The organism is Kribbella sp. NPDC020701, from assembly GCF_055562215.1.
This window is the reverse complement of the sequence record NZ_JBVHFT010000031.1, coordinates 1-54954: the sequence shown is the minus strand read 5'-3', so window position 1 is coordinate 54954 and position 54954 is coordinate 1. Positions and strand designations below refer to the sequence as shown.

General features: G+C 68.0%; 61 protein-coding genes and 1 tRNA gene (1 of these 62 only partly in view). 21 read left to right on the top strand and 41 right to left on the bottom strand.

Going from position 1 to position 54954, the window contains the following annotated elements:
• From ACZ3HV_RS42165 to ACZ3HV_RS42125, 9 genes are all read right to left on the bottom strand, one after another.
• Window positions 1–695: the 5' portion of an AAA family ATPase gene (locus ACZ3HV_RS42165; protein ID WP_465693336.1), read on the bottom strand. Its footprint begins 475 nt before the window's first position; only the first 695 of its 1170 coding nucleotides appear in the window; it begins with the start codon at window positions 693–695; the stop codon falls past the left edge of the window.
• A gap of 79 nt (window positions 696–774) precedes the next feature.
• Window positions 775–1611, bottom strand: a complete 837-nt coding sequence (locus ACZ3HV_RS42160; RefSeq protein ID WP_465693334.1) for a hypothetical protein — start codon at window positions 1609–1611, stop codon at window positions 775–777.
• Window positions 1612–2340: a CDP-alcohol phosphatidyltransferase family protein gene (locus ACZ3HV_RS42155; protein ID WP_465693332.1), complete on the bottom strand. Its 729-nt coding sequence runs from the start codon at window positions 2338–2340 to the stop codon at window positions 1612–1614.
• 180 nt (window positions 2341–2520) lie between these two features.
• Window positions 2521–2961 (bottom strand): nitroreductase family deazaflavin-dependent oxidoreductase, encoded by a 441-nt coding sequence (locus tag ACZ3HV_RS42150; protein WP_465693330.1) that lies wholly within the window; start codon window positions 2959–2961, stop codon window positions 2521–2523.
• Between the two features lie 37 nt (window positions 2962–2998).
• The gene (locus ACZ3HV_RS42145) at window positions 2999–3373 is read right to left on the bottom strand and encodes an ArsR/SmtB family transcription factor (protein WP_465693328.1); all 375 of its coding nucleotides are present in this window, start codon (window positions 3371–3373) and stop codon (window positions 2999–3001) included.
• Complete coding sequence (locus tag ACZ3HV_RS42140) at window positions 3370–3804, bottom strand: SRPBCC domain-containing protein (protein WP_465693326.1); 435 nt, start codon at window positions 3802–3804, stop codon at window positions 3370–3372. The genes ACZ3HV_RS42145 and ACZ3HV_RS42140 overlap by 4 nt, the downstream gene beginning before the upstream one ends.
• Before the next feature lie 51 nt (window positions 3805–3855).
• The gene (locus tag ACZ3HV_RS42135; protein WP_465693324.1) at window positions 3856–4317 is read right to left on the bottom strand and encodes a hypothetical protein; all 462 of its coding nucleotides are present in this window, start codon (window positions 4315–4317) and stop codon (window positions 3856–3858) included.
• 36 nt (window positions 4318–4353) lie between these two features.
• Window positions 4354–5448, bottom strand: coding sequence for a PP2C family protein-serine/threonine phosphatase (locus tag ACZ3HV_RS42130; RefSeq protein ID WP_465693322.1), 1095 nt, complete (start codon window positions 5446–5448; stop codon window positions 4354–4356).
• A gap of 63 nt (window positions 5449–5511) precedes the next feature.
• Window positions 5512–6339 (bottom strand): Fpg/Nei family DNA glycosylase, encoded by an 828-nt coding sequence (locus ACZ3HV_RS42125; protein ID WP_465693320.1) that lies wholly within the window; start codon window positions 6337–6339, stop codon window positions 5512–5514.
• A 10-nt stretch (window positions 6340–6349) separates the two neighbouring features.
• Here ACZ3HV_RS42125 and ACZ3HV_RS42120 point away from each other — a divergent pair, with 10 nt between their 5' ends.
• Window positions 6350–6544: a hypothetical protein gene (locus ACZ3HV_RS42120; RefSeq protein ID WP_360370717.1), complete on the top strand. Its 195-nt coding sequence runs from the start codon at window positions 6350–6352 to the stop codon at window positions 6542–6544.
• Here ACZ3HV_RS42120 and ACZ3HV_RS42115 read toward each other — a convergent pair.
• The 3 genes from ACZ3HV_RS42115 to ACZ3HV_RS42105 form a co-directional block, all read right to left on the bottom strand.
• Window positions 6508–6975: a ribose-5-phosphate isomerase gene (locus ACZ3HV_RS42115; protein ID WP_360370714.1), complete on the bottom strand. Its 468-nt coding sequence runs from the start codon at window positions 6973–6975 to the stop codon at window positions 6508–6510. The genes ACZ3HV_RS42120 and ACZ3HV_RS42115 overlap by 37 nt on opposite strands.
• Before the next feature lie 20 nt (window positions 6976–6995).
• The gene (locus tag ACZ3HV_RS42110; protein WP_465693318.1) at window positions 6996–7766 is read right to left on the bottom strand and encodes a serine hydrolase; all 771 of its coding nucleotides are present in this window, start codon (window positions 7764–7766) and stop codon (window positions 6996–6998) included.
• A 75-nt stretch (window positions 7767–7841) separates the two neighbouring features.
• Window positions 7842–8456 carry a mycothiol-dependent nitroreductase Rv2466c family protein gene (locus ACZ3HV_RS42105; protein ID WP_465693316.1) on the bottom strand — a complete coding sequence of 205 codons (615 nt, stop codon included), beginning with the start codon at window positions 8454–8456 and terminating at the stop codon, window positions 7842–7844.
• A 111-nt stretch (window positions 8457–8567) separates the two neighbouring features.
• Here ACZ3HV_RS42105 and pepN point away from each other — a divergent pair, with 111 nt between their 5' ends.
• The 3 genes from pepN to ACZ3HV_RS42090 all read left to right on the top strand — a co-directional run bounded on the left by pepN (window position 8568) and on the right by ACZ3HV_RS42090 (window position 12699).
• The gene (gene pepN, locus ACZ3HV_RS42100; protein WP_465693314.1) at window positions 8568–11141 is read left to right on the top strand and encodes an aminopeptidase N; all 2574 of its coding nucleotides are present in this window, start codon (window positions 8568–8570) and stop codon (window positions 11139–11141) included.
• A gap of 81 nt (window positions 11142–11222) precedes the next feature.
• Entirely contained in the window at window positions 11223–11753 is a 531-nt protein-coding gene (locus ACZ3HV_RS42095; protein WP_360370703.1) for a hypothetical protein, read from the top strand.
• A 361-nt stretch (window positions 11754–12114) separates the two neighbouring features.
• A complete protein-coding gene (locus ACZ3HV_RS42090) occupies window positions 12115–12699 on the top strand; it encodes a hypothetical protein (protein ID WP_465693312.1) in 585 nt (194 codons plus the stop codon).
• Here the strand turns inward: ACZ3HV_RS42090 and ACZ3HV_RS42085 are convergent.
• From ACZ3HV_RS42085 to ACZ3HV_RS42055, 7 genes are all read right to left on the bottom strand, one after another.
• Entirely contained in the window at window positions 12669–13265 is a 597-nt protein-coding gene (locus ACZ3HV_RS42085) for a GNAT family N-acetyltransferase (RefSeq protein ID WP_465693310.1), read from the bottom strand. The genes ACZ3HV_RS42090 and ACZ3HV_RS42085 overlap by 31 nt on opposite strands.
• A complete protein-coding gene (locus ACZ3HV_RS42080; protein WP_465693308.1) occupies window positions 13262–13660 on the bottom strand; it encodes a DUF5130 family protein in 399 nt (132 codons plus the stop codon). Before ACZ3HV_RS42080 ends, ACZ3HV_RS42085 begins: the two co-directional genes overlap by 4 nt.
• Complete coding sequence (gene ctaJ / locus ACZ3HV_RS42075) at window positions 13647–13928, bottom strand: aa3-type cytochrome oxidase subunit CtaJ (protein ID WP_465693306.1); 282 nt, start codon at window positions 13926–13928, stop codon at window positions 13647–13649. The genes ACZ3HV_RS42080 and ctaJ overlap by 14 nt, the downstream gene beginning before the upstream one ends.
• Before the next feature lie 79 nt (window positions 13929–14007).
• Entirely contained in the window at window positions 14008–14511 is a 504-nt protein-coding gene (locus ACZ3HV_RS42070; RefSeq protein ID WP_465693304.1) for a hypothetical protein, read from the bottom strand.
• An 81-nt stretch (window positions 14512–14592) separates the two neighbouring features.
• Window positions 14593–15192, bottom strand: coding sequence for a lytic polysaccharide monooxygenase auxiliary activity family 9 protein (locus tag ACZ3HV_RS42065; RefSeq protein WP_465693302.1), 600 nt, complete (start codon window positions 15190–15192; stop codon window positions 14593–14595).
• Between the two features lie 122 nt (window positions 15193–15314).
• Entirely contained in the window at window positions 15315–17432 is a 2118-nt protein-coding gene (gene malQ, locus ACZ3HV_RS42060; protein WP_465693300.1) for a 4-alpha-glucanotransferase, read from the bottom strand.
• Window positions 17433–17482: 50 nt separating this feature from the next.
• Complete coding sequence (locus ACZ3HV_RS42055) at window positions 17483–18484, bottom strand: hypothetical protein (RefSeq protein ID WP_465693298.1); 1002 nt, start codon at window positions 18482–18484, stop codon at window positions 17483–17485.
• Between the two features lie 44 nt (window positions 18485–18528).
• Between ACZ3HV_RS42055 and ACZ3HV_RS42050 the strand changes: the two genes are divergently transcribed.
• Window positions 18529–19305 (top strand): mechanosensitive ion channel family protein, encoded by a 777-nt coding sequence (locus tag ACZ3HV_RS42050; RefSeq protein ID WP_465693297.1) that lies wholly within the window; start codon window positions 18529–18531, stop codon window positions 19303–19305.
• Here ACZ3HV_RS42050 and ACZ3HV_RS42045 read toward each other — a convergent pair.
• The 5 genes from ACZ3HV_RS42045 to ACZ3HV_RS42025 form a co-directional block, all read right to left on the bottom strand.
• Window positions 19253–19954 carry a GNAT family N-acetyltransferase gene (locus tag ACZ3HV_RS42045; RefSeq protein ID WP_465693295.1) on the bottom strand — a complete coding sequence of 234 codons (702 nt, stop codon included), beginning with the start codon at window positions 19952–19954 and terminating at the stop codon, window positions 19253–19255. The genes ACZ3HV_RS42050 and ACZ3HV_RS42045 overlap by 53 nt on opposite strands.
• An 83-nt stretch (window positions 19955–20037) precedes the next feature.
• Window positions 20038–20466: an OsmC family protein gene (locus ACZ3HV_RS42040; RefSeq protein WP_465693293.1), complete on the bottom strand. Its 429-nt coding sequence runs from the start codon at window positions 20464–20466 to the stop codon at window positions 20038–20040.
• A 27-nt stretch (window positions 20467–20493) separates the two neighbouring features.
• Window positions 20494–20913, bottom strand: a complete 420-nt coding sequence (locus tag ACZ3HV_RS42035; RefSeq protein ID WP_465693292.1) for a globin — start codon at window positions 20911–20913, stop codon at window positions 20494–20496.
• Between the two features lie 15 nt (window positions 20914–20928).
• The gene (locus ACZ3HV_RS42030) at window positions 20929–21348 is read right to left on the bottom strand and encodes an acyl-CoA thioesterase (RefSeq protein ID WP_465693290.1); all 420 of its coding nucleotides are present in this window, start codon (window positions 21346–21348) and stop codon (window positions 20929–20931) included.
• Window positions 21345–21764 (bottom strand): acyl-CoA thioesterase, encoded by a 420-nt coding sequence (locus ACZ3HV_RS42025; RefSeq protein ID WP_465693288.1) that lies wholly within the window; start codon window positions 21762–21764, stop codon window positions 21345–21347. Before ACZ3HV_RS42025 ends, ACZ3HV_RS42030 begins: the two co-directional genes overlap by 4 nt.
• Window positions 21765–21891: 127 nt before the next feature.
• On the opposite strand from ACZ3HV_RS42025, the gene fabG reads away from it, so the two are divergent.
• The gene (gene fabG, locus ACZ3HV_RS42020; RefSeq protein WP_465693286.1) at window positions 21892–22644 is read left to right on the top strand and encodes a 3-oxoacyl-ACP reductase FabG; all 753 of its coding nucleotides are present in this window, start codon (window positions 21892–21894) and stop codon (window positions 22642–22644) included.
• A gap of 11 nt (window positions 22645–22655) precedes the next feature.
• Window positions 22656–23111, top strand: a complete 456-nt coding sequence (locus ACZ3HV_RS42015) for a MaoC family dehydratase (RefSeq protein ID WP_360370660.1) — start codon at window positions 22656–22658, stop codon at window positions 23109–23111.
• On the opposite strand, the gene ACZ3HV_RS42010 is transcribed toward ACZ3HV_RS42015, so the two are convergent.
• The 3 genes from ACZ3HV_RS42010 to ACZ3HV_RS42000 all read right to left on the bottom strand — a co-directional run bounded on the left by ACZ3HV_RS42010 (window position 23108) and on the right by ACZ3HV_RS42000 (window position 25790).
• Complete coding sequence (locus tag ACZ3HV_RS42010) at window positions 23108–23992, bottom strand: GNAT family N-acetyltransferase (RefSeq protein ID WP_465693284.1); 885 nt, start codon at window positions 23990–23992, stop codon at window positions 23108–23110. The genes ACZ3HV_RS42015 and ACZ3HV_RS42010 overlap by 4 nt on opposite strands.
• A 92-nt stretch (window positions 23993–24084) precedes the next feature.
• Window positions 24085–24891: a retropepsin-like aspartic protease gene (locus ACZ3HV_RS42005; RefSeq protein WP_465693283.1), complete on the bottom strand. Its 807-nt coding sequence runs from the start codon at window positions 24889–24891 to the stop codon at window positions 24085–24087.
• Window positions 24888–25790, bottom strand: coding sequence for a GNAT family N-acetyltransferase (locus tag ACZ3HV_RS42000; protein WP_465693281.1), 903 nt, complete (start codon window positions 25788–25790; stop codon window positions 24888–24890). The genes ACZ3HV_RS42005 and ACZ3HV_RS42000 overlap by 4 nt, the downstream gene beginning before the upstream one ends.
• A gap of 245 nt (window positions 25791–26035) precedes the next feature.
• Here ACZ3HV_RS42000 and ACZ3HV_RS41995 point away from each other — a divergent pair, with 245 nt between their 5' ends.
• Entirely contained in the window at window positions 26036–26566 is a 531-nt protein-coding gene (locus ACZ3HV_RS41995) for a hypothetical protein (protein WP_465693279.1), read from the top strand.
• Here the strand turns inward: ACZ3HV_RS41995 and ACZ3HV_RS41990 are convergent.
• Entirely contained in the window at window positions 26557–27528 is a 972-nt protein-coding gene (locus tag ACZ3HV_RS41990) for a helix-turn-helix transcriptional regulator (RefSeq protein ID WP_465693277.1), read from the bottom strand. The two genes, ACZ3HV_RS41995 and ACZ3HV_RS41990, sit on opposite strands and share 10 nt — an antisense overlap.
• Window positions 27529–27582: 54 nt before the next feature.
• Between ACZ3HV_RS41990 and ACZ3HV_RS41985 the strand changes: the two genes are divergently transcribed.
• The gene (locus ACZ3HV_RS41985; protein ID WP_465693275.1) at window positions 27583–28170 is read left to right on the top strand and encodes a TIGR03086 family metal-binding protein; all 588 of its coding nucleotides are present in this window, start codon (window positions 27583–27585) and stop codon (window positions 28168–28170) included.
• Here the strand turns inward: ACZ3HV_RS41985 and ACZ3HV_RS41980 are convergent.
• From ACZ3HV_RS41980 to ACZ3HV_RS41970, 3 genes are read right to left on the bottom strand one after another with little or no spacing between them, the layout of a single operon-like run.
• Window positions 28167–28919, bottom strand: a complete 753-nt coding sequence (locus ACZ3HV_RS41980; protein ID WP_465693273.1) for an SDR family oxidoreductase — start codon at window positions 28917–28919, stop codon at window positions 28167–28169. The genes ACZ3HV_RS41985 and ACZ3HV_RS41980 overlap by 4 nt on opposite strands.
• Entirely contained in the window at window positions 28919–30139 is a 1221-nt protein-coding gene (locus tag ACZ3HV_RS41975; protein ID WP_465693271.1) for an acetyl-CoA C-acetyltransferase, read from the bottom strand. The genes ACZ3HV_RS41980 and ACZ3HV_RS41975 overlap by 1 nt, the downstream gene beginning before the upstream one ends.
• 12 nt (window positions 30140–30151) lie before the next feature.
• Entirely contained in the window at window positions 30152–31297 is a 1146-nt protein-coding gene (locus tag ACZ3HV_RS41970) for an acyl-CoA dehydrogenase family protein (protein WP_465693269.1), read from the bottom strand.
• A 75-nt stretch (window positions 31298–31372) separates the two neighbouring features.
• Here ACZ3HV_RS41970 and ACZ3HV_RS41965 point away from each other — a divergent pair, with 75 nt between their 5' ends.
• On the top strand, window positions 31373–31972 hold the full coding sequence (locus tag ACZ3HV_RS41965) for a TetR/AcrR family transcriptional regulator (protein ID WP_465693267.1): 600 nt from the start codon (window positions 31373–31375) through the stop codon (window positions 31970–31972).
• Between the two features lie 43 nt (window positions 31973–32015).
• Here the strand turns inward: ACZ3HV_RS41965 and ACZ3HV_RS41960 are convergent, their stop codons facing one another.
• Complete coding sequence (locus ACZ3HV_RS41960) at window positions 32016–32591, bottom strand: YceI family protein (protein ID WP_465693265.1); 576 nt, start codon at window positions 32589–32591, stop codon at window positions 32016–32018.
• A 138-nt stretch (window positions 32592–32729) separates the two neighbouring features.
• Here ACZ3HV_RS41960 and ACZ3HV_RS41955 point away from each other — a divergent pair, with 138 nt between their 5' ends.
• Window positions 32730–33194, top strand: coding sequence for a MarR family winged helix-turn-helix transcriptional regulator (locus ACZ3HV_RS41955; protein ID WP_360370625.1), 465 nt, complete (start codon window positions 32730–32732; stop codon window positions 33192–33194).
• 1 nt (window position 33195) lies between these two features.
• Here ACZ3HV_RS41955 and ACZ3HV_RS41950 read toward each other — a convergent pair whose 3' ends face one another.
• Window positions 33196–34563: an FAD-dependent oxidoreductase gene (locus tag ACZ3HV_RS41950; RefSeq protein ID WP_465693263.1), complete on the bottom strand. Its 1368-nt coding sequence runs from the start codon at window positions 34561–34563 to the stop codon at window positions 33196–33198.
• A gap of 92 nt (window positions 34564–34655) precedes the next feature.
• On the opposite strand from ACZ3HV_RS41950, the gene ACZ3HV_RS41945 reads away from it, so the two are divergent.
• The 5 genes from ACZ3HV_RS41945 to ACZ3HV_RS41925 all read left to right on the top strand — a co-directional run bounded on the left by ACZ3HV_RS41945 (window position 34656) and on the right by ACZ3HV_RS41925 (window position 37509).
• Window positions 34656–35102: a MarR family winged helix-turn-helix transcriptional regulator gene (locus ACZ3HV_RS41945; RefSeq protein WP_465693261.1), complete on the top strand. Its 447-nt coding sequence runs from the start codon at window positions 34656–34658 to the stop codon at window positions 35100–35102.
• A gap of 40 nt (window positions 35103–35142) precedes the next feature.
• Window positions 35143–36033: an aminoglycoside phosphotransferase family protein gene (locus ACZ3HV_RS41940; RefSeq protein ID WP_465693259.1), complete on the top strand. Its 891-nt coding sequence runs from the start codon at window positions 35143–35145 to the stop codon at window positions 36031–36033.
• Window positions 36034–36096: 63 nt separating this feature from the next.
• Window positions 36097–36525, top strand: coding sequence for a DUF6325 family protein (locus ACZ3HV_RS41935; protein ID WP_465693257.1), 429 nt, complete (start codon window positions 36097–36099; stop codon window positions 36523–36525).
• 36 nt (window positions 36526–36561) lie between these two features.
• Window positions 36562–36903, top strand: coding sequence for an SHOCT domain-containing protein (locus ACZ3HV_RS41930; RefSeq protein WP_465693255.1), 342 nt, complete (start codon window positions 36562–36564; stop codon window positions 36901–36903).
• A 156-nt stretch (window positions 36904–37059) separates the two neighbouring features.
• On the top strand, window positions 37060–37509 hold the full coding sequence (locus tag ACZ3HV_RS41925) for a DUF7144 family membrane protein (protein ID WP_465693254.1): 450 nt from the start codon (window positions 37060–37062) through the stop codon (window positions 37507–37509).
• A gap of 69 nt (window positions 37510–37578) precedes the next feature.
• Here ACZ3HV_RS41925 and ACZ3HV_RS41920 read toward each other — a convergent pair whose 3' ends face one another.
• Both ACZ3HV_RS41920 and ettA read right to left on the bottom strand, forming a co-directional pair.
• Window positions 37579–38070 carry a DUF1269 domain-containing protein gene (locus tag ACZ3HV_RS41920; protein WP_465693252.1) on the bottom strand — a complete coding sequence of 164 codons (492 nt, stop codon included), beginning with the start codon at window positions 38068–38070 and terminating at the stop codon, window positions 37579–37581.
• A gap of 146 nt (window positions 38071–38216) precedes the next feature.
• Window positions 38217–39899, bottom strand: a complete 1683-nt coding sequence (gene ettA, locus ACZ3HV_RS41915) for an energy-dependent translational throttle protein EttA (protein ID WP_465693251.1) — start codon at window positions 39897–39899, stop codon at window positions 38217–38219.
• A 145-nt stretch (window positions 39900–40044) separates the two neighbouring features.
• On the opposite strand from ettA, the gene ACZ3HV_RS41910 reads away from it, so the two are divergent.
• A complete protein-coding gene (locus ACZ3HV_RS41910) occupies window positions 40045–40566 on the top strand; it encodes a single-stranded DNA-binding protein (RefSeq protein ID WP_465693249.1) in 522 nt (173 codons plus the stop codon).
• 78 nt (window positions 40567–40644) lie between these two features.
• Complete coding sequence (locus tag ACZ3HV_RS41905; protein WP_465693247.1) at window positions 40645–41259, top strand: SRPBCC family protein; 615 nt, start codon at window positions 40645–40647, stop codon at window positions 41257–41259.
• Between the two features lie 48 nt (window positions 41260–41307).
• Here ACZ3HV_RS41905 and ACZ3HV_RS41900 read toward each other — a convergent pair whose 3' ends face one another.
• The 3 genes from ACZ3HV_RS41900 to ACZ3HV_RS41890 form a co-directional block, all read right to left on the bottom strand.
• A complete protein-coding gene (locus tag ACZ3HV_RS41900) occupies window positions 41308–42987 on the bottom strand; it encodes a GTPase (RefSeq protein ID WP_465693245.1) in 1680 nt (559 codons plus the stop codon).
• Window positions 42984–46808, bottom strand: coding sequence for a dynamin family protein (locus ACZ3HV_RS41895; RefSeq protein WP_465693243.1), 3825 nt, complete (start codon window positions 46806–46808; stop codon window positions 42984–42986). The genes ACZ3HV_RS41900 and ACZ3HV_RS41895 overlap by 4 nt, the downstream gene beginning before the upstream one ends.
• A gap of 89 nt (window positions 46809–46897) precedes the next feature.
• Complete coding sequence (locus ACZ3HV_RS41890) at window positions 46898–48427, bottom strand: PrsW family intramembrane metalloprotease (protein WP_465693241.1); 1530 nt, start codon at window positions 48425–48427, stop codon at window positions 46898–46900.
• Between the two features lie 172 nt (window positions 48428–48599).
• Between ACZ3HV_RS41890 and ACZ3HV_RS41885 the strand changes: the two genes are divergently transcribed.
• Both ACZ3HV_RS41885 and ACZ3HV_RS41880 read left to right on the top strand, forming a co-directional pair.
• Window positions 48600–48673: transfer RNA gene (locus tag ACZ3HV_RS41885), tRNA-Arg, on the top strand.
• Between the two features lie 91 nt (window positions 48674–48764).
• Window positions 48765–50213 carry a tyrosine-type recombinase/integrase gene (locus tag ACZ3HV_RS41880; RefSeq protein ID WP_465693239.1) on the top strand — a complete coding sequence of 483 codons (1449 nt, stop codon included), beginning with the start codon at window positions 48765–48767 and terminating at the stop codon, window positions 50211–50213.
• A 451-nt stretch (window positions 50214–50664) separates the two neighbouring features.
• On the opposite strand, the gene ACZ3HV_RS41875 is transcribed toward ACZ3HV_RS41880, so the two are convergent.
• The 3 genes from ACZ3HV_RS41875 to ACZ3HV_RS41865 form a co-directional block, all read right to left on the bottom strand.
• Window positions 50665–51021 (bottom strand): hypothetical protein, encoded by a 357-nt coding sequence (locus ACZ3HV_RS41875; protein WP_465693237.1) that lies wholly within the window; start codon window positions 51019–51021, stop codon window positions 50665–50667.
• Window positions 51022–51278: 257 nt separating this feature from the next.
• On the bottom strand, window positions 51279–52325 hold the full coding sequence (locus ACZ3HV_RS41870) for a methyltransferase (protein WP_465693236.1): 1047 nt from the start codon (window positions 52323–52325) through the stop codon (window positions 51279–51281).
• Window positions 52326–52892: 567 nt separating this feature from the next.
• A complete protein-coding gene (locus ACZ3HV_RS41865; RefSeq protein WP_465693234.1) occupies window positions 52893–53366 on the bottom strand; it encodes an alpha/beta fold hydrolase in 474 nt (157 codons plus the stop codon).
• A gap of 247 nt (window positions 53367–53613) precedes the next feature.
• Here ACZ3HV_RS41865 and ACZ3HV_RS41860 point away from each other — a divergent pair, with 247 nt between their 5' ends.
• Window positions 53614–54876, top strand: a complete 1263-nt coding sequence (locus ACZ3HV_RS41860) for an ATP-binding protein (protein ID WP_465693232.1) — start codon at window positions 53614–53616, stop codon at window positions 54874–54876.
• Window positions 54877–54954: the final 78 nt, after the last annotated feature.

Genomic DNA, 54954 nt, shown 5'->3' with positions numbered 1-54954 from the left:
GCCGCGAGGTCAGCGCCCTCCGGATCCAGGATGGGGGTCCGCGTGCCGATCTGCATCCGCCGAGCGGGGGCATCCGCGTCGGTCCGCAGATGGTCGTAGAACCGCCAGGCCCGCATCCGCTCCCGCAATGCGAGCAGTTCGGGCGCTCGCTGAGGGTCGGCGAACTCGCTGAGCATGCTGTCGAACGGCTGCAGCACATGTCCGCCGTCCTGCCACGAACCGTCGCTGTCCCGGATGCGTGCGCCGCCGCCACCTCGCTCCATCAGCAGCGCGGCAGGTCGCAGGAACGGCCCGGCCCAGAGCGACTCCCGCTTGATCTCGGGGTCGAGGTTGAACGCCGATGCCTCGTTGCGTACGCCGAGAGTCGGGATCGGCATACCGAAATCCACCGCATAGCCGTAGTCCTCGGACGCGAAGCCCATCCGCAGTGCCACCGGCGCCGTCCGCACCGTTCCTTGGACGGGTCTGTCTTTTCGCACGTGCTCCGGACCGGCCCAGAGGGTCGACTGCAGGCCACCTTCGCGCGCGAGGGCCGCGATCGCGCCGTTCCGGGAGGCGTCCGCAAGCAATCTGAGCGCGCGGTACAGGCTGGACTTCCCGGTCCCGTTCGCTCCGGTCACGACGTTCAGCCCGCGCAACGGCATCACCACGCGCCGCAAGGACCGGTAGTTCTCCACAGCCAACGTGGTCAACATGCCGTCAACCTACAGTCGCCCGCAGACAGCCCCCAGCCGTTCCACACGACGGGCGGGCGCGTGGCGTGGGCCAGGTGATCTAGGACTTGACTGATTCGAAGCGGACGAGGATGAGGGCGCCGGCGGCGGTGAGGAGGAAGCCGGAAATGGCGCCGGGCCACCAGCCGGCGCGGACGGCGTCGTCGAGGACGAAGACGCCTACGGCGGCGGGGGTGATGGTTTGGAGGGCGATCATCGGGGTGGTTGCGAGCGTGACCGATCCGCGTTGCAGGGCCAGTGAGTAGAGGAGGAACGCGAGAGCTCCGCTGATCGGGAGGGTGTACGTCGTGGGGCTGCGGAGGAGCTCGCCGATCGAGCCGTCCTGGAGCAAGCGGGCCGAGATCGCGACGCCGGCGTACCCGAGGCCGGCCAGGAGGCCGAGCAGGGCGGTGGAAACGCCGTGTTGCGAGCGGCTCGCGAGGGCGCCGAGGACGGCGATCGTGACGAGGCCGACGATGATGCCGATCGTGAGGCCGTGATGCTCAGCGCTGTCCCCCGCGTTGCCGGCCGACACCGCCAGCAGGCCGAGGCCGACGCAGACCGCGATCACCGCCGACCATTCGAGCGCGCTGAGTTGGTCCGACATCAGGCGGGTGGCGAGCAGGGCGGTCACGACCAGGCTGGCCGCGATGCCGGCCTGGGCGAGGTACAGCGGAAGGAGGCGCAAGGCAACGAAGTGCAGCGCGAAGCCGGCCAGGTTCAGCACCAGGGCACCGAGGAACGCGGGCTGCTTGAGCAGCGCGACCACGAACCCGCCGAGCCGCCTCGGGTCCAGCTCGGACTCGGTCGGGACCTTGCGCGAACCGACCGCCTGCAGGATCGAGGCGACACCGAAGAGCACCGCGGCGCCGAGCGCCGCGCCGAGACCAAGAACCACTCAGCTGACCTTGCGCCTAGGTGCCCAGAAGGTGAGGTACAGGCTGAGGATTCCGTAGTACAGGAGGTAGGAAAGCGAGACGGCGACCACGATCGTGTTGGGGTCGGGCATCTGTGCCAGCAGTACGGCGTACGCCGCGAGCCAGATCGCGGTGGTGATCAGGTTCAGCGAGCGGAACACCTTGGTCCGCGACGGGTAGATGTACTTCACCGGGATGAAGACGAGCACCGAGCAGACCACCAGGATCACGCCGGTGGTGACCGGGCTGAGGCCGAGGACGACCACGTAGAACGCGACCACGTTCCAGTAGCTCGGGAAGCCGAGGAAGAAGTGGTCGTCGGTCTTCGCGTCGACCCGGCAGAACTGGTAGCTGGAGGCAAGCAACGGCAGCGCCGCCAGCACCGCGCCCCAGGCGCCGTTGGGCAGGTAGTCCCCGCTCCAGAGCAGCACGATCGGGGCGAACGCGTAGGTCAGGTAGTCGACGATGTTGTCCAGCATCGCGCCGTCGAACCACGGGATGGTCTCCTTCACCCGCAGCCGGCGCGCGAGCATGCCGTCGGTCCCGTCGATCACCAGGGCCGCGAGGCCGAGCCAGAGCGCCCGGACCGCGTCCCCGTCGATGGCGGCGATGACGATCAGTAACGCGAGCACCGTTCCGCTCGCGGTATAGGCATGCAGTGCCAGTCCGGCCAGACGCAACCGCGTCGACCCGACGAACGGTTCCTGCACCGCGTCGTGTGTGGTCAGGACGACTCCCAGAACTCCGTCGACGCAGCGCGCCGGGCCGGATCCATTCGACCCCGCCGTCGCCAGCGTCTCACAGGCCTGGGCCCGACCCGGTGACCGGCCGTCGTCCCACGCCGGATCTGTGCGCGGACTTAACGGGCCCGCGCACGCCCGGTGGATCGGCTACTTGATCGGGTCGAGCACGAACAGCGGGATCTTCCGGCTGGTCTTGGTCTGGTACTCCGCGTACGGCGGGTAGGCGGCGACGGCCCGCGTCCACCACTCGTCGTACTCGGCACCCTCGATCTCGCGGGCGACGTACTCCTTCGTGACGTCGGCGTCCTGGAGGGTGAGCTTCGGGTCGGCCTTCAGGTTGTAGTACCAGACCGGGTTCTTCGGTGCACCACCAAGCGACGCGACGGCGGCGTACACACCGTTGTGCTCGACACGCATCAACGGGACCTTCCGGATCTTGCCGGACTTGGCGCCGCGCATGGTCAGCAGCACCACCTTCATCCCCATGATGTCGACCGCTTCGGTGGTCCCGGCCTCGGTGACCTTGTCCACCTGGTTCCGGACCCACTCGGCCGTGCTCGGCGCGTACTCGTCGCTGTGCGATGTCATAGCACCCATAGTAATGGTGACGCGTCATCAACAACAGTCACGGCATGTCGCGGGTCTCGACCTCCGGCGCCGAGGGTTGCCTGAGCGCTGCCTCGATCTCCGACGTTTCGGCCAGTTCGGTGATGACGGCCAGGCGGTGGTCCCATTGGGCGGCCACGTCGGCCATCCAGGCCGCGGTGGCAGTCAGGGCCGCGGGGCGTAGCTCGAAGCGTACTTCGCGCCCCTCGCGCCTGCTCTCGACCAGGCCGGCATCGCGCAGGACGGCGAGGTGCTGCACCACCGCCTGCCGGGTCACCGGCAGCTCGCTCGCCAGTGAGGTTGCCGTCCGTCCACCGCCGGTCGCCAGCAACTCCACCACTATCCGCCGGGTCGGATCCCCCAGCGCCTCGAGCACCCCGTCAACAGTCGTCACAGCGTAGGCGCCAACTCCGTCAGGGCCGCGAGACCGCCATCCCAACCCTGTGCGGACTCGTCGGCCCGCTTGAGCCGCTCCTCCGCCGACACGTCCAGCCGCTCGAACCCGGACTCCACCACCCGCAACCGGGTGCCCTCGCCTTCCGGCGTCAGCGTGAACTCCACCAGGTTCGAATTCCCCGGTGCGGGCACGACGCCCGGGTCGACGGCGTACCGATACGCGAACCGCCGCCCCGGCTCGACCTTCTCCACGAAGCCGAGATACTCACCGTGCTCATCCCAGCGCATCACCAGCCGCCCACCCGGCCGCAGATCGATTTCCACCCCACCGAACGCATACCACCGGGCAAACGCCTCGGGCTGCGTCACCGCGGCCCAGACCACCTCCGGCCGAGCCTCGACAAACACCTCACGCTCCACGCTCTCCATACCCACAACCGTGTCACGCCGGAACGCAATGTGCAAGTCGCTACTTGCACTTCACAGCATGCAGGACTGCAGCTGAGTGGCAGTCGCGATCGTCGCTTCGATCCAGCGGCGGCGGAGGAAGTGCGCCTTGAGCAAGCGATGTACGCCGTCGAGGACGACCAGGCGGCCGCGGTACGCAACGAGGTTGATCGGATGGTCGAGGTCAGCATCCATCACCCGCTGGTAGTGCGCGCGGAAGTTCATCGGGGTCTCGGCGACCTGGTTCGGCGTGACCTTGAAGCGTTCGCCGTCCAGCTGCCACAGCGGCAGGTCGAACAGCCAGACCAGGTCCGCGATCTCGACCGGTTCGACCTTCAGATCGAGCGCCCACAGCTTCTCCAGCTGCCACCGGTCCGGCGGGAACACCTCCCGGACCGCCCCCGGCATCATCGCGACCAGTTCCTCGAACGACACCTCCGGCGCCGCCCGATCAGAGTCCTGGCCGAAGGTGTCGCCCAGCCCATCGATCGTCACGACGGAGCAGGCTACGCCATCGCGGGAGCGACGTGCCTACGCGTGGGCCATGCGGTGGATGATGACGATCGCGGAGTCGTCGCCGGGCCCGCCGGCAGACGCGACGAGCTCTGCGGCTCCGCCCTCGAAGCCGTGTGCGACAAGGCGTTCCGCGTGCCCGACGAGCCGGTCGGTGCCGCGGCCGATGTCGCGGCGCGGAGTCTCGACCATGCCGTCGCTGTACAGCAAGAGTGCGTCGCCGGGCTTCAACTGCCCGTGGTTCACCAGGAACTCCGGTGCGTCCACCAACCCGAGCAGCGGGCCGTCCGCGTCCCGCGTCTGCCACCGCCCTGACCACGCGTCGAACTGAATCGCCGGCGGATGGCCTGCCGTGCGTACGTCGAACTCCCCGGTCCGCAGGTCGATCGCGACATGGACGACCGTGGCGAAGTCGTCGTCCCAGTCCTGTCGGCGCAGGTAGTGGTTCGCCGAAGGCAGGAACTCCTCGACCGGTACGACGCCGAGCAGTCCACCGAACGCACCCGACAGCAGCAGCGCCCGGGTCCCGGCGTCGATTCCCTTGCCCGAGACATCGACCAGCGCGACCTCGAGCAGGTGGTCGCGGGTCGTCGACACCACGAAGTCACCGGAGAACGTCGAACCGCCGGCCGAGCGAATCGCCACCTCGGCCAGCCAGCCGGCTGGCAGCGGCGGCAACTCGCCTTGTGCGGTGAGGGTGTCGCGCAACTCCATCAGCATCGACTCGCCACGTGTGCCCGGCACTCCGAGCCGGCTGCGCACCTTGGCACTGGTGAGCATGATCCAGGCGACAATCAGCAGGACCAGCACGAAGCCGATCCGGGGCAGCGTCGGTCCGCGGGACAGGACGACGTACGCGCCGAAGATCACCGTGATCACGGTGAGCGCCACCAACTCCCGGAACCTCAGCAGCAGGCCGCCGACCACCAGCGGGATGATCAGAAAGGACGCCGGTACGAAGGTCTCCCAGGCCAGGCCGGAGACGGCGAAGACGATCGACGTCAGCGTCAACGCGACGAAGGCGAGCCGATGGGATCGGCGGGCGCGTCGGCCCAGCGTTTCGACCAGGCTGCCGATGCGTCGTACCTGCGCGAGCGCGCCGCTCCTCCTCATGGTGTGAAGAAGATAACGGCACGACCCGGTCCGTGCATCCGGCCGTGACACAACTGATGACTGTCAGCTCTTGCGAGTGAGTCCGGTGCGCTGGCATTTCGGGCACCAGAACAAGTTGCGGCCGGCCAGGATCTCGGTCCGGATCACCGAGTGGCAGACATGACAGCGTTGCCCTTGCCGCCGGTACACGTACACCTCGCCGCCATGATCGTCGCTGCGTGGATCCCGGCCCATCGCCTCGGGCGTGTGATCGTCGGCGACCGTGTCGATCCGGCCGGTCTCGACGCCGTACTTCATCAACTCGAGCAGGTCGTCCCACATGCCCTGCCACTCGCGCTTCTTGACCAGGTTGCCCTGCGTCATGGGACTCAGCTTGGCCCGGAACAGCACCTCGGCGCGGTAGACGTTGCCGACACCGCTGAGGACCTCCTGGTCCATCAGCAGCCGGCCGATCGGCAGCTTGCTGCGATGGATCCGCTTCCACGCCAGCTCGGGGTCCGCGTCGTCGCGCAGCGGGTCCGGGCCGAGTCGTGCGATCAGCGTCTCGCGTTCGCCGTCGGTCAGCACCTCACACACGGTCGCTCCGCGCAGATCGGCGTACGACGTCGCGTTCTGCAGGCGGAGGCGGACCTGGCCGACCGGTTCGGGGACCGGTGCGGCCATGATGTCCATCTTGCCGATCAGCCCGAGGTGGATGTGCAGCCAACCGGCGCCCTCGAAGTCGGCGAGGAAGTGCTTACCGTGAGCCTCGGTCTGCCGCAGCACGTGCCCGTTCAGCAGCATGGCGCCCTCGACGAACCGGCCCTGCGGGCTGGATGTCTGGACCGGGCGGCCGCCGAACGCATCCCAGACGTCGTTCGCCAACCGGTGCAGCGTGTGACCTTCAGGCATGATTCCTCATATGGGGACGACAAGTGGTTCCAAGGGCCGGAGTGGTCCGCCCACTCCGGCGGTGGTCGGCACCGGCCGGTCGATGCGGGCTCGCGACGTGTCCCGCCCGCGTCAGCCGGTCAACCGCCGTACGACGGCGCCGAACGACGAGACCGACCAGTCGAAGCGTCAGGAGACCGGCGGGAGCACACCGGTCGACTCGTAGGCCGACAGCATGTCGATCCGGCGGGTGTGCCGATCCTCGCCGGAGTAGTCGGTCGCCAGGAACGTGTCGACGAAGCCGGCCGCCTCCTCCTCGGAGTGCATCCGCGCGCCCACGCTGATCACGTTGGCGTTGTTGTGCTCGCGGCCGAGCCGTGCGGTGTCGGTGCTCCAGGCCAGGATCGCCCGGACCCCCTTCACCTTGTTGGCGGCGATCTGCTCGCCGTTGCCGGAGCCGCCGATGACGATGCCGAGGCTGCCCGGCTCCTCGACCACTCCCACACCGGCCCGCAGGCAGTACGGCGGATAGTCGTCGACCGCGTCGTACACGGCCGGGCCGTGGTCGACGACGTCGTGCCCGGCAGCTGTCAGGTGCTGGACCAAGTGGTTCTTCAGTTCGAAGCCGGCATGGTCGGAGCCGATGTGCACTCGCATGGCCAGAAGTCTCGCATCTCCTACCGGCGATCCGGCACGCCGGGCACGGTCAGCGACCCGGTCAGCCGCGTGACCTCGGCGTAGGCCTTCTCGTACTCCGTTCCCGGCGGGTGCAGCGTGAACACGGCGACGATGGCTCGGTCGTCCGGCCCGACGGTCCCGGTGGTGTGGAGTGCGTCACTGACCAGGTCCACCAGGGACTCCGGCTTCGCCCGGTCCTTGGCGTAGCCGCTCGACCCGTGGAATCCGGACCAGCCTTGTTTGATGCTGAACTCCGGATCGAAGACCGATGCGATCCCGAAGTACTGGTCGAAACCGTCGGTGCCATAGCGGGTCGCCTGGTGCAGCAGGTCCATCACGTACTTGCGTACGGGCAGCGGCGCACGGTCCAGGATGTATCGATAGACGCGGACCGTGTCAGCGGGCGTGATGGCGACGTACCCCCAGAAGCCCGGATGGGTGGCGGGCGGCCCGGCCGTGTGGGTCAGGCCGAGCCGCGCCACCATCCGATCGACGATCGCCGCACCGCCGAGGTGATCCCAGTAATAGCTCGCCGCGTCGTCGTCACTGCTCCGCAGCATCACCTCGAGCCGGCTCTGGTCCGCCGCCGGCACGTCGTCCGCCGGGCCGCGATCCCAGAGGTAATCGAGCACGATCAGCAGCTTCACCACGGACGCCGAACGGAATTGATGATCGGCGTTCACCTGCTGGACGAACTGCCCGGTGTGACGGTCGAACACGGCGATACCGACGGGCAGTTCGTCACGCAGGGTCATCTGGTACCTACTCACCACTCGACGAAGTTCTTGGTGAGCAACTTTCACCGACGGGAGCGGGCGAATTCAACCCTTGAACCACAGACCGAATCAGTCGAAGATCGGCCCGCGATCCCGGGTCCGCTTGATCTCGAAGAAGCCCTCGGTGCCGGCCACGAGGCGGACGCCGTCCCACAGCTTGCCGGCCGCCTCACCCTTCGGCGCCGGGGTCACCACCGGCCCGAAGAACGCCGTGCCCTCGACCGCGATGACCGGCGTACCGACCTCCATGCCGACCAGGTCCATGCCCGCGTGGTGCGACTTCTTCAGCGCATCGTCGTACCGGTCGGTGTCGGCGGCCTCGAGCAGCGAGGCCGGCAGCCCGACCTCCTCGAGGGCCTCCTTGACCACATCACCCTTGCCGTCGCCGATGCCGCGGCCGGCGACGTGGATGCGCTGGCCGAGCGCGGTGTAGAGCGGCAGCAGCACCTCGTTGCCGTGCGCCTGCTCGGCCGCGATCAGCACCCGGACCGGACCCCACAGGTTGCGCAGATTCTGCTTGTACTTCTCGTCCAGGTTGTCGCGTCCATCGTTCAGGACGGCCAGGCTCATCACGTGCCAGGTCGTCTTCACATCTCTCACCTGCTCGACCTCGAGCATCCAGCGAGAGGTCATCCAGGCCCAGGGGCAGGCCGGGTCGAACCAGAAATCGGCAGAGGCAGTCATATTCCCCATCATACAAAGTTGAAGAATCGTAGATACCGGCTTGGTATCCAATACCCAATGTCGCGGGGAAACCCTCAGCCAAGCCGACAGCCAGGTGCATAGGATGCCGACATGCCTGGAACCAACCTCACGCGCGACGAGGCGCGGACCCGCGCCGGCGTGGTCAGCGACGTCACCTACACGGTCGAACTGGACCTGACCACCGCCCCGAGCGGCACCCCGACGTTCCCGTCGGTGACCACCATCACCTTCGCGGCCGAAGCCGGCGCGAGCACCTTCGCCGACCTGATCGCGGAGAAGATCCGCGAGGTGCGGCTGAACGGCGTGGCACTGGATCCGGACACGGTGTACGACGGCGCCCGCATCCAGCTGGACGGTCTGGCCGAACGCAACGAGCTCACGGTGGTCGCCGACTGCCTGTACTCGCGCACCGGTGAAGGGCTGCACCGCTCGGTCGACCCGGCCGACAAGGAGACCTACCTCTACACGCAGTTCGAGGTGCCGGACGCGCGCCGGGTGTTCGCCACGTTCGAGCAGCCGAACCTCAAGGCCCCTTTCACCTTCACCGTCTCCGCACCGGCCCGCTGGGTCGTCATCTCGAACGCTCCGACTCCGGAGCCCACGCCGTACCAGGGTGCGAACGGCGAGGAGCTGGCCCGGTGGGAGTTCCCGCCGACCGAGCGGATCTCGACGTACATCACCGCTGTGGTGGCCGGGCCGTACCACGTCGTCACGGACACCTACGAAGGGGCGCACGGGTCGTACCCGCTGTCGCTGCTGTGCCGTCCGTCGCTCAAGGAGGCGCTGGACGTCGACGACCTGTTCGAGGTGACCAAGCAGGGCTTCGAGCTGTTCGAGAAGGCCTTCGGTACGCCGTACCCGTTCCACAAGTACGACCAGGCGTTCGTGCCGGAGTACAACATGGGCGCGATGGAGAACGCGGGCTGCGTGACGCTGCGGGACGAGTACATCTTCCGCAGCCGGACCACGCACGCGGAGCTGGAAGCCCGCGCGAACACGGTGCTGCACGAGCTCGCGCACATGTGGTTCGGCGACCTGGTCACGATGACCTGGTGGGACGACCTGTGGCTGAACGAGTCGTTCGCCGAGTGGGCCAGCCACTGGGCGCAGGCGGTCGCGACGACCAAGTACGACGGTGCCTGGACGACGTTCTGCAACGCCCGGAAGAACTGGGCCTACCGGCAGGACCAGCTGCCCTCGACGCACCCGATCGCGGCCGACATGGTCGACTTCCACGCGGTCGAAGTGAACTTCGACGGCATCACCTACGCCAAGGGCGCGTCCGCGCTGCGGCAGCTGGTCGCGTTCGTCGGTGAGGACACGTTCATCAAGGCGCTGAAGGAGTACTTCGCCGACCACGCGTTCGGGAACACCGAGCTGGCCGACCTGCTCAAGCCGCTGGAGAAGGCGTCCGGCCGCGACCTGGACGACTGGACCGAACGCTGGCTGCGGACCGCCGGCGTCAACACGCTGCGGGCCGACTTCGCCGTCGACGCCTCCGGCTCGTTCACCTCGTTCGCGATCGAGCAGACCGCGGCCGAGAAGTTCCCGGTGCTGCGGCCGCACCGGCTGGCCGTCGGCCTGTACCGCCGGACCGCCGAAGGCCTGGTCCGGACCGAGCGGTTCGAGGTGGACATCGACGGGCCGCGCACCGACCTGCCCGAGCTCACCGGCGCCTCCCAGCCGGACCTGGTGCTGCTGAACGACGACGACCTCACCTACGCCAAGATCCGGCTGGACGAGCGCTCCCGGGCGACCCTGGTCGAGTCGATCGACCAGCTGACCGAATCGCTGCCCAGGGCACTCGCCTGGGGCGCGGCCTGGGACATGACCCGGGACGCGGAGATGCCGGCCAGCCAGTACGTCGGCATCGTGCTGCGCGGGATCCGGGCCGAGACCGACCTGACCGGCGTACGGTCCCTGCTCGGCCAGGCGACCAGCGCGATCAACCTGTACTCCGCACCCGAGAACCGCCCGGCCCTGCGGGCTCAGTTCGAGGAGGCGGTGGCGGGCCTGCTCGCCGACGCCCAGCCGGGGAGTGACCACCAGCTCGCCTTCGCCCGCGCGTACAGCTCGGCGACCTTCTCCGACGCCGGTGCCGACCGGCTCGCCGGCTGGCTGGACGGCCGCGACCTGCCGTCGGGCCTGGTCGTCGACACCGACCTGCGTTGGACGCTGATCGTGGCGCTCGCACGGCTCGGCCGGATCGGCGCGGACGACATCGCGGACGAGCTGACCCGCGACACCACCATCACCGGGCAGGAACGGGCCGCCCAGGCCCGCGCCGCCCGGCCGACCGCCGAGGCCAAGGCGGAGGCCTGGCAGATCGCGGTGGAGTCCGAGGACACCCCGAACGAGACGCAGTTCCGGACCATCCTCGGCTTCCAGCAGCCGGGCCAGGAGGACCTGCTCCGGCCGTACGTCGGGAAGTACCTGAGCGCGGCCAAAGACGTGTACACCCGCCTCGGCTCGTCGATGGGCGAGAACGTGCTCGTCTACCTGTCGCCGCGCCACCTCGCGGACCAGGCCGCACTGGACGCCTTGACCGAGTGGCTGGCGGCGGAGTCCTCGTCGGTCGACGCCCCGACGCTGCGCTACGTCACCGAGGCGCAGGCCGATCTGACCCGGGCGATCGCCGCTCAGGCGCAGGACATCGTCGCCTGAGCTGCCTCGATCACTGCCGGTCTCAGCCGCGGCTGAGACCGGCAGTGTCGCGTTGGACCTCGGTGCGGTAAGACTGGGGCGGTGCCTGCCTCTGATCCCGCCTTGGCTGGTGCGGCAGCTGTTGCGCTGACCGGACTGGCAGAGGCCTATCGACCCCGCCCGGTGACTCCGCTGATGCCATGGCGCTATCCACATCGCCTGGTGAAGCCGTACGTCGTCACCGCCCGCGGACGGCAGTGGGACGACCAGATGGTCGAGGCCGCGCGCGCCACCGCGACCCGGCAGCTCGAGTTCGACGACGCGATGGGGTCGCTCGGCCTGGCCGTCGTCGTACTGCACCTGGGCGAGGACGGCATCTACCTGGTCGTGCAGAGCTGGGCCAAAGACTTCCAGTCCCGCCTCAGCATCTTCAGCGGTATGGAGGTCGACGACCTCCGTCCTGCCCCGATCGGCGCGGCTCCGTGCGTGTGGGAACTGGAGGTTCTCAGTCACGAGCGCGCCTCGTATGTGCGGCACATCCTCAGTTCCGGAGTCGACGTCGACGCCTGGCTGGACGACGCCCTGGACACCCGGCCCAGCCCCAAGCGCGACGGAATCCCGTCCGGCACCTGACCGTGATGGTTCGACTGCTGCCGGTATGCGTCAAACGAATGTTCGTCGGCGCATTGTGATGACTCGGCTGCGGGCGGCAACTCCCCTACGGTAAAAGAGATTCTGCCCACCTGAGAGAGGCTCACTTATTCGGTCGTTCGGTCTAAGCTGCCTGCGGTATATCCATCCAAAGGGAGTCTGGGGAGGGGCCCGTGCCGTGACACCCGTCGATCACCGGAAGCCGCCCGCCCGGGCCGCGCGGAGACATCAGAAGCCTCCCACCGCCCAGGCCCCCGCCGGACAACCCGCCCCGCGACGCAGCGATCCCCCGCCGCGGCAGCGCAGGGCCCAGCGTTCGCACAGTGCGGTCGGTGCGGCGATCGTGGCCGCGGCAGCACTGGTCGCGGTGTTCGCGTTCATCCTGACCAAGGGATCGTCCACGCCGGACGAATCCGGTGACGGCTTGCGGCTGGGCGTCGTACCCGATGGTGGAGCAGCGGGAGCGCCCGCCGCGCCGGTGGCGACCGCGGACGGGAACACCACCAAGGCGGACCGCAATCCGGCGCCCGCGAACACGGCACCCAAGACCGCGCCCAAGACGCAGACCAGTACGCCGCCGCCGGTGAACACCGGGGCCACGTCGCCCGTGTTCAAGCGCGGGCAATGGATCGCGATCCTGGACAAGTACCCGACCGACGTCGGCATGGACGCGGACCAGACCGCGAAGAAGGCCGCGGCCAAGCTGATCAAGGCCGGCGTACCGGCCAAGGCGATGCTCGTCGAGGGGCAGTATCCGGGCCTCGCGGACAGTTCGATGGAGCCGATCACCGACACCTGGGTGCTGTATCTCGGTCCCGGAAAGTCGTCGGAGCAGATGCTCGACCTCTGCTTGGATCCGAAGACGCAGCGCGCCTACCCCAACTCGGCCTGCCCGACCTACGAGCCGGCGGACGCTTCCGGCGGCTGATCGACGTTGTCGGTCGCCAGCCGCGCGTGCAGGTGGGAGTCGTGCCGCTGACCGGTCGGCTCGACGTAGTAGTCGCGCATGGTGCCCTCGAGCTGGAAACCCGCCCGCAGTGCGACGCGGCATGAGCCCTCGTTGACCAGTGCGTGGTCCAGCGACAGGCGATGGAGTCGGAGTCCTTCCGGTGCGAAGGCCCAGCGGGCTGCCGCGTCGAGTGCGCGGGCTGCGAGCCTCCGGCCGCGGGCGGCGGGGCTGACCCAGTACGCGACCAGGGCCTGGTCCGGGACTCGGTTCACGTCGCGGACCGACACGCTGGCCAGCACATAGTCGGTCGTTGCGTCTGCAACCGCGAAGACGGCGCTGCCACGCGCCCAGCCGTCGATGCGGGGCGCCAACCACGTCAGGGCGCGCTGGTCCGCCGGCGTGCGAATGACCGCCGTACCAGCGGTCCAGCGGAGGATGCCTGGGTCCCGCAACGCTTCGGCCACCGCAGTCTCGTCAGTCGCCACGAAGGGACGCAGTACGACGTCGTCCAGCTCGATGCGGTGTGGCTGCAGGGCCGGGGTCACTGCTGGTGCGGCTCGTTGGCGTGCAGCAGCGGGGCCTGGTGCCCGTGCTCGCCAAGCTGCTGTACGCCGGTGACCAGACCGCCGGTGAGGTCACCGGTGGCGAACGACGTCTGCATGGCTAGTGCGGCCAGACCGGCAGCAGTGTCCGAGAGCTGCCGCCTGGCCTGCGAGCCGGTGACGATCTCGAGGCGGCGGCCGGCCGGGTCGACGTACACCAGGACGCTGTGGTCCGGGTCGTCCAGCTCGTTCAGCAGCTCCAGGGCGAACGGACGGGTCTCGGAGTCCGCTCCGCCGACGTACACGGAGAAGTTCAGGCCGGAGACTTCCTCGGCGTGCCGGACCGCCCTCTCGATGTCGTAGAGCTGGTCCGGGGTGAATGCGTCACCAGCTGGCACTTGCGCCTCCGGTCGTACGGGCGACGCCGGTGCCGGCGGTCGCGGTGGTCCCCGGCGCGCCGGGCAGCTCGGGCAGGTGGGCCGGGTCGGGCTTGGTCGCGGTCGGACCGTTGATCCAGACCGGCGGAGCCCACCAGGACAGCCCCGGGCGGTAACGCGGGCCCTGTGCGATGGACGACGCGAACACGAGCAGCGCCAGCACCGCGACGACCAAAGCGGGAATGCCGACGAACACCAGCAACGTGTGGCCGGAAACTTCAGTGATCACGCCCCGAAGCCTAGTACTCCACCCCCGCGCCCACTCCAGTGGCTCACTCACCTGGAGTGGACGCAGGCGCCACAACGACTCAGCAGCCGCCGCAGTTGTAGTAGGTGATGTCCCAGTGGTTGCCTTCGTCGGCGTAGATGTTGCCGGCGCCGGAGCGCCACTGGGCGGCGCCGTCACCGCGGTTGGCGATCCGGGTGAAGGTGTTGTGGATGTAGTTGCCGACACACGTGTACTTCGTGATGTCGACCTTGTAGCCGTTGCGGTGGCTGTAGGTTCCGCTGGCGTGACCCGTCTCGGTCCCACCGGTGATGTTCACCGCGCACCCGCTCGCCTGCTTCAGGGTGCGTACGCCGTACACGGTGGAGTCGTTGATGTTGGTGAACGACGTACAGGTCGGGTTGTTCCAGTCGGAGCAGCCGCCGCTGGACGACCAGGTGATGCCGGCGGCGCTGAAGATCGCGGTCGCCTGGGAGTGCGTCAGCTTGGTCAGCGCGGAGGCCTGCTCGACCACCACCACCGCGGGCAGCAGCCCCGCGAGGACGGCGACCACGGGGATGAGGACACGTCGGAGTACGGATTTCATGGGGACACTCCTTGAAATACGGGGCGGATATTTCAAGGAGTGCACTTCCCGCGAAAGATATTGGCGAAACCTCCGGTTGAATCAGAAATTGACATCCGAACACTGATAGAAGGCGTTCGCCGTGTCGTTGATGGTCCAGACCGCCAGGATCATGTGCCGTCCGGTCCGGCCGCTCGGCAGTGTTCCGGGGTGGGAAACGTCGTTCGGCGGCCGGCCACCGTTCATCGTTACGGTCAGGAACGGGTTGAGGTCGAGCGTCGCTCGCGTCAGCGGAGCGTTCTGATCCCAGCCCTGCTTGGTCATGTAGTACTTGAAGTCGGTCGTCGAGTGCGGTGCGGTCAGGTGCCAGGTGAACGTGTAGCCCGCACCGGCGGTCAACTCAGTCGCCGGCCAGGCTCCCCCACGCTGATCGTCCAACTCATGGAACTGGGACAGCCCGGCCGAGCAGAGCACACCGTCCGCCGGACCCGAGGCCGGGAAGCCCTTCGGCCCTTCGACACTCTGCGGTTCCCACTGGATCTGGCCGCAGTTCTGCACCGCGCCGTTCTGGCAGAGCTTCGCGCGGCTGATCGGCGAATTCGTCCAACCGTGCCCGTAGGCGAGCGGGACGGACGTACTCACCATCAGCGCGAGCGCACCGACGGCAATTCCGGCCAGGCTGAGCTTGCGTTTGCGCAGCATGGGACAACTCCTTCAACTGTTGGGGCGGAGAGACAGCGAAGGAAGGCGCCTTCTTGATGACAAATAGAAAACAACCGTTCAAATCTATTGTCAACGGTTCGTGAGCGACCGTGTACAGAAAGCTAGATGTTCAAAGCACCGATCAGTCGGCGTAGCCGCTGGTTGTTCGGCAGGTCCTCAATGAGTACCGGTTGACCGTCCGGCCCACCGAGCGGGATCCGCCAGTTCGGGTATTCGTCCGTGGTCCCCGGCTGGTTCTGCGTACGACGCTCCCCCACGGCATCCGTGAGTGCCACACCGACCAGCTTCGCCGGCGTGTGAGCGACGTACCGATGGAGTGCCTCGACGATGCGCTCGACGTCGCCGTCGGTGTTGCTGAGCAGATGCCGCTCGCGCAGTGCGTTCAGCCAGGAGTCCCGCTCGGCCTCATCCACCTCGAGCTCCTCGGCGGCCGGCCTGGTCAACAGACCGAGCTGGTTACGGAGCTCGACGTGGTCGCCCGCGAGGTACCCGGCCGTCGGCGGTAGGTCGTGCGTGGTGACCGTGGCCAGGCAGAGCTCCCGCCAGCGCTCCGGCGCCAGCGGGTTGCCCTTCGCGTCCCGCTCGAACCACAGCACCGACGTACCCAGAATGCCGCGCTCGGTGAGGTAGTCCCGCACCCATGGCTCGACCGTGCCGAGGTCCTCCCCGACCACGGTCACGCCGGACCGCATGGCCTCGAGGACGAGGATGCCGACGAGTGCCTCGTGGTCATAGCGCACGTACGTGCCCTCGGTCGGCCGCTCCGGCGACGTCACCCACCAGAGCCTGAACATGCCGAGGATGTGGTCGATCCGCAGCCCGCCGCCATGGCGCATCACAGCCCGGACCAGGTCCCGCCAGGCGGCGTAGCCGGTCTCGGCCAGCGCATTCGGCCGCCATGGTGGCTGCGACCAGTCCTGACCCTGCTGGTTGAACGCATCCGGCGGCGCACCGACGTGGATGCCAGGTGCCAGCACGTTCTGCAGCGCCCACGCGTCCGCACCATCCGGATGAACGCCGACAGCCAGGTCGTGTACGACGCCCAGCGACATGCCGGCCGCCTTCGCGCGGGCCTGGGTGCGCGCCAGCTGGTCGTCCAGCTGCCACTGCAGCCAGCAGTGGAACTCGACCGCGTCCGGATTCTCGTTGCGGAAGGCAACAACGGCGGAGGACATCGGGTCCCGCAGGTCCTCGGGCCACTTGCTCCACTCCGGCCCGTGCACGTCGGCGACCGCGGCCCAGGTGGCGAAGTCGATCAGCCCCTGGCTCTCCCGGTCACAGTAGGCGCCGTACTCCGCGATCCGGCCGATCGACGGCCGGACGCCGAACAGCAACTGCAATGCCTCGCGCTTGGCGGCCCAAACGGTGTCCCGGTCCAGTGCGTTCGGATCCTCGCTCAGTGCCCGCGTCTGCAGGCTGAGTGCCCGAACGCGATCGCGCTCCGCCGGCGCGAGGTCGCCGTACTCGTCGATGTCCTCGACGCGCAGGTAGATGGGGTTGGCGAAGCGCCGCGAGGCCGGAAGGTACGGCGAGGGCTCCATTCGACCGGCCGTCTCCGCAGCGTGCAGTGGGTTCACCAGGACGAACCCGGCACCCAGATCGTGAGCCGACCAGGCGGCCAGGTCGGCCAGGTCGTGCAGGTCACCAATCCCCCAGGACCGGCGCGAGCGGACCGAGTACAGCTGCAGCACCCAGCCCCAGGTGCGGTGCAGGTTCTCCGGCTTCAGCTTGGCCGGTGTCACGATCAGCGTGCTGACCGAGATCTCCGGACTGCCGCCGATCCGCGCACACAGCCGGTGGTACCCGAGCGGCAGATCACCCGGCAGCTGGAACGTCGCCTCACCGATCTGAACGCCGTCGACCCACTCCGGCTCGACCAGGTGGTCCTGCTGCGGGATGTCACGCCGCTGACCGCCGTCCTCCAGGTCCACCCACACATCGACAGCGGACCCGTGCGGCAGGTGTACGGCGAACCAAGGCGTCCATCCCTCCCGCATCACCACAGTGGCGGGCAACGTACGACGCCAACGGGCCTGCTGGTGCTCCGCCAGCGCCTCGGCCGCCTTGTCCGGTGTCGACGCGTCCACACCGAGCGCCGCGAGTACTGCGGACACGACCTCGCTGGGGACGATCACATGCTCGCCTTGCCAGTTCCAGTACTCCGTCGCCACGCCATGGGCTACCGCTAGCTCGACAAGGGCCGGAGTAGGAGCAGTCACCTCAGCGAGTCTGCCGTATCAAGGCCTCAGCCGTGTAACGCACCGCCGTGTCAGAGATTCGAGCGGCGGCGGCTCAGCATCAGTACGGCGAGCAGAAGGACTCCGCTGGCAATCACCAGCCCGACGGCCACACCGGCCATGTTGTCGGTGAGCTGGTAGAGCGCTGTCGGCCAGATGACCAGCAGGATGGCGCATCCGACCACTGCGTACGCCGAATGGCGCCCGCGACCGTACGCGACCAGGAGGGCCGCCGGACCGGCCGTGCCCACGGCCAGCGCCATGATCTCCCCACGCTCCTGGATCAGCCAGCAGATGGACGAGCTGAACATCGCTGCCCCGGCGAGTGACCACGCGGTCACCTGATCCCGGACCAGACCGAGCATCACCAGGACGAACGCGACCAGGATGAACCCGGTCCCGGCGATCCCCGCGCTGTTCGCCGCCGATCCGGTGTCCGGAGTGAGGACATCTGCCGTGATGACCAACACACCCACGGCCAGGATCCCGAAAGTTGCCGCTAGCAACGAAGAGCCTGCCAGCCACCACACCCCGACCGCGGCCAGCGCGAGCGCGACCGCCACTCCGGCGACCCGCCCGGTCTCCCCCTCGATCGCGACATACGTGGCGAAGCCGGCCACGCAACAGCCCAGCGACGCCAGCGCCGAGCTCAGCTGCTCTCGGCGCCGCAGCAAGGCGAGCACGACGGCCGCACCGAGCAGGATGATCGCGGCGCTGGAACCGGAGCTGACGCGCGCGGCCCGCCCCATCTCGCCCCAGTTCGCGAGGGTGAGCAGCGCGACCGCGCCGAGCAGCAGCGCGCCGCCGATGTACCCGAGCACCTCGATCAGCGCGTTCGGGTGCGTCGCCGCCGGCGGTGTCCGCGGCTTGGCCGGCGGCTCGGCAGTAGGGGGCTGCGGTCCGGGTCGCCCGGGGTCGGCCAGCGCCGCGTGGAGCTCCGCGTCGGCGGCGTCCCGGATCGAGTCGGCCTGGTACTGGCGCAGCACGCCAGCGCTCACGAGCCTGGACAGCTCGTCATCCAGCCGGCTGGGCATGCGATCGTCTCCCTTGGCTTCCTTCACTATCATCGGGCGGCGAGATGCCTTATTTGACCAGCTACCTTACGTCCACAGTCAGTCACCCCCTGTTTTCACTGCCCGAGGCCTTCCCGACCTTCTTCCGGATGGGCAACGACGGCAAGCTGGAGGTGACCGACCAGATCATCGTGGTCCCGGCCCGGATCGCCGGGCTGATCATCGGCTTCCTCGTGCTGCGCTGGGTCCTGCACAAGGTGATTCGCAGGTTCGCCCGCCGGACCGGGAACGGCGCCGTCGCCGGGGTGCTGTCGAAGTCCAAGATCGGCCAGGGGTTCGTCGAGAGCACCCTGGCCAGCGAGCGCCGCACGCAGCGGGCCGAGACGATCGCGTCGCTGCTGTGCAGCACGGTGACGATCGTGCTCACCGCGCTCCTGGTGGTGATGGTGCTGGCCGAGCTCGGCTTCAACATCGTGCCGGTGATCGCGTCGGCGAGCATCATCGGCGTGGTGCTCGGCTTCGGCGCACAGACGCTGGTGAAGGACTTCCTGGCCGGCGTGTTCATGATCTTCGAGGACCAGTACGGCGTCGGCGACCTGATCGACATGGAGAAGGCGACCGGTGTCGTGGTGGCGGTCGGCCTGCGGATCACCACGCTGCGCGGCGAGGACGGCACCACCTGGTACGTGCGCAACGGCGAGGTCCTCCGGGTCGGCAACCTGACGACCCGCGACCCGGACAGCAACGCGTCCTCGGGGGTCGGCAGCGCTACCGAGAAGGCCGAAGAGGTCAAGGACGACGAAAGTGCGGCGACCGGAACGCCACACGAAACCCAAGCTTGAGGTAGAGCCGCTCCGCGTCTGACCCCTCAATCACCTGCAAGGTGATACGCCCGCCCGCTGCATCGCGCTCTGCCTGGGCGAGCAACCTGGTCGCCAGCCCACGGCCGCGGTACACCGGCTTCGTGGCGACCGCGTACACCCCGAAGACCGGACCGGTCCGCAACACAAGAGTCACCGACGCCGGGTCCCCGTCCACGCGGACCAGATACAGCGACTGATCCGGCGACCGGTAGTTCTTCACCGCCATCTCCACGAGCATCCGCCGCCACCACTCGTAGTCCGGCTCGTCCTCGTCCAGAAACGCCGCCGCTTGCACCTCGGCGAACGCGGCCGCATCCTCGTCCGCGCTGATCGCGGCCACCGACTCGCCTTCAACCGCCTCGACCGGCGCCTCCATGTGCACCAGCACCTCGGCCGGCCCGAAGCCAGCCGCGGTCAGCCGCTGCTCCCACCCGGCCCCGCTCCACGGCACCAGCCGGACGGTCGTCGTACCGGGCGGGAGCTCGGCTGACGGATCGAGCGGGATCCACGCCGAGAACTCCGCGGACTCCCCGACCACCTCGATTCCGGCGGCAGAGCGCCGTACCTCGCCGCGATGGGCGGCCAGGAACGCGAGGTGGTTGTCCAGCAGGGCCGCGTCGTCGGGCATGCGAGCAGTCTCGCGGACGGCACCGACAGGAACGACAGCGTCCGGCGAACCCAGAGGGCTCGCCGGACGCTGGTGTCTGGTGATCAGGCGGTGAAGGTGACGTCCAGGGTGATCGGGACGGCGGACAGCGCCTGGGAGACCGGGCAGTTCTTCTTGGCGCCCTCGGCGAACTCGGCGAACTCGTCCGCGGTCAGGCCCGGGACCTTGCCGTTCACCGACAGCTTGATGCCGGTGATGCCCTCACCCGGCTGGAAGTCCACGTCGGCCTGGGTGTCGATCGACTCCGGCGGGTTGCCCGCGCCGGCCAGCGCGTGCGACAGCGCCATCGAGAAGCAGGTCGAGTGCGCGGCGGCGATCAGCTCTTCCGGGCTGGTCTTGCCGTTCGCGTCGTTCGCCCGGGAGGCCCAGGTCACGTCGAAGGCGCCGACGCCGGACGTCTCCAGGGCGACCTTGCCGGCGCCCTCCAGCAGCGAACCTTCCCAGTGGGCCTTGGCGGTACGCGTGGTAGCCATGCTCGTGTTGTCTCCTTCGAAAGAGAATCAGCGGCCGGACACGTCGATCGCGTCCGGGTACTGCGGTTCGTCGGTGTTCACCATGCTGTGCGCCGCCATCACCATGTACGTCCAGAGCTGCTCGTCCTGCTCCGGTGTCAGGCCGAGCTCGTCGACGGCGGCGCGCATGTGGCCGAGCCAGCGGTCCCGGGCGCTCGGGGTGACGGCGAACGGGGCGTGCCGCATCCGCAGCCGGGGGTGCCCGCGCTGCTCGGAGTACGTGCGAGGGCCGCCCCAGTACTGCTCCAGGAACATCCGGAAGCGCACCTCGGCCGGACCGAGGTCCTCCTCCGGGTACAGCGCCCGCAGCTCAGGGTCGGCGGCGACACCGCGATAGAAGGCCGCCACCAACCGGTGGAAGGTGTCCGCCCCACCGACGGCGTCGTAGAAGCTCTGCTGCTCACTCATGTCGGTCCCAGTCTCTCAAGCCGACACAATGTGCTTGACCAGGGCTGCCCTTTCGGACTCCGACAGCTCTCTCTTGGCGTGCGTCTCCGCGTCCACGGTGACGATCACCGACACCGCCTTGGCGTACACGTCCTCGGTTTCCCCGCCACGGTCGACGATCCAGGAGCCGAGCGTGTACGACGTCGTACCGACGGACTCGACCCACACGTCGACGTCGTACGGCGGGTGCCTGAGCAGGATCGGCCGCAGGTAGTCGACCGTCTGGCTGACCAGGACACACGGGTGATCGGCGAACAGGTCGCCCGCGGTGCCGAGCACCTCGGACAGGAACGCGATCCGGGCCTCCTGGAGGTAGTCGAAGTACCGGACGTTGTTCACATGGTCGTACGAGTCGATGTCCGACCATCGGACCAGGACCGGGTGCGTGAACCTCATGCGCCCACCAGCTTCGACAACGCCTCGCGTTCGACCGGGCTGATCCGGCGGAGGCGGTTCGCGCCGAAATCGAACGGGACCAGCCTGGTGCGGGCCTCGACATAGGTACGGCGTTCCGGCTCGGCGTCGAGGATCTCGTAGTCCACGGTGAACGAGGCGGCCCTGATCTCACTGATCCACAGCTCGATCCGGACCGGCTCGGGCCGGAAGTGCAGCGGCTCGCGGTATTGCACCTCGTGCCGCGCGACCAGCAGGCCGGTTTCCAGGTCGTCCGCGCCGAGATCCTTGGCGGTCCGGAACAGGAAGTCGACCCGGGCGTCTTGGAGGTAGTCGACGTACCGGCCGTTGTTCACATGGCCGAGCGCGTCCAGGTCGCCCCACCGCAACGGGCAGTAATAGACGTGGCGGTTGCTCATACTTTCCTCACCCGACCGCCCCGATCTGTGATGATCCACACGGCGATCATCGCATCCTGGGTACTTCCGGCGTGACGGAGCGTGGGTAATGTCATCCCCGGCAGCAGCACGCAGACAAGGAGCAGGCATGAGTGAGCGGGTGGCGATCGTGACCGGGGCGGCCCGGGGAATCGGCGCGGCCGTCGCGCAGCGGCTCGCGGCGGACGGGAACGCGGTGGCCGTCCTCGACCTCGACGAAGGCGCCTGTGCGGGCACCGTGAAGGCGATCACCGAGGCCGGCGGCAAGGCGATCGCGGTCGGCTGCGACGTCAGCAAGTCCGACCAGGTCGCCGCCGCGATCCAGCGCGTGGTCGCCGAGCTCGGTGCGCCCACGATCCTGGTGAACAACGCCGGCGTGCTGCGCGACAACCTGCTGTTCAAGATGTCCGACGACGACTGGGACACGGTCATGTCGGTGCACCTGCGCGGCAGCTTCCTGATGTCCCGGGCGTGCCAGGCACACATGGTCGACGCGGGCTACGGCCGGATGGTGTTCCTCTCGTCGACCTCGGCGCTCGGCAACCGCGGCCAGGCGAACTACGCCTCCGCGAAGGCCGGCCTGCAGGGACTGGCCAAGACGCTGGCGATCGAGCTGGGCAAGTTCGGGATCACCGCGAACGCGATCGCCCCGGGCTTCATCGAGACCGACATGACCGCGGCCACCGCGGCGCGGGTCGGGGTCGACTTCGAGGAGTTCAAGAAGGCCACCGCGGCCACCATCCCGGTGAATCGCACCGGCAAGCCGGAGGACATCGCCGCTGCCGCGTCGTTCTTCTGCAGCGAGGAGGCCGGCTTCGTGTCCGGTCAGGTCCTGTACGTCGCCGGCGGACCGCGGAACTGAGGGCCGGGGAGATGGCGCAGACCTTCACGGGTGTCGACGAGGTCGTGCACGCGGTCGGCACCCACCTGGGTGAGACCGAGTGGCTCGAGATCACCCAGGAACAGGTGAACAAGTTCGCGGAAGCGACCGGGGACCACCAGTGGATCCACGTCGACGTCGAGCGCGCCCGCAAGGGCCCGTACGGCGGAACGATCGCGCACGGCTACCTCACACTGAGCCTGATCGCCCGCTTCGGTGACGAGCTGTTCTCCATCACCGGCGTCACCGCCAAGCTCAACTACGGCGTCAACAAGGTCCGCTTCCCGGCGCCCGTCCCGGTCGGCACCCGGGTCCGCGCCGGCGCCTCCATCACCAACGCCATCGAGACCCCGGCCGGTATCCAGGTCTCGCTCAACTGGGTGATCGAGCTCGAGAACTCCACCAAGCCGGCCTGCGTCGCGGAGACCGTCGTACTGCTCGTCCCTTAGAGCGGACAGATCAGGACGGCGTGGGTGGCGACTCGGTCGTAGCCGAGCCACTCGTTCACCGCGAGCATGGGGGTGTTGCCGTCGTAATTGGCGGTGTAAGCGCCCTGGACGCCGGCGTCGGCGGCGCGGTGCAGGGCGGCGGACTTGACCAGCTTGGCCAGGCCGCGACCGCGGTACTGCGGCATCGTCGCGGTCATCTGGGACCAGATCCGGATGCGATCACCGTGGCCGAGCGTGAACGCGGCGATCTGGTCTTCATACAGTGCGGCGACGCTGAGGTCGAGGACCATGTCCCGCGAACGCCAGATCGCGGCCAGCCAGTCGTCGTACGGCCGGGAGGTGATCTTCGCGTCGCCCGGTTTGGTCCGCTGCGCCACTTGATCGGCCTCGTACAGCCGCCGCGGGTCGACGTCGGTCAGGGGGAGCAACTCCACCCCGGTCGGGACGCCAGGGACGTCCGGCGCCTTGCGCGGATCGATCCCCGCGTAGTGCACCTGCCGGGTCTGCCGGTAGCCCCACCATGCCGCCCACTCGACCGTGGCCGGATCGGCGAACACCCGTGCGGTCGTCGCCCCGGCCGCCCGCAGGTCCTCGTGCGTTGCCTCCAGCAACTTCGCGCCGATGCCCTGGCCCCGGTGGTCCGGCCGGACCAGCAGCCGCAACTGCCCGTCCAGCGGATCCGAGCCCGCGATCAGCCCGGTCGTCGCCCAGCCGACGACCTCGCCGGCGTCCACCGCGGCGAACGTACCGACCCCCGGAACGGCCGGCGACGCCAGCCTGCGGGTCAACGCACCTCGCGTGACCACCAAGTACGGCGCGACGGCGTCGTGCAACGCGACCGCTCCCTCGACATCCCCCGTCTCGGCCGCCCTGATCTCCATGCGAACTCCTTGCGAACTCCCTCAGCGAAGCTCTCCGGAACATAGCGCGATTTCAGGTGCAGACCAGATGCGAAATCGATTACAGATTTGTCTCAGAGCCGCGGTCCGAGGATCATCCGGGCACCGGAAACGTCGAAGGACAGACGATAACGCTCAAGGTAATCAGCACCGACCAGTCCGTCATGGATGATGCTCTGAAACTGCACTCGCGGCGCCTTCTGCGCCGTCTCCGGCGCTGCCGCCAGATGGACGCTGCCGCCGATCGTCACCCAGTGCCGGGTCCACTCATATCCGGTCTCGTCAGTACCGGTTTTCGTCGTCACCTCCGGACTGCCGAGATCCACCGCGCAGTCGGCGAGGAACCTGGTGTCGAGGATGAGACTGCCCGACCCGGTGTCCACCTCGACGCAGATCTCGCGCCCACTCGGCAACACGAGTTGGACAAACGGATCCACCGACACCGACTCCCGCCGGACCTCGAGCGGGATCACGGGACCGTCCACCGCGACGTCCGTACGGCGTCGCACGGTGAGGGTCGACGCATCCGGATCGGTGGTGACCACCTGCTCCTCGAAGAAGCCCGGACCGAGGATCCCGGCGAATCCGTTCGGACCGTCGATATCCCCGAGGTCGGCGACTCCGGCAACGTGCGCAGCGACGGCGTACTCACCGAGCTCGACCAACGGCAGCCGGACCAGCGGTGTCTCGACGGCCTGACCGGACATCCGCCGGCCGGTGAACGACGCGCCGGTCGCCTGGACATCGGCACGAGCCGCCAGCGCCGACGACACCACCGTGATCCCGATCCCGGTGTCGACCAGGAACCTGTACTCCTCCCCGCCGACCGTCAACGGCACCCGGATCAGGTGCTGGATGCGGTCGAAGCCGACCGTGGTCATAGCGTGCGCAGCAGACCCAGCTCGGTCTGGACGCGCTGGTAGCCCAACCAGTTGTTGACGGCAAGCATCGGGCCGTTCTCGTCGTCGTTCGACGTGTACGCGGCGGTGATCCCTGCTGCGGCCGCCCGGCGAAGGGCGACGGACTTGACCAGCTTGGCCAGCCCGCGACCCCGGTACGCCGGGATCGTCCCGGTCATGCCCGACCAGGCGCGGTCGCCGGCGGTCTCGACCGCGGTGAACGCCGCCACCTCGTCACCCGCGATCGCGGCCACACTCAGCGACTTGTCCAGCGCCGGGGCCTGCCAGACCTCCTCGAACCACTGGTCGTACTCGATCGAGTCCAGCGGCGAGTCACTCGGCTCGTCCAGCGTGGCGATCGCGTCGGCGGTGTGGGCCCGCCGCGGATCGACCTGGTCCAGCGTCACGAGCTCGATGCCGTCCGGGGTCTCCGGCTGCTCGGGCAGCGATCGCGGGTCGACCCCGGAGAAATGCATCTGCCGGGTCCCGTCGTACCCGAGATTCCGGGCGAACTCGAGGCCGTCGGGGTGGACGAAGGCCCGGACCCGGATCGCGCCGACCTCGGTCAGGTGCTGATGGAGCCGATCGGCCAGGGCGGTGGCGATGCCCCGCGTGCGATGGTCGGGGTGCACGTAGATGGACACTTCGCTCTGACCCGGCTCACTGGTCCAGACGTTCAGTCCGGCAGACCCCCAGGCGACCACTTCACCACCGGACTCCGCGACCAGCGGCAGGAACCGCTGCCCCGGTGTCTGCACGGTGATCATGTGCCGGGTGGCCGCCGCCGACATCACCTTGTACGAGTAGACCGCCCGTCGTACCGCCGCTATCCCGTCGGCGTCATCAGCCACCGCCGACCGGATCACCACCCCTGTCGTCATGCCCCGGACCCTAGCCACGACACGTTGCACACGCCACGCATTAAGACAGCAACGTGATCGCAATGGGCGTGCGCGACTTGTGATTCTGCTGTGCACCGGACTGGCACTACAGTTAGCCGGTGCTGTCGGACTGATCGCCCCGACCACCGGAAGTGCCATCGTGCTGGGACGCGACGGGGTCACCGGTGGCGGGGCGTCCGCTCTTCTCTTGACGAGCTCCACGGCGCCAGGAGTAAATGGCTTTCATGCAGGTTACCGATGGCGCCGCCGCCGCACGGGTTCTCGCCGGCCTGATGGTCTCCGACGGGCCGCGTCCCGAGTACGCGGACGCCTTCCACCCCTTCGCCCCGCTGATCGGCAGCTGGGATCTCGACGTCGCCTGGTACGACGATGACGGCACCGTCAGCCGGCAGACCAAGGGCGAGTGGCACTTCGCCTGGGCTCTCGACGGCCGGGCGGTCGCCGACATCTGGATCACCCCCAGCCGCGCCGCCCGCGCAACCGACGGCGACGGCGAGTGGGGTCTGTCGATCCGGATCCACGACCCCGAGCTGAACGCCTTCCGTTCCACCTGGCTGGGCCCGAAGGCCGCATTCGTCATGCCGTTCATCGCCCGTGCCGACGGCGACTCCATCACGCTCTCCGCGCAGACCGCCAACACCCGCTGGGCCTTCACCAACATCACCGAGACCAGCTTCGACTGGCGCAACGAGGACGAGACCGGCGACGGCCGCGTCCTCCTGCGTCAGACCTTCGTGGCCCGGCGTCAGGAGTAGGTGGCAACGGCGGCGGTCGCCAGCTCCAGCAGCCGGCCGCGCAGCTCGACCGGCTGGACCACCTCGACGTCTCCGCCGAAGCCGAGCAGTACGCCGCAGGCTGCCTCGCGGACCCGGAAGTGCAGGGACAGGTGCGGCCACTCGTCGTCCGACGGCACCTCCTGGGCAATGGTGCCCTTGGCAAGCATCGGGGTTGCGATCCGGCGGATCAGCCCGACGCGGTCCGGATGAACCCGCACCTCCACCTCCACACCGACCGGCGCCTGCTGCTCGAGCCCGGACCGCAGCCTGTCCCACTCCGCGCGTACGTTCAGCCTGTCAGGCCGGACCGCTGCCTCCTCGAGCACATCGACCTGCTCGACGCGCGACACCCGGTACATCCGGGCCGCGCCACGATGCGCCGCAACGAGGTACCAGCGGCCGGCCTGCTCGACCAGTCCCCACGGATCGACGGTCCGGCGTTGGAGCCCTTCACTCGCGGACGCGTACCGCAGACGCACCCGTCGCCGGTTCACCACCGCTTGCCGTAGTACCGGCAGTGCACCGTGGTCTTCGGCCTCCGCGAACCACCGACGCCGGTCCACCACGATCGCTCCCGACAACGCATCGGCGTCGTCCTGCAACGACAGTGGCAGCGTCGACGACAACTTGCCCATCGCGGACTGCAACGCGTCCCGCAGCCCCAGCTCCTCCGACAGCGCCGCCCGTCCCGACCACGCGAACAACGCCTGGGTCTCGCGCGGCGTCAGCCCACTCACATCAGCCCGATACCCCGGCAGCAACACACAACCCCCGTTGCGCCCACGCTCGGTATAGACGGGTACGCCGGCCGCCGACAACGCCTCCATGTCACGCATGACCGTCCGCGTCGACACCTCCAGCCGCTCGGCCAGCTCCCGCGCACTCAACCGCGGATGCCGCTGCAACAGCAGGATGATCTGCAACAACCGGTCGGCTCGCACAACCTCGACAATATGCGACAGAAGATGTCTTGTTTATCCCGCGAGGCTGTCTCCATGAACAACGACTTCATGAACATCGACTTCAATGATCCCCGCCCGATGCTCATCCGCGCCCTGGACCAGACGCAGCAACTGATGGACGCCGTCGGCTCCGAAGACCTCGAGCTGCCGACGCCGTGCCCGGAGTACGACGCCAGCACCCTGCGCGGCCACCTGCTGTCCGTGGTGGGCCGGATCGACCTCGCACTCAACGGCGGGAACGCACTCGACATCCCCGCGATCACCACTGCCACCGACGTCATGGGCACCTGGAAGGAACGCCGGTCGCGGCTCGACGCAACCTTGGTCGACGACGCAATCCTCGGCCGGACCTGCAAGCTGCCCTGGGGAACTCTGCCCGGAGCCGCCGCCATCGGCGCCTACACCGGCGAGCTCACCACTCACTCGTGGGACCTCGCCAAGGCGACCGGCCGAACCGACCTGCTGGACGACTCTCTGGCGGTCTACTGCCTGCCCCTGGTGCAGCGCGCCATTCCGGCCGAGCCTCGTGGCGGACATGTCCCGTTCGGCCCCGTCGTACCAGTGGCCGACGACGCGGCGCCGTACGACCAGCTGGCGGGCTGGCAGGGACGTCAGCCCTAGACGATCCCGCCGTTCAGGGTGAGTCCGCCGTCGATGGTGATGGTCTGGCCGGTGATCCACGACGCCTCGTCGGACAGCAGGAACCACACCAGCGAGGCGACGTCCTCCGGCCGGCCCAACCTCCGCAGCGGGTACGTCGACGCGACCTTGTCCTCACGTCCTTCGTAGAGGGCTCCGGCGAACTTGGTCTTCACCACCGCCGGAGCCACCGCGTTGAGCCGGATCTCCGGAGCCAGCTCGACCGCCAGCTCCGCCGTCACCCGGGACAGCATCGCCTTGGTCGCGCCGTACCAGCCGATGCCGGGTGACGGCGCCAGGCCTGCCAGCGAGGACACGTTGACCACGGCGCCACCGTGCTCGCGCATCCACGCATCCCGGCACGCCTTCACCCACGCGATCGCGGCGAGCACGTTGGTGTCGACCATCTTGGTCGCGACGGCCTGGTCGACGTCGAGCAGCTTGCCGTAGATCGGGTTGATCCCGGCGTTGTTCACCAGCAGATCCACCGACCCGTACGTCGCCACCGCCGCGGCGACCACCGTCCCGCGATGGGTGGGATCGGCCACCTTGCCGGCCACCGCGAGCGCATGCTTGCGGCCACCCAGGATCTCGACCGCCTCGTTGAGCGTCTCCTGGGTGCGGCCGGTGATCACCACGCGAGCGCCATCGGCCACCAGGCGCTGCGCGATCGCCAGCCCGATCCCCCGAGATGCTCCCGTGACGATCGCCGTACGGTTCTCCAGGCTCATCAGCTCAGGCGCTCGAGGACGACCGCCATACCCTGGCCACCGCCGACGCACATCGTCTCGAGGCCGAACTGCTTGTCCTCGAACTGCAGTCCGTTCACCAGCGTGGTCATGATCCGCGCACCGGTCGAACCGAACGGGTGCCCGAGCGCGATCGCGCCACCGTGCACGTTCAGCTTGTCCTCGTCGATGCCGAGCTCCCGCGCCGAGCCGATCACCTGCACGGCGAAGGCCTCGTTGATCTCGACCAGGTCGATGTCGTTGATGCTCATCCCGGCCCGGGCCAGCGCCTGCTTCGACGCCTCGACCGGACCGAGGCCCATGATCTCCGGCGACAGACCGCTCACTCCGGTCGACACGATCCGCGCCAGCGGCGTAAGGCCGAGCTCGCGGGCCTTGGTGTCGCTCATGATCACGACCGCCGCGGCGCCGTCGTTCAGCGGGCAGCAGTTGCCGGCCGTGACCGTGCCGTCCGGACGGAACACCGGCTTCAGCCCGCTGACACCTTCGAGCGTGGTGCCCGCCCGCGGACCGTCGTCCTTGCTCACCACAGTGCCGTCCGGCAACGTCACCGGGACGATCTCACGCTCGAAGAAGCCGTTGCCGATCGCCTTCTCGGCCAGGTTCTGCGAGCGGACGCCGAACACGTCCTGCTCGGCCCGGGTGATGCCCCGCAGCGTCGCCACGTTCTCCGCGGTCTGGCCCATCGAGATGTAGATGTCCGGGATCTGGCCGTCCGCACGCGGGTCGTGCCAGGTGTCGTTGGTCTCGGCGTACTTCTCGGTCCGCTGCACCGCGTCGGTGAAGAGCGGGTTGAACGAGCTCGGGTCGCCGACACCGGCGGAACCGAAGTTCTTGTACCGCGACACGCACTCGACGCCGGCACTGACGAAGATGTCGCCCTCACCGGACTTGATCGCGTGGAAAGCCATCCGCGCGGTCTGTGTCGACGACGCGCAGAACCGGTTGACCGTGGTCGCCGGCGTGTTGTCCCAGCCGAGCTGCACCGCGACCCGGCGGGCCATGTTGCCACCGTGCTCGTCGTGCGGCTCCGCACACCCGAGCGCGAGGTCCTCGATCTGGTCGCCGGTCAGCCCGATCTTGCCGACCGCCGCCTGGATCATCTGGACGGCGAGGTCGTCCGGCCGGATCGTGGTCAGCGACCCCTTGTACGCGCGACCGATCGGCGAGCGGGCCGTGGACACGATGACTGCTTCAGGCACTGAGGTTCCCTTCTACAGGCCGAGGTCGCGGCCGATGAGTTCCTTCATGATCTCGTTCGAGCCGGCCCAGATCTTCGTCACCCGGGCGTCCCGCCAGGCCCGCGCGACCCGGTACTCGTTCATGTAGCCGTAGCCGCCGTGCAGCTGGACGCACGCGTCCAGGATCTCGTTCTGCACCTGGGCGCTCCACCACTTCACCTTCGCCGCGTCCACGGCCGACAGCCGGTCCTCGTCGTGCGCGACGATCGCGTTGTCGACGTACGCCTGGGTGACCTCGGCCTTGGTGACCAGCTCGGCGATCACGAACTTGTTGTACTGGAAGGAGCCGACCGGCTGGCCGAACGCCTTGCGCTGCTTCACGTACTCGATCGTCTCGTCCAGGATCTGGGTCGCCTGCGCGATGTTCGACACCGCCGCTCCGACCCGCTCCTGCGCGAGCCGCTCCATCATGTGGATGAAGCCGCGGTCGACCTCGCCGAGCACATTGTCATCACTGACGAACACGTCCTCGAAGAACAGCTCCGACGTCCCGGACTCGGTCTGGCCGACCTTGTCCAGCTTGCGGCCGCGGGCAAAGCCCTCCATGCCCTCCTCGACCACGAACAGCGTGATGCCCTTCGCGCCCTTGGACGGATCGGTGCGCGCCGCGACGATGACGAGGTCGGCCATGTCGCCGTTGGTGATGAAGGTCTTCGACCCGTTCAGCACCCACCCGCCGTCGGTCTTCTTCGCGGTCGTCTTCAGCGCGGCCAGGTCGGACCCGCCGGACGGTTCGGTCATCCCGATCGCGGCGACGTACTCACCGGAGCAGAACTTCGGCAGCCAGCGCTGCTTCTGCTCCTCGGTGCCCAGATCCACCAGGTACGGCGCGACGCAGTCGAAGTGGATGCCGAAGCAGCTCGACAGCGACGCGGAGACCTTGGAGACCTCCTCGGCGAACACCGCGTTGAACCGGTAGTCGCCGACGCTCGAACCGCCGTACTCCTCCGGCACGTCGAGGCCGAGGAAGCCCTGCTTGCCGGCCTCCAGCCAAGCGGCCCGGTCGATCGTCTTCTCTTCGAGGAACTGCTGCATCCGCGGCACCAGCGAGCGGTCGCAGTACTCCTTCGCGCTCGCCCGGAATGCGTGATGGTCCTCATGGAAGATGACGCGGTCCATCTGGGGCCTCCCCGAGATCTGAGATGAATCACTAAGCGCTTGCTTAGCTTCGCGAACTTGAGGCAGGGTGTCAACGTGTCCGCAGTCACCAGTCCCCTCGTCTGGGAGCACGTCCAGCCGGCCGCCGCCCGCCGGCTGCTCACCGGCGCCGTCGACGCGTTCGCCGAGCGCGGCTTCCAGGCCACCACGACCCGCGACATCGCGTCCCGCGCGGGGATGAGTCCGGCCGCGCTGTACGTGCACTACCCGTCCAAGGAGCGCCTGCTCTTCGAGATCAGCTTGTACGGCCACAACGCGGCCCTCGACGTACTGCGCTCGGCCGACCAGGGATCGACTCCCGCGGACCGGCTGCGCTCCCTCGTGTCCGCGTTCACGGCCTGGCACGCGCAGCACCACACGATCGCGCGGGTCGTGCAGTACGAGCTTGCCGCGCTCACCCCCGAGCACCTCGCCGAAGTGGCGACGATCCGGCGAGCCATCTCCACGCAGATCGAGCAGGTGCTGGCCGACGGCGTACGCGATGGCTCCTTCGCCGTCCCCGACCTGCCCGGCACGACCCTCGCCGTACTCTCGCTCTCCATCGACGTCGCCCGGTGGTACACACCACACCGTGGCGACCCGGAAACGCTGGGCAAGCTGTACGCCGACCTCGCCCACCGGATGGTCCAGGCATAGCAAAGCCCCGCACCTGTGCAGGTGCGGGGCTTTGACGTGTGCGTCAGGCCTGGAGGGCGGCCTGGACGTCGAGGTGGATGTCCACCTTGTCACCGATCAGCAGCTTGCCACCCTCGAGCGGCACGTTGAAGTCGATGCCCCAGTCCTTGCGGCTGATCGAGGTGGAGGCCTCGAAGCCGATGATGGTCTGGCCGTAGGCGTTCTGGTCCACGCCGAGGAACTCGACCGCGAGCTCGACCGGCTTGGTGACGTTCTTGATGGTCAGCTCGCCGGCCAGGACGTAGTCGTCGCCCTCCGGCTTGAAGGCGGTGCTGGTGAAGGTCATCTTCGGGCTGTTCTCGGCGTCGAAGAAGTCGCCGGAGCGCAGGTGCCCGTCGCGCTGCTCGCTGCGGGTGTGCACGGAGCCCAACTCGACGGTGACGTTGGCGGTCGACTCCTCCAGCGAGTCCTTGACGACGATCTCGCCGGTGTACTCCTGGAAGGTGCCGCGGACCTTGGTCATCAGGTGCCGTACGGTGAAGCCGATCTCACTGTGCGCGGTGTCGAGCGCATAAGTACCGGCAACCAGGCCAGGAATGCTGGTGGTGGGGGTCGTGCCGGTCGTAACGGTCTCGCTCATTGTTTCCTCTCGGGAAGGTGTTCCTACTGGTCGGGGGCGACGCAGCCGGGGGACGAGGATGTTCAAATTTCAATCTCTGGCTACGACAGTAGGAAGTAACGGTTTAAAAGTCAACTACATTCCCGGTACACTGTTGCCGTGACGACGACGACTGAGACCCGGTGGCTGGACGCCGAGCAGCAGGTGGCGTGGCGGGCCTACCTGCTGGGGACCGCACGCCTGATGGCCAAGCTGGACGACGACCTGCGCCGCTTCGGCATCGGAATCAACGACTACGAGATCCTGGTCAGGCTCTCCGAGGCGCCCGACCGGCGGCTCCGGATGGCTGACCTGGCCGACCGGCTGCACCAGAGCCGCTCCCGGCTGACCCACACCGTCGGACGGCTCGAGGCCGCTGACCTGGTCCGGCGTACGTCGTGCACGAGCGACAAGCGCGGCGTGTGGGCCGAGCTGACCGAAGCCGGATTCGGGCTGCTCGAGACGGCAGCGCCGTACCACGTCGAGGGCGTTCGGGAGAACCTCGTCGACCTGGCCACCCCCGAGGACTTCTCCGCGGTGGGCCGCGTGTTCGACGCCGTGTCGGAGCACATCGGGCAGCGCTGACTCATCCCGCAGCCTGGGCCGGAGTGATCTCCAGAGTGAGCTCGTCCCGGTCCGCTCCGCGGTAGGCCATCATCGAGTCGCGCATCCGCCGCTTGACCGGTGGCAGGTGGTTGACGGTGCGCATCGCGGTTCGCATCCCGGCCAGCGCCAGCCGCCCGATCACCGGCTTGTGCACCGGGTCGTCCGACGTCATCTGCGCCCGTGACTCGAGCACCGCGTCGAAGCCGTACTCGATCATCTTGGCCTCGTACTCACGCACGGCCGGGATCAGCTGCTGCCGGCCGTCACGCACCTCGATCAGCTTCCGGCACAGGTTCACCGCGTCACGCAGGGCCGTGTTCGCGCCGACACCACGCCCCGGCGTCATGGTGTGAATCGCGTCACCGAGCAGCGTCACATTCGTCGTCTCCCACGGCTCGAGCGGGACCGAGGTCCAGATGTTCACCGGGAAGCAGGTGCCGGGATCGGCCAGCTCGAACAGGCGGCGCAGGTTCGGGTGCCAGCCGGGCGTGACCTCCAGGGCGACGTTGATCAGCTCCTGTCCGCGCAGCTCCATGATGTTCGCCGGCAGCTTGTCCTTGGTCGCGGACAGTCCCCAGTTGATGTAGTCGCGGGTGTTGTCGAACTGCAGTCCGGGCCAGCGGCGGATCAGCTCCTCGGTGTTGCCGCCGATGCCGTGTTTGACGTTGCCATCGTGGTTCCACTGGAACTCCATGACGTGCACGATGCAGGCGAGTCCACGCGGCGCACTGACGATCGAGATGCCCTCGAACACCTTCGGCGGCACGAGCTTCGCGCTCTCCTCGGTGATCGGCAGCTTCCCGGCGATCGCGACGATCCCGGTCTCCTCGGTCCTCGCCTGCGGCAGGTACTGACGCCGTACCCGTGAGCCCGAGCCGTCGGCGGCGACCAGGAGATCGCCGGTGGCGTGCGTACCGTCGGCGAAGTACGCCGTCACCTGGTCGCCGCGCTGCTCGAAGTGAGTGAACTCCTTGCCGAACTCGACCACGTCGTCGAGACCGGTCAGCAGCACCTGGCGGAGCGTCATCCGGCTGATCGACTTCTCGCTCTCGACGGGGTCGGTCGACTCAGGGAGTTCCATCGACAGGACCTCCTTGAGGTCCTCGGTGAGCATGTTGAAGTACTTCGGGTCGCGGGCCTTGGTCGCCACGAACGTGTCGTAGAGCTCCGGCGGCAGCAGCGCGTGCAGCGCCCGGCTGCCGTCGGGGTCGATGCCGACCCGGTAGCCGTGCAGACCGTCCGTCCGCAGCGCGTCCCGCTCGAACACGGTCACGCCGAACCCCGCCCGTCGCAGACCGTGCGCCAACGCCAGCCCGCCGGTCCCGCCACCGATCACCAGCACCTTCATCGCCTGCTCCTTTATCTCGGATATTCAAGTATCTTGGTATTCCGAGTATCTTGGAGATCCGAGAGAAACGCAAGCCCTATGCTGAGGTGGCCATGACCAGTTCCCGAGAAGAGCTCGCCGGCGACATCCAGCAGCGGATGATCCGGTTCATCGCCGAAGTGGTGCTGTACAACCACGCGGTCTCGGCGAAGGTGGGCCTGGGCGCCAGCGACTCGCAGTTCATGACGCTGCTGCAGACGTACGGCCCGCTCACGCCACGGCAGCTCGCCGAGCACACAGGGCTCACGTCCGGCACGGTCACCGGTGTCATCGACCGGCTGGAGTCGCACGGCTTCGTCACCCGTCAGGCCGACCCGGGCGATCGCCGCAAGGTCGTCGTCACGCCATCGCTGGAGGCGATCCAGGACAAGCTGGTTCCGCTGTACGCCGAGCAGGGTTCGCGGATGCAGGAGGTCCTGGCGACTCGCACCGTCGACGAACTCCGGACGATCTCGGCGTTCCTCGCGGACGCGGTCGACAACACTGAAGCCCGGAGCTAAAGCCTTTGAGTCCGTCGCCCGGTATCGACAGTCTTACCGCGTGACGGATAACCACCAAGACGGCCGGGCCGGCATCGACGCCGCGCTGGTACGCCGATTGATCGCGCAGCAGTTCCCGCAGTGGGCCGACCTGCCGGTGACGCCGGTCAAGATCGACGGCTGGGACAACCGAACGTACCGGCTCGGTGAGGAGCTGACCGCACGGCTGCCCACGCACGAGAGCTACGTGGCGGCCGTCCACAAGGAACACCAGTGGCTGCCGATCCTCGCGCCTGCGTTGCCGGTCGCCATTCCCGAGGCCGTGGCGAAGGGCTCACCGGGCGAGGGTTACCCGTACCACTGGGCGATCCGCCGCTGGATCGCCGGCGAGACCGCGTCACCTGGGACTGTCGCCGACCTGGACGAGTTCGCCCGGTCGATCGCCGGATTCATCCTGGCGCTGCAGAGCGTCGACGCCACCGGCGGACCGGTCGCTGGCGCGCACAGCTTCTACCGCGGTGCGCCGCCCGAGTACTACCACGACGAGACTCTCGAGGCCCTCGCCGTACTGAAGGGCCGGATCGACACCGATCTGGCGCGCGAGGTCTGGGACGCCGCGCTCGCAACCTCGTGGGACCGGGCGCCGGTGTGGTTCCACGGCGACATCGCGAGCGGCAATCTCCTGGTACGGGACGGGCGGCTGGCGGCCGTCATCGACTTCGGAACGTGCGGCGTCGGCGACCCGGCATGCGATCTGGTGATCGCCTACACCTTCTTCTCCGGCACGTCCCGCGCGGCCTTCCGGGAGGCCGTCCAACAGGACCCCGCCACCTGGGCCCGAGCCCGCGCCTGGGCGCTGTGGAAAGCCCTCATCACTGCAGACATCCTCGTCATCGAAGAGGTCCTCGCCGACCACGAACTCCACAACCGAGCCCTCACCCCCGTGGGATGATGTGGGCCACCCTCGCCCGGCCTACGGTTCTGGCCACTGAGATCGTCCGGCGAGGGAGAGAACATGGACGGCGTGGGGCCTGTCGAGTATGTGGTGATCGAGTTCCCGGGGAATCGGTTCAAGGGCGAGATCGTGCCGGCCCTCGCGGAGCTGGTGGACAACAAGGTGATCCGCATCCTCGACGTCGTCTTCATCAAGAAGGACGCCGACGAGACCGTGAGCGTCCTGGAGTTCGACGCCCTGGACGATGTCCTCGAGTTCGGATTCGCCACCGTCGACGGCGAGGCCGGCGGTGTCCTGAACGAGGAGGACCTGCAGATGGCGGCCGAGGTCCTCGCACCGAACAGTTCGGCGGCGCTGCTCGTCTGGGAGGACCGGTGGGCCGCGCGGCTCGCGCAGACGATCCGGGACGCCGGTGGCCGGATCACGGCCGGCGAGCGGATTCCGCACGAGATCGTGACCAAGGCGCTGACCGGCATCGCGGCCGGCTGATGGCGCTCCAGAACGACGGCTGAGAAGGAGCCGGCGATGTTGCGACGTGGAATGGGGAGAGTTGGCCGCCCAGGCCTGATCGGCACGATGGCCCGGACGGCGGTCGTTGCCGGTACGGCGACTGCGGTCGCCGGTGGTGTGTCACGGCATCAACAAGCGAAGGCCCAGCAGAAGGCCGACGCACAGGCCTACGACCAGCAGCAACAGACGGACCAGATGCAGCAACAGCAGCAGCCGGCCGCACCGCCACCGCAGCCGGCCGCGCCGCCGCCCCAGGTCGACGTGATCGGCCAACTGAAGGATCTGGCGGCCCTGAAGGACCAGGGAATTCTCACCGACGAGGAGTTCGCCCAACAGAAGGCGCGCATCCTGGCCTGACCCTCAAACGCGGACGCAGGGCCGACGGGAGCCGATCACGCTGCGTCCCTCACCCCTGCTGGGTGATCCGTTCCGCTGCGTGCCGAGGTCAGCATCCAGGTGTGGGCTGCCGCTGCCGGCCGGCAGCGGCTTGCGCCCGCGAGAATGGAGTGCCAGATGGTTTCGAAGGGAAGCCCGGCCTGGGCGGGCTGGGTCCTGTTTGCCGGCACGATGCTCCTGGTGACCGGCCTGATCAACGTCCTCGAAGGCATCATCGCGCTGGTCGACGACAAGCGGCTGGCGCTGACGCCGAACAACCTGGTCGTCGTCGACGTGACCGGATGGGGCTGGGTGCTCCTGATCGCCGGTCTGCTGATGCTCGCCGCCGGCGCCGGGTTGCTGACGGCGCAGACCTGGGCCCGGATCACCGCGATCGTGCTCGTCGCGGTGCACCTCGTCATCCAGATCGCGTGGCTCGGCGCGTACCCCGTCTGGTCGTTGCTGATGATCGCGCTGGACACCGTCATCCTGTTCGCGCTCACCGCGCGCTGGGGCGCCGTCCGGGCGGACCTCGGACCTACGGCCGACCCCCAGGCCGCCGCGCACCGAGCCAACTCGACGTCCTGAGAGAGTGGGGCAAGCTGAGCGCCACCCTCGCGGGTGACGCTCAGTTGGCTTGGCCCGACGACAGGAGTCTCAGCCGGCGATCATCTCGCGGAGCGCCGCTTCCTGCTCGTTCGACAGGTTGGACTGAATGAGCTCGGGCTTGAGCCCACTCTCCTCGAACGGCGCCATCACCTTGTCGGTCACCACGTCACTCGACATCAGGAACAGCGCCGACGTGCCCGGTGTGATCTTGTCACGTGCGGACTTGATGAATTTGTCGTCGATCCCGACGTCGGTCAATGATCCCGCAATCGCACCGGTCGCAGCCCCGATGGCAGCACCGAGCAGCGGCACCAGGAAGATCAGCCCGAAGAGCATGCCCCAGAACATGCCACCCATCGCACCCGCACCCGTCATGTTGTTCAGCTGCCTGGTCTTGGGCTTCTTCGCATCCGGCGGCCACGACACCGTGGCGGCGTCGTGCACGTTGATCAGCTTCTGCTTGGCCAGGTTCTCCAAGGTGGAGATGGCTTGGTCTGCCCCGGTAGGGCTGTCGAACTTCCAAACGGTCAGTGTCGCCATCGTGCTGCTCCCATCGACTGCCGGGTGGTCAGTCGCAGCCTCCCCCGACGGCAGGGCGTTTTCCTCACCCCGCCGGGGTGAGAATCGGCTGGGTGAGTCTGCTCACGCCGGCTGTTGCCGGCGTGAGCACTGTGTGGCGTCCAGGGTCAGTCGCGGGTGAGCTTGCGGTAGGTGACGCGGTGCGGACGAGCCGCCTCCGGCCCCAGCCGCTCGACCTTGTTCGCCTCGTACGACGCGAAGTTGCCCTCGAACCAGAACCACTTGGCCGGGTCCTGCTCGGTGCCCTCCCAGGCCAGGATGTGCGTCGCCACGCGGTCCAGGAACCACCGGTCGTGGGACACGACCACCGCACAGCCCGGGAACTCCAGCAGCGCGTCTTCCAGCGACTGCAGGGTCTCCACGTCCAGGTCGTTGGTCGGCTCGTCGAGGAGCAGCAGGTTGCCGCCCATCTTCAGCGTCAGCGCCAGGTTCAGCCGGTTCCGCTCACCGCCGGACAGGACACCGGTCGGCTTCTGCTGGTCCGGGCCCTTGAAGCCGAACGAGGCGACGTACGCCCGGCTCGGCATCTCGAAGTTCGCCACCTTGATGTAGTCGAGCTCGTCGGACACCTGCTGCCAGACCGTCTTCTTCGGGTCCAGGCCGCCACGCGACTGGTCGACGTACGAGACCTTGACGGTGTCGCCGAGCCGGAGCGAACCGGCATCCGGCTGCTCCTCGCCGATGATCATCCGGAACAGCGTCGACTTGCCGACACCGTTCGGGCCGACGACGCCGACGATGCCCGCCCGCGGCAGCGAGAAGCTCAGGCCGTCGATCAGCTTGCGGTCGCCGAAGCCCTTCTCCAGCTTGGAGACCTCGAGCACCGTGCTGCCCAGACGCGGACCCGGCGGGATGTTGATCTCGTCGATATCCAGCTTCTTGGAGCGCTCCGCCTCAGCGGCCAGCTCCTCGTACCGCTGCAGGCGCGCCTTGCTCTTGGACTGCCGGCCCTTCGCGTTGGACCGGACCCACTCGAGCTCGCGCTCCAGGATCTTCTGCCGCTTGGCGTCCTTGCGGCCCTCGACGACGAGCCGCTCCTGCTTGGTCTCCAGGTACTTCGAGTAGTTCCCCTCGTACCCGTACGTGCGACCGCGGTCGAGCTCCAGGATCCACTCGGCCACATTGTCCAGGAAGTACCGGTCGTGGGTGATCGCCAGGACGGCGCCCGCGTACTTCTGCAGGTGCTGCTCGAGCCACAGCACGGACTCCGCGTCCAGGTGGTTGGTGGGCTCGTCGAGCAGCAGCAGGTCGGGCTGCTGCAGGAGCAGCTTGCACAGCGCGACCCGGCGGCGCTCACCACCGGACAGGTTGTCGACGAGCGCGTCGGCCGGCGGGCACCGCAGCGCGTCCATCGCCTGCTCGAGCTGAGCGTCGACGTCCCAGGCGTTGCGGTGGTCCAGCTCGGTCTGCAGGTCACCCATCTCGGCCAGCAGCGTGTCGTAGTCGGCGTCCGGGTCGGCCAGCTCGGCGGAGATCTCGTTGAAGCGGTCCAGCTTCTGCTTGGTCTCGCCGACGCCTTCCTCGACGTTCTCCAGGACCGTCTTGCCCTCGGTCAGCGGCGGTTCCTGCAGCAGGATCCCGACCGTCGCGTCCTCGGCCAGCCGGGCCTCGCCGTTGGAGGGCTGGTCGAGCCCGGCCATGATCTTGAACAGCGAGGACTTACCGGTGCCGTTCGGCCCGACCACGCCGATCTTCGCGCCGGTGAGGAAGTTCAGCGTGACGTTGTCGAGAACGACCTTGTCGCCGTGTGCCTTCCGGACGTTGCGAAGGGTGTAGATGAATTCCGCCATACCCCAGAGCCTATGTGCTCGGACCCACCGGTTCCCAACCAGCCCTCGGTTGTCCACAGATCCGAAGTCGGCCGGGCGGGCGGGGTGCGACGCCTGCATCTTCTCGGGTGACAGCGGATTCGCGATCAGACGGAAGGTGGCCATCATGAGCCTCGGCGAGACCTATGTGACGGTGCTGGGCTGGGTCGGCAGTGACCCGGATTTCAAGGAGATCGGGCAGGTCCCGCACGCGACGTTCCGGATGGGGTCGACCCCACGCCAGTTCGACCGCGTCCTCAGTACGTACGTCGACAAGCCGACCACCTGGTTCAGCGTCGAGTGCTGGCGCGGCCTGGCCCAGAACGCGTTCGAATCGGTGCGCATCGGCCAGCCGGTCATCGTCACCGGCCGGCTGCGGACCCACGAATGGACCGACGACGCCGGCGAGTCCCGCAGCCGGGTCGTGCTCGAAGCGTTCTCCGTGGGCCACGACCTGACCCGAGGCACCACCACCTTCTCCAAGGCCGCGCCTCGCTCCGCCGCGGCAAGCTCTCCCAGCGAGGCCACGTCCGTCCTTTCGCCCGCTCCGGCCGAGACATCCGCCTCGCCGTACCCAGCCGACGAGTACGCCGTCACCACGCTCCCCCTGACCGCCGACAGCCAGACACCGGAATCGGCTGCGGCATGACTATCTCAGTATTGACTTATATAAGCCCTGACCGGCATTGTGGGCTGCACTCCAGCCGAGCGAGAGAGGGAACCACCCGTGATCGACATCCTCGAGCACATCAACGCGGTCCAGCGCGAGGTCAGCCGCACCGGGGAGACGGTGACCGTGCGGATGCGCCGCACGTACCGGGCCGCCCCGGAGGAGCTGTGGGACGCGCTCACGGACCCCGGGCGGATGAAGCGCTGGTTCATGCCGGTGACCGGCGATCTCAGAGTCGGCGGCAGCTTCCAACTGGAGGGCAACGCCGGCGGCGAGATCCTGGAGTGCGAGCCACCCAAGGCTCTCCGGGTCACGTTCGGTGGACCCACGAGTCTCCTCGAGCTCCGTCTCACCCCGTCCGGATCCTCGACCGACCTCGAGCTCGAGCACTCGATGAGCGAACCGCCCGCTCCCGGCGGCTCCGGGGCACTCTGGGTCGGCCCAGGGTGGGACGGCGGCTTGCTCGGCCTCGCGCTCTACGTCACCGGCGAGCTTCCGGCGGACGCGGACCCCGTCGAGATGGCCAACTCGCCCGAGGTCGTCAAGTACAACGAGCAGTCGGTCCGGGTCTGGATCGAGGCCGTCCGCTCCTCGGGCACGACGGCCGAGTCGGATCTGGCCGAGGCCGCCAAGATCTCCATGGCGCAGTACGCCCCCGACGCCGAGCTCTGAGCCGCCGGCCAGGCGCGCGCGACCGGCCCCCGTCCGACAGGCGCGGGGTCAGTCGCGGGCGACGGCGAGGTTGTCGCGGCAGGTGGTGTAGGCCTCGAGCTCTGCGCGGGCCGGCGCCACAACGTGGCTGTCGGCAACCTTTTCGAGCTCCTCACGGAGAGCCTTGGCCACCAGCCTGGAGCGACGGGCGGCTCCATTGGTCGCGAAGAGCCGGCAGACGAACGAGACCGCGAGGCCGAGGACGGCACCACCGACCAGCATGATCCACGCGTACGGGATCCCGTTCCATTCCGGCAGCGGCGGGTCGTCCAGGCCGGCGATCCGGGCCACCAGCAACGCGGCCAGCCAGACCCCGCCGCCCAGCGTGATCAGGAACAGCACCCACTGGACGAACCGGGCAGCACCCCACCAACCAGGGTTGTTGGAGGCGCCGAGGTCGGTCCGCGCGACCGCCTGGTCGAGCTCGTCGCCCAGCGACTCCTCCCGGCGGCGGATCGCCGTGCGCACCGAGTCCGCCCACGGACGAGACAAACCCTCCGCAGCCTTGGTGGTGATGTTGCGTACGGCGGTGTCCATCCGCGCCCGCTGCACCGGTGTTGCCGCAGGCAACGAAGAGCGCGCGATCGCGACCTCGGTCGAGGCGGACTTGCGCAATGCCTTGCCCTGCTGGCGCGAGACCTGGTCGACGTGCAACCGCCGCAACGGATCCGGACGGAATCGTCCGAGCCACTTGGTCAGCGGCCACCCGGTCGCTGCCCGCGCGCGCTGCAGGTACGAGCGTCGTACGGCGTCGACCACCACAGACAGACCGCTTGCGTCGGACAACGAGTCGACGAGCTCGGTGATGTCGCTCTGGTCGATCTCCGGGGTCTTCGCGGTGCCGCACTGGCTGGCCATGCGGTCTGCGACCCGGTCGACGTCTGCGGACAGGCGTTCGCGGGCGGAGCGCTTGTTGCTGACCCGCTTGACCAGCAGGGAACGCACCTCGTCCAGGCCGTCACCACTGACCGCGGACGTCCCGACGACCGTCGGCGACTTCAGACCGTCCGAGTTGAGCAACCGCTCGAGGTCGTCGAGGCAGCTCTTCCGCTGGTCCGGCGTCAGCTTGTCGATGTGGTTCAGCGCGAACACCATCACCCCGGAATGCGAGGCGAACGGCTTGATGTACCGGTTGTGCAGGGCGGCATCGGCGTACTTCTGCGGATCCACCACCCACACGAGCATGTCGACCAGCTCCACGAGCCGGTCGACGATCAGGCGGTGCTCGACCTCGGTCGAGTCATGGTCGGGAAGGTCCAGCAGGACCAGGCCGTCCAGATCCTCGGACTGTGCCTCCTCCAGGGAGCTGCGGTGCTGCACCTGGTGCCGGCGTGGGATGCCCAGCCAGTTCAGGACTTCACCGGCCGGCTCTTCGCCCCACACACAGGCGAGCGGCATCGAGCTGGTCGGCCGGCGCGTGCCGATCGCGGCCAGGTCGAGCCCGGTCAACGTGTTGAACAGCGACGACTTGCCCGAGCCGGTGGCACCGGCCAGCGCAACCACCGTCAGCTCGCCGGACATCCGCAGGCGCTGCCCGGACCGATCCACGATCTGCGTGGCCTCGGTGAGCACCACCGGATCCAGCCGCCCCTGGCCGGCCTTCGCGGCCGCCTCGACGGCGTCGATCTTCTTCAGGACGTCGGTCTCACCCCGGACCGGGGCCTCAACCGTATCCACGGTTTCCGTCACGTGCAGTCCTCCACCGCGCGCGCGGCCTCGGTCAGTTGCCTGGCCGTCTCGGGATCGACCGGATGCTGGTCAAGGACAGCCAGATAGCGGGCGAATTCGGCATCCATCAGGGCATGAACCTTACCGTCAAGGTCTTCACGCGCCTTCTCGACCAGGCTCTGTACGGCCGTGTCGCCGAAGACCGCCTCCAGCAACTTTTGCCCGACGACCGCGCTGCCGGCTCCGACGCTGGTCTCGGCCGCCTTAGGGATCCCGGCCCCGCTGGCGAACGTCGCCACCATCAGCGAGAGACCCAGCCCATTCACGCCGTATTCGAGAATGCGAGCGGTCGCGCGCTTGTCGGCCCCTTCCTTGCGCACCAGGTCGAGGACATAGGCTCGCCACTCGCGGACGGTCCGTCCGGCAGCGGCCGGGAACTCCTCGGACATCGCGCCGAGCTCGGGGCCTCCGGCGGCGAGCAGCTGGCGTCCGGGTGCACTCCCCTGCCAAGCCTTCTCGGCCCGCTCGGCCGCCTCCGCGGCGTGCTCCCGCAGCAGCGACTCCAGGCCGGACTCGATCGCATCGTTGACGTCGCGGGTCTCCGCGGGCTTGTTGCCGAGCGAGCTCTTGACCTTGTCACGCAGGCGGCCGGCGTTGGTCTGCAGGCCTTTCAGGAGTTCACCAGTGCCGACGAACTCCTGCCAGCGGGCGAGCACCTCGCCGCGCATCATCGTCCCGTCCTGGGCGGCCTTGGCCAGATCCTGCACCGCCTGGTCGTACGCCGACTCGGCGATCGACCGCAGCTCGATCGCCGTGTCGGACTGCGCGCGTACCGCGGTCGCGAACGGCGGCGTCGTCTTCACCATCGCACTGACCGCGCCCTGCAGAGTACGGCGGACGACGGCCGCCCGCGCCTCCGCGTCGGCGGCCAGGTCGATCAGCCAGTCCTTGATCGAGGCAACGGTCTGGGCCGGGAGCATTCCGTTGCCGTCAACAACGGTCTCCTGGATCGAGAACAACGGCGAGTCACCCAGCCCGCGCTCGAGCAGCATCTGCGCGAGGTGACCGGTGATGTCGTCGATGGTCTCCCCGGGAGCACGGTCCAGGACGACGGCAACCGCCGTGCTGCGGTCCGAGGCGCTCTGCAGGAAGTCCCACGGCACGGCGTCGGAGTACCGGGCGGCAGTGGTGACGAACAGCCAGAGGTCGGCCGCGGCCAGCAGTTGGGTGGCGAGATCGCGGTTCGCCTGGACGACCGAGTCGATGTCGGGCGCGTCCAGGATCGCGAGGCCGCGCGGAACGGTGTCAGCGGCAACCAACCGCAACTGGCCCGCATCCTCCGTACCGCCCGGGCTGTCGGCGCTGGTCCGCGCCATACCCGGCAGAACTCGATCACCGACGAACCAGTCCGCGTCGGCCGGGTGATGGATCAACACCGGCGACCGCGTCGTCGGCCGCAGCACACCCGGCTCGCTGACCACCTTCCCGATGACGGTGTTCACCAGCGTCGACTTCCCCGCACCGGTCGAGCCGCCGACCACCGCAAGCAACGGCGCCTCCAACTGCACCAGCCGCGGCAGCAGGTAGTCGTCCAGCTGATCCAGCATCGCCTTCTGCTGCTGCCGAGCCTCGTCAGCCCCCACAACATCCAACGGCAACTGACTGTTGGCCAACGCGCCCCGCAACTTCATCAACGCTGTAATCAAAGCCATAGCAGCCTGCTCAGCTGCCAACCGCTCAGCCAACTCCTCCGCAGTCAGCTCCTCAACAGCTTCCTCAGCCGCCCCACCCTCCTCCGAGGCAGCCTCGTCAGCCGGGTCACCCTCCGCGACTTCAGCGACCGGGGCATCCACCGGGCTCTCCTCGGAGGCCACCTCACCCTGCTCGGCGCCAGACTCACCCGAGCCCCCGGAGCCGGCGTCCGCAGAGCCATCCCCCGAAGCACCCTCCTCAGCCTCAGCAGCCGACCCGCTCTCGCCGTCACCCCCAGAGCCAGCCTCGCCGGCCTTAGCGCCCGACCCACCCTTCTTAGCCTTCTTCTTCGAGCCGGCCGAAGCGGCTACCCCCTGCCCAGCAACAGCCTGAGCGTCTCCAGCGGACTCACCCGCCGCAGCCCCACCGGTCTCACCAGCCTCAGCCTGCTCGCCGGCAGACTCGTCCGCACCCTCAGAGCCGTCGTCCGCGGCACCTTCCGCCGCAGCAGCACCGCCCTCGGCCTCACCAGCTGGCCCAGCCTCCCCGTCCCCCTCGGAAGCACCCTCACCAGCCTCACCGGCCGAGGCACCCTCCCCGCCGTCCTCCGAAGCAGCCCCAGCACCCGCGGACGACTCATCCGCCATGTCGCCGTCAGCGCCACCCTGCTGGCCCGACGCGTCTACAGCAGCGTCATCCCCGGCGTCCCCAGCAGAGTCGTCACCGTCACCCTGCTCGGCAGCGGCCTCTGCGTCTCCAGCGGCGGTTTCAGCGTCTCCCGCGGCGGGCTCAGCGTCTCCAGCGGAGTCATCCGCCGCAGTCTCACCCGACTGGTCAGCTTCAGCCTGCTCGGCCGCGGGCTCATCCGCGCCCTCGGAGCCGGCATCCGCGGCGTCGGACTCCGAAGCACTGTCCCCGGCTCCGGCCGCAGCAGCCGACGTAGCACCGTCAGCCTCGGAGGTCGCCTCGCCAGCCTCGCCGTCCGGAGCGTTGTCCCCGGTTTCCTTCGAGGCGGCCTCACCCTGCTCGGCGGGGGCATCTTCAGCCCGCTCGTCGGCGGCTTCAGCCGACGGCCCGGCAGGGGCACCTTCAGCGTGCTCGTCGGCGGCTTCAGCCGACGGCCCGGCAGGGGCACCTTCGGCGTGCTCGTCGGCGGCCTCGGCAGGCGGCTCGGTGGGTGCATCCCCGGCCTGCTCGGTAGCAGACGGGTCGGCGTCTCCGGCAGGCTCGTCCGTCGCGGCCTCGGCCTGCTGTTCGGCACCCGCTTCAGCCTCGGCCGGCGCGTCGTCTGAGGACTCTGCGCCGGTCTCGGGAGTGGCCTGCTCTTCCGACTTCTCGGACTTGGGGAGCCCGACGATGATGTTGCCGTAGTCGAGGGGAAAGCCGTCCGGAGACTCATCCGGCTCGTAAACAACGCCGACAGCCGGACGTACGGGTGCTACTGGTTGCTCCGTGCTCTCGACGGCAGCTGCGGCGTCGCCCTCGGCTGGTTTCGCCTCGGCCGCGTCGGACGTCGCCTCGTTGGCGCTGTCGGATGACTCGCCGCTGGCCTCATCGGAGGCTGGCTCGTCAGCAGGTGAAGTGGTCAGCTCGTCCTCGGATACGCGCTTGTCCGCATCCGGCTCCCCAGCCTCGGCGCTGGGCTCGATCTGAGAGTCAGCCGCCGCTGAGTCGGCGTCCGGGCTCGGCTTCTGCGCAGCGTCGTCCGTGGCTTCAGAGCCCGCCGCCGACCGGTCCCCGGATTCCTCGCTACCGGCGGGAACCGGCGTACCACCGGAGTCCGTCGTACCCGTGGAACGCGGCGTGGAGTCCGGCGCACCGTTGGACTCCGGCGTACTCGCGGAGTTCGGCGCACCGTTGGATTCCGGCGTACTCGCGGAGTTCGGCGCACCGTTGGATTCCGGCGTACTCGCGGGCTCAGCCGTACCCGCGGGGTCCGGTGTGGTCGCCGTAGGCGGCGTACTCGACTCGGGAACGGAGGTGTTCTTGCGGCGGCGGCGGCGCCAGAAGCCTTTGCCTTTGGCATCGGACTGCGCGCTCGACTGGGCGCTTGACTGGGCGATCAGGTTCGCCAGCTCCTGGGCAGGCTGATCCTGGTCCGGAACCTGAGGCTCCGAACCTTCACCAGCTGCTGACCTGATGTCAGCCACGGCGTCCGCCCACGAGCACAGAGTGCCCGGTCGGACAGCGCAGAAGCAAAGTCATCGTGTTCCCGTTTGGCGGCGTGGACGGGTGGCAGTCACTGCGATGGTGGATACGGACCGTATCCCCCCGGCGGTCCTTGCTGACCAGGGGGTCCCGGTGGGTAACCAGGCTGGCCCGCTGGGTAACCGGGTTGACCCGAGGGATACCCCGGCTGAGGCGGAGGATAACCATCCTGTGGGCGCGGGTACGCCACCGGCCCCGAACCGGGATACGGCGCCGCCCCAGGCCCGCCCTGAACCGGCCCACCGGGCCCACCCGGCATCGGCCCTCCAGGCATCGGCCCGCCCTGCATCGGAGGCCCCTGGAACTGCGGCGCCGCCTGCGCGAACGCCGGCATCGGCGGGAACGGCACACTCGGCCGCCGTTCGCGCAGCTCGTCGAGCAGCTTCTTCTCGGTCTCCAGCGCCTCCGGCCCGATCACCTGGCGGACGATCTTGTCCCGCAGGTACGCCAGTTCGGTCGCGTTCTGCTGGAACGCCTTCGCGGCAGCTTCCGCCTGGGGCCCGTACCGCTTCGCGTTCTGCCGCAGCGCCTTGCGTCCACGCAGCGTCGCGATCAGGGGTACGTCCTGTGGGACCAGCCAGCCGAACCGCACGTAGTCGTACAGCCGGGACGCGATCATCTGTCCCTCTCGGGACCGCATCACCAGGGCGAACACGACCATGCCGATGAAGATCGGCACCATCAGGAACAGGTAGACGGTGATGAAGCCGCCTCCCCCGGCCCAACTGGCGCCACCGTTCCAGAGTCCGTGGGCCAGCACCGCAGCCAGGTACCCGACGATCGGCGCGAGGAAACGAACCGCCGTACTTCGACTGCGTATCGCGACGCCGATCCCGATCGCGGTGAACGACGTGAAGAGTGGATGCGCGAACGGCGAGATCAGTCCGCGGATGACGAACAGTACGAACGCGCCCCGCAGACCGGCGTCGCTCCCGGACTCCTCGGACAGCGTGTTGAAGATGCGTCCGTAGTAGAGGATGTTCTCGGTGAAGGCGAACCCGACGCCCACCATCCCGGCGTACACGAGTCCGTCGATGATGCCGTCGAACTCCTTCCGCCGTACGAGCGCCAGCAGCAGGATCACGGATCCCTTGGCGAACTCCTCCACCGGCGGAGCCACGAACACGGCCGACCGGTCGCCGCCGACGCCGGTCTCGGCCAGCCGGTGCGACACCTCGGTGTTGATGAAGATCGCGGCCAGGGTGGCGATGAAGGCCCCCCAGCAGAGCGCGAACAGAATGTACTTGGTCGGCTCCGGCTCGTATCGGTCCAGCCACAGATACAGCGCGATCACCGGGATGACGGGGACGAACGCGAACACCAGCCCCCAGGTGAAGCCGCCCGCGCCGGTCGACTTGGCCACGATGCCGAAGATCACCAGGCCCGCGATCGCGAAAACCACCGCGATCACGATGCCGATCAGGATGCCCTGGTTGCGCCGCTGCCCGGGGATCGGGTGGGTCCCGCGCACGTTCGGCTGCGGGTACGGTCCGCCGGGCGAGTACGCCGACCCCGCCGCGGGTTGCGGCGATCCGGCCGGGCCTGGTGAGGGGTAACTCATGCCCGCAGCCTAGTTGGGGACCCGACCGCACGGCAGGACCACCCACTCAGCGTTACCGGGATGGAACGACAACCCTGTATTTTTCGTCCCGTACGGCGCTCGTCGCCGCGACATACCCGGGAACCCAGAGGCGCGATCACCCGCCCATCTGAGAGACTCTTCCCTGCCGTGTGCCCCCGTAGCTCAGCTGGATAGAGCGTCGGACTTCTAATCCGTTGGTCGCAGGTTCGAGTCCTGCCGGGGGCGCCCTCAATCACCAGGGCATATGCCTCATCGAGCATGTCCCTGAAGCCAGCTGTGGAACAGTTTGTGGAACACATTCACCTACGCTCTGCTCATGGGGAAACGCCGCCGAGGCCATATAGAGCAGTACCGCGGCAAGTTCCGCGCTGTCGTATCCGCTGGCTCCGATCCACTGACAGGCAAACGCCGACAGCCCAAGAGCCCTCTCTTCGACACCGACAAGGAGGCCGAGGTTGAGCTGACCAAGATGCTCAACCAGGTCGACGAACAGCGCCACCCCAAGAGCAGGATCCTCGTCAGCCAGCTCATCGCGAAGTGGTTCGAGGTCGCCGAACTGGAGGACACAACCCGCGAACGCTACGAGGGCCTCAACAGGCAGCCAGTGTTCGGCTCGACGCAGTTCGCGAAGCTCGACCCCGAGCTCCTGGAGAAGTTCTACGCTCGCCTCCGCAAGTGCAAGCACCTGTGCGACGGCCGCCGTAGCCGCAACCACGTCTGCGCACCACTCGGCGCCAGCTCGGTACGGCAGATCCACTTCGTCTTGACCGGCGCCGGCCAACGGGGCGTGCGATGGAAATACCTCACCGTGAATCCCGCTGAGCTCGCGCAACCACCCGCCGCCAAGAAGACAACTCCCGATCCCCCAAACCAGAGCGAAGCAGCCGCGATCCTCAACGAAGCGTGGAAAACACCTGCCTGGGGCACCCTGCTGTGGTGGGTCGTCATGGTCACCGGATGTCGCCGCGGCGAGCTATGCGCCCTGCGCTGGTCCGACCTCGACCTCGAACGAGGAAAGGTCGCCATCGACACCGCGCTTACTCGTAGACTCCGAGAGAAGGCAACCAAGAGCGAACAGGACCGCCGCGTCTCGATCGATCCCCACACGATCGACCTTCTACTCGCACACAAGAAGGCCAGCGAGGAACAGTGCCGCTCACTCGGTGCCAGACTCACCCGGGACTCCTACGTCTTTTCATTGGAACCGGACTTCTCGGCGCCGATGAAGCCCGACACCGTCACCCAGCGGTACAGGCGCCTAGCCATGCGAAACGGTCTACGAAGTACTCGAATCCACTCCCTCCGGCATTACACAGCAACCGAACTTCTGTCTGCGGGGGTCGACCTCAAGACTGTGTCGGGGCGACTTGGCCACGCGAGCGGCAGCACCACCCTGCGGTTCTATGCAGCATGGCTCGAGGAGTCCGACCGCCGCGCAGCAGGGAGCATCGCGACCACGATGCCAATCCCGGATCCCTTGAAGCGGGCACCACGTACCCCGTACGAGCAGGTTTTCAGCGACCTGCGAGAAGCGATCGAGCGCGGCGACTATCAGGTCGGATCGCAACTGCCCTCCAACGAGACGATTCGAGCTCAGTACCGCGTTTCGACAGGAACCGTTAGCCGCGCCATCACCGCGCTTAAGGGAGCCGGCATGATCGAAGGTCCGCGTGGCAAGCGGCCACGGGTGATTGCAGCTTCTCCGAAACCACTCGGCGCGGATTCGCCCGCCGGGAGTGACATAGCCCCCGCGAGTACGAGCTAAGCCGCGGGATCGAACCGACGACCCTCTCATTACGAGGAGGAAGGTCACCTCACATCTGTCGTCTTCAGGCGTGATTCGGTGCAAGGAACCTGTCTTCGGTGCCCGTATCTTTCATCCGTATCGGGCAGTTCGCTCCACGAATGGCTCCACGCCGCCGCTACAACTCCCCCGTCCGCTGGTCCACTCCGACCGACGATCAGGGGCGGTCTGCGCCGCCGCCGACGTCAACCCCGACCACTACCGCGTCTGGGCGCACGAGGGATCGGAGGCGACCGCGCCAGCCACTGCCGGCTCAACAGTCGCAGTGACGAGCTAGGCGGTGTACCGGCTGCCACCCCAGCATCTGGAGGCTCCGCCACCACGTCCGAGGTCACACGGACCGCAGCGCGACTACCGACGGCCGCCTAGGTGGGCGGCCGTCGGGCTTGTTGTGGCTGCGGCTCGGACGGGCTCAGGAGTCGTCGCTGAAGGTTCCGCCGAAGATGTCGGAGTTGCCGAAGGTTGCCGGGCAGTCGTTGTTGGGTCCTGGGCGCAGGTCCGTGGAGTGCGTGGCCGGCAGTTCGGCTGCCGCGTTTTGGTCCTCCTTCTCGTCTCCCACAATGGGTTCAGTGGTGCCGGCCAGGACGTCCTCGACGGCCGGCTTCAGCAGTTGGCCGATCTCGGCTGACTGGTCGTCCATGAGCATGACCGTGCGGCCGATGACCTCGAGATCCTTGCCGCGATATGGCCCCACCACCAGCACCTCGGGCCGGGTGGGGCTGCCGGTGACAGCGCCGACGATCGCGTCCACGGTCTGGCGCTGTTTCACCTTTCATCGGGGTCTCCGGGGCGTCGCGCACTGTCGTGTTGAAGGTGTTGATGAGTGCGTGTGCGACACCCATGTTGGGAGTGGAGCTGCCGGGGTCGGTGGCAAGCGGGCTCCTGAATGGGACGACCATCGGCAATTTCCCGGATCGGCGGCTACTTGCGAGTGTGTTCATCCTCGACCGGGCACCCGGCGCCACCGAGCATTTGGGAGGCAAGCGAGTGCCGACGATGGGGAATCCGGACACTTGCAAACGACACTTACTGAGCAGGCGCCGCTTCGATGATGAACACATCGCTACCGGTCGCCACCGTCCGGGTGAGGTCGAAACCGGCCGCCGCAAGCAACGAGCGGTACTCGTCCGTCGTGCGCTCCTGACCGCCTGCCATGACGAGCATGGTCAGGTCGGAGAAGGCAGTCCGAACGGGGTCCGGAGACTCGTCCAGCAACTGCTCCACCAACAGCAGGCGACCATGCGCCCGCATCGAGCGCCGGCAGGTGCGCAGGATCTCGACGGACTCCGCGTCCGGCCAGTCGTGGATCACTGACTTGAGGAGGTATGCGTCCCCGCCGTCGGGGACAGAGTCGAAGAAGCTACCCCCGACCACTCGGCAGCGCTGCGACACACCGGCCGCCACCAGCAGCTCGTCTGAGCTGGCCACGACATCGGGCTGGTCGAAGAGCACCCCGTTGACCGTGGGGTAGTGCGCCAGAATGGTCCCCAGCAGCATCCCTCGACCGCCGCCGACGTCGACGACCGTGCCGAACCGAGCGAAGTCGAAGGCCTCGACGACCGCGTCGGCCACAACTCGGGACAAGGCTGTCATGGCTCCGTCGAAGATCGTCTGCTCGGTGGGATGCTTTGCGAGATAGGCCCAGACCGGTTCCCCGTTGACAGTTGCGAACGCGTTCTCACCCGTGCGAATGCTGTATTCCAGCGAGCCATACGTCTGCCAGTGGCACGGCTGACCGACGAAGCGTACCCAGTCGGCGACCGAGTGCGGCGCATCGGTCCGGAAGGCGACGCCGAGCTCGGTGTTCGCGAACCTGTCGTCGCCGTCGCTGACATACAGCCCGACCGCGGCCAACGCGCGTATCAGGCGGGCCAACGAACGTGCGTCCGCGCCCGTGGCCTCAGCGAGCTCGGACACGCTTCTCGGACCGTCGGCGAGCAGGTCGAAGAGCCCCAGGGTCGCAGCGACGTGCACCGCTTGCGATACCTGGTACCCGGTGACCAAACGGTGCAGCTCTCGGGCCTGGTCGCCGCGACTTCCACGGTCTCTTCTCTCTACATCTGAGTTGCTCATGGCGGCGACCTCCGAGGGAACCTTCAGGCACCGACGCTAGGCCGCGGGCTGACGTCAGCGCATCCGAAGAAGTGCCCATCTTGGAGAGACCGGCATGGGTAGGACTGTGTAGAGCCTTATGCAGATCGACCCACATCACCGCGCCCCCGCGCCGCGGGGCACTCGACTCGGTGACCCGGCCACGGCGCTCAGGTCGGCCGGTAGTTGGAGCCGCGTGCATCAGCGCACCCGCGACGCGGTGCTCCAGCCCGGCACATCCGTCATGACGATCGTTCCAGGACAGATGCGTAGCGAGTGAGAGGTGCAGCACAGCATGGATCCTGGCAGCGCACGCCGCGCTGACCGACGCCATCGCAACGACCCGCAGCTGAGCCCCGCGGCGTGACGGTCGTCCGAAGCGTGTCCGACAGGTGTCGCTTAGAGGCAGTCTGCACGCGAACCATCGCTGACCTCGTCGTATGTCCCGCTAGTGTGCTCGTCGAACAGCGCGACCCCGACAGAATTGACCTTTTGCCAGCCGTCGTGGTGCCCGGGGGTGCACCTAGTGGCGGCGCCTTGCAACGCGGCCTAACGCTTGCAGTGCGGGGCAAGGTGGGACAGGGTCCGGTTCCACGTGGGCAGCAGCAGTTCATGTCCACCTTGCGGACTCACCTCCAGTCGCGCGTCGGGGAGTCGCTTCTGCCACCAGGCCCCATGACGAGAGCCGGTCAGCGGGTCCTTTGCGCCAAACAGCAGCAAGGTCTTGGCGGTGACTTCAGACAGCTCGAATCCCAGGGCACCCTCGTCCTCGGGCATCGGGGTCGCGACCAACACAAGTCGATCCACCAGCCCAGGGTGACGGGCGACGAAAGCCAAGGCATCCAGTCCCGCGACTGACCAGCCCACGACGCCAACCGGCCCCGCATGGTCCAACTCGGCGCCTGTGCCGTCGTCGCCGAAGAGCGTTACCCCACGAGCCCAGGTCAGCTGCGGGTCCGGATCCGCAGTCGAACCGAACAGCACAACCACGCGGTCTACAGTGCCATCCATCAGAAGTCGCATGGGTGCAGGCTAACGACGGGGTACGACAAGAACTGCGGGCTCAACCAACCTATGAAACACGGCCTAGTTCAGTGAAGGCTAGTTGACTGAACTCTTCGATCCGCCCTAGATGACGCACCTGGGGCTCACGACAGTGCGTGCAAAGGGTTGGGGCCGCAGCTCCGGTTTGTGTACCTCGCGTCCGGCCAGCGGACTGCTTGGGATCATCTATCGGTGACATCGGCCCAGACCGGCGGATACTGACCTCGTGGGGACAGCTTCCCCGGGGCCAGATCATCGTCTCGCAGGTCGGGGAATCGAGCAGCAGCTTCTCGTGAGGGCTCTGGAGGGGACCGCGAGCGGTCGTCCGTGCGCGGTAGTCGTGCGTGGCGAAGCCGGTGTTGGCAAGACACGGCTTCTCCTTGACGTATGCGACGGTCCGGGCGCCGATTTTCAGGTGCTGTGGGGCACCTGTGTGCATTTCGGAGAGGCGTCAGTTCCGTTCGCGCCAGTGTCCGGTGCGTTACAGGCCTGGCTGGAGCAGGCTGATGCTCCTACGCAGGCGGAGGTGTTCTCCCGGGCTGGTGAGCTCGGCGTGCTGCTGCCCGCACTGGGTGACGCCCGCATGGGCGAACCGCGGCGGCTGCTGCCCCAGATCAACCTGGTCTTCAACCATCTTATGGTCAGAGGCCCGACCGTTCTCGTGATCGATGACCTGCACTGGGCGGACCGTAGCTCGCTGGATGTTCTCGCGTACCTGATCGCGGGCTTCCGCTGGCAACGCATGGCATTGCTGGCCACGTGTCGCGACGAGCACCGCGGCGAAGGGCATCCGTTGCACGGGTGGCTCGCAGATATGCGGCGGATGCCTGGATTCACAGAGATCCGCCTTGACCGGCTCGACCAGGCGGCGACGGAGGCCCAGGTACGAGGCCTCTTGGGGAACGTCGTCGACACCGGGTTCGCGGCTCAAGTGCACGAGCGATCCGACGGCAACCCATACCTGACCGAACTCTTGGTCCGTGGTCTGTCCGGGACCGAAACAGTTCTGCCAGCGGCCGCACCGGAAGACCTGAAGGACGCGCTGCTAGCCAATTGGCATAGCTTGTCGGCCGCCGCGCGCCAGGTCACGCGGGTGCTCGCGGTGGGCGGCCGCCCGACCGAGGTCACACGGCTGGCCGACGTCGTCGGCGAGCATGGCGTACCACCGACGATGCTGGCGGGGTGTCTGACCGAGGCTCGGGATCAAGGAGTCGTTCGCCCAGATGACAAGGGGCGCCCCTGGTTCCGGCACCCGTTACTGGCCGAGGTGCTGTACGACGGCATGCCACCTGGCGCGGCCGTCAAGATCCACGCCACATATGTGCGCGTACTCCAACCACTCGCCGGCACCATCCCGGACGGATTGGCCGACGATCTCGCGATCCATAACCACCGAGCCGGAAGAGTTGACGACGCCTATAGGTGGTCACTAGTCGCCGCGAGCCACGCCGCAGACCTTCATGCCCTAGCCGTGATGACGCTCATCTGAATCTCCCCAGACCTGCTCACTGAAATTCCCCACCCCGTGTGGCTCCACCGGATGTGGTGGGGCCCCTTCGAGACTGGC

Coding starts and splice junctions, on each gene's coding strand:
- ACZ3HV_RS42150 (WP_465693330.1), bottom strand. CDS start 2,961: ATGACATCGCACAGCGACGAGTACGCGCCGAGCACGGCCGAGTGGGTC.
- ACZ3HV_RS42140 (WP_465693326.1), bottom strand. CDS start 3,804: ATGGAGAGCGTGGAGCGTGAGGTGTTTGTCGAGGCTCGGCCGGAGGTG.
- ACZ3HV_RS42130 (WP_465693322.1), bottom strand. CDS start 5,448: ATGAGGAGGAGCGGCGCGCTCGCGCAGGTACGACGCATCGGCAGCCTG.
- ACZ3HV_RS42125 (WP_465693320.1), bottom strand. CDS start 6,339: ATGCCTGAAGGTCACACGCTGCACCGGTTGGCGAACGACGTCTGGGAT.
- ACZ3HV_RS42120 (WP_360370717.1), top strand. CDS start 6,350: ATGGGGACGACAAGTGGTTCCAAGGGCCGGAGTGGTCCGCCCACTCCG.
- ACZ3HV_RS42115 (WP_360370714.1), bottom strand. CDS start 6,975: ATGCGAGTGCACATCGGCTCCGACCATGCCGGCTTCGAACTGAAGAAC.
- ACZ3HV_RS42105 (WP_465693316.1), bottom strand. CDS start 8,456: ATGACTGCCTCTGCCGATTTCTGGTTCGACCCGGCCTGCCCCTGGGCC.
- pepN (WP_465693314.1), top strand. CDS start 8,568: ATGCCTGGAACCAACCTCACGCGCGACGAGGCGCGGACCCGCGCCGGC.
- ACZ3HV_RS42070 (WP_465693304.1), bottom strand. CDS start 14,511: ATGAAATCCGTACTCCGACGTGTCCTCATCCCCGTGGTCGCCGTCCTC.
- ACZ3HV_RS42065 (WP_465693302.1), bottom strand. CDS start 15,192: ATGCTGCGCAAACGCAAGCTCAGCCTGGCCGGAATTGCCGTCGGTGCG.
- ACZ3HV_RS42055 (WP_465693298.1), bottom strand. CDS start 18,484: ATGCCCAGCCGGCTGGATGACGAGCTGTCCAGGCTCGTGAGCGCTGGC.
- ACZ3HV_RS42050 (WP_465693297.1), top strand. CDS start 18,529: ATGCCTTATTTGACCAGCTACCTTACGTCCACAGTCAGTCACCCCCTG.
- ACZ3HV_RS42045 (WP_465693295.1), bottom strand. CDS start 19,954: ATGCCCGACGACGCGGCCCTGCTGGACAACCACCTCGCGTTCCTGGCC.
- ACZ3HV_RS42040 (WP_465693293.1), bottom strand. CDS start 20,466: ATGGCTACCACGCGTACCGCCAAGGCCCACTGGGAAGGTTCGCTGCTG.
- ACZ3HV_RS42035 (WP_465693292.1), bottom strand. CDS start 20,913: ATGAGTGAGCAGCAGAGCTTCTACGACGCCGTCGGTGGGGCGGACACC.
- ACZ3HV_RS42030 (WP_465693290.1), bottom strand. CDS start 21,348: ATGAGGTTCACGCACCCGGTCCTGGTCCGATGGTCGGACATCGACTCG.
- ACZ3HV_RS42025 (WP_465693288.1), bottom strand. CDS start 21,764: ATGAGCAACCGCCACGTCTATTACTGCCCGTTGCGGTGGGGCGACCTG.
- fabG (WP_465693286.1), top strand. CDS start 21,892: ATGAGTGAGCGGGTGGCGATCGTGACCGGGGCGGCCCGGGGAATCGGC.
- ACZ3HV_RS42015 (WP_360370660.1), top strand. CDS start 22,656: ATGGCGCAGACCTTCACGGGTGTCGACGAGGTCGTGCACGCGGTCGGC.
- ACZ3HV_RS42010 (WP_465693284.1), bottom strand. CDS start 23,992: ATGGAGATCAGGGCGGCCGAGACGGGGGATGTCGAGGGAGCGGTCGCG.
- ACZ3HV_RS42005 (WP_465693283.1), bottom strand. CDS start 24,891: ATGACCACGGTCGGCTTCGACCGCATCCAGCACCTGATCCGGGTGCCG.
- ACZ3HV_RS42000 (WP_465693281.1), bottom strand. CDS start 25,790: ATGACGACAGGGGTGGTGATCCGGTCGGCGGTGGCTGATGACGCCGAC.
- ACZ3HV_RS41995 (WP_465693279.1), top strand. CDS start 26,036: ATGCAGGTTACCGATGGCGCCGCCGCCGCACGGGTTCTCGCCGGCCTG.
- ACZ3HV_RS41985 (WP_465693275.1), top strand. CDS start 27,583: ATGAACAACGACTTCATGAACATCGACTTCAATGATCCCCGCCCGATG.
- ACZ3HV_RS41980 (WP_465693273.1), bottom strand. CDS start 28,919: ATGAGCCTGGAGAACCGTACGGCGATCGTCACGGGAGCATCTCGGGGG.
- ACZ3HV_RS41970 (WP_465693269.1), bottom strand. CDS start 31,297: ATGGACCGCGTCATCTTCCATGAGGACCATCACGCATTCCGGGCGAGC.
- ACZ3HV_RS41960 (WP_465693265.1), bottom strand. CDS start 32,591: ATGAGCGAGACCGTTACGACCGGCACGACCCCCACCACCAGCATTCCT.
- ACZ3HV_RS41950 (WP_465693263.1), bottom strand. CDS start 34,563: ATGAAGGTGCTGGTGATCGGTGGCGGGACCGGCGGGCTGGCGTTGGCG.
- ACZ3HV_RS41945 (WP_465693261.1), top strand. CDS start 34,656: ATGACCAGTTCCCGAGAAGAGCTCGCCGGCGACATCCAGCAGCGGATG.
- ACZ3HV_RS41935 (WP_465693257.1), top strand. CDS start 36,097: ATGGACGGCGTGGGGCCTGTCGAGTATGTGGTGATCGAGTTCCCGGGG.
- ACZ3HV_RS41930 (WP_465693255.1), top strand. CDS start 36,562: ATGTTGCGACGTGGAATGGGGAGAGTTGGCCGCCCAGGCCTGATCGGC.
- ACZ3HV_RS41925 (WP_465693254.1), top strand. CDS start 37,060: ATGGTTTCGAAGGGAAGCCCGGCCTGGGCGGGCTGGGTCCTGTTTGCC.
- ACZ3HV_RS41920 (WP_465693252.1), bottom strand. CDS start 38,070: ATGGCGACACTGACCGTTTGGAAGTTCGACAGCCCTACCGGGGCAGAC.
- ettA (WP_465693251.1), bottom strand. CDS start 39,899: ATGGCGGAATTCATCTACACCCTTCGCAACGTCCGGAAGGCACACGGC.
- ACZ3HV_RS41910 (WP_465693249.1), top strand. CDS start 40,045: ATGAGCCTCGGCGAGACCTATGTGACGGTGCTGGGCTGGGTCGGCAGT.
- ACZ3HV_RS41890 (WP_465693241.1), bottom strand. CDS start 48,427: ATGAGTTACCCCTCACCAGGCCCGGCCGGATCGCCGCAACCCGCGGCG.
- ACZ3HV_RS41880 (WP_465693239.1), top strand. CDS start 48,765: ATGGGGAAACGCCGCCGAGGCCATATAGAGCAGTACCGCGGCAAGTTC.
- ACZ3HV_RS41870 (WP_465693236.1), bottom strand. CDS start 52,325: ATGAGCAACTCAGATGTAGAGAGAAGAGACCGTGGAAGTCGCGGCGAC.
- ACZ3HV_RS41865 (WP_465693234.1), bottom strand. CDS start 53,366: ATGCGACTTCTGATGGATGGCACTGTAGACCGCGTGGTTGTGCTGTTC.